The following is a 57,671-nucleotide window of genomic DNA, read 5'->3' as shown; positions in this document are numbered from 1 at the left end:
ATCTTCTTTGAGGAACGGATAGTGGGTACAACCTAAAACAATATGATCCACATTCTCTTTGAGCATCGGGTGAACCAAAGGCATTAATAATTCTTTTGCTTTTGGTGTTCTCATCAAGCCTTCTTCTACCAACTCCACCATTCCATAACCTGGCTGAATAATAACATTTACACCTTTCGTGAATTTTTCTTTAGTTTGTTGGAATAACTCTCCTGAAAAAGTTCCTTCCGTAGCCAATACTCCAATCGTCTTTGTTTTAGAAGACATTGCTGCTGGCTTAATTGCTGGCTCCATTCCCACAAAAGGGATGGCATATTTCTCTCTTAATAGCTTAATCACTGCAGCAGTTGCAGTGTTACAAGCCACAACAATTATGGTTGCCCCTTTTGAAATTAGAAAGTCAGTGATTTTAATTGCACGGTCAAGTAATTCTTCCTTTGTCTTAGAACCATAAGGAATATACTTTTGGTCTGCAAAGTAAAGCATAGACTGTTCTGGGACTTGCTGATAATACGTTTTCCACACAGATAAACCACCCAACCCAGAATCAAAGAAAGCAATCATAATTTATTTTCTTTTTCGAGGATCATTTGCATCAAAAAAGTGCCATGACACCAAGACATCTTGAATCTGTTTTGTGTCAATTTCAGCTACTTCTTTTGTTTTCGGGAAATAAGCAAAAACCTTATTTTGGAATGGATAAATCCCTACTTCTACATTGTAGGCAGGTATTAGGTCTTCCATTTTCACTTTACAGAATGGTTTATATTTTGAAACTGTATCTGCAATGAAAGAATTTCTCACTTCAAAGTTAGATCCTTGTGTTTTAGGCAGGGAACTAACAAATTGATAGACAGCAGCCGAATCTAAAAGATTAACGCCTCTAACATTGTAAAAAGGATCTTCAAATGAAATTAATACATCATTCTCAGGATTTCTATCATACTGCAAATCAAAAGTTTTCAATGTTTTCCATGACGTTCTAAATATTGTTTTATCTCTCCATTCTGCCTTAGTCGGTGAAAATATTTCTTCTAAGTTTACAAACTGTCCCGGTATTTCAATAGCATACGTTTCGCCATTGATTTCTCCGTAAGAAACAATATCACTTTCGGATTGGATTTTGGCAGTGATCACTGGAACATTAGAAATATAGATGACAACATCTTTACCTCCTTCAATGACTCTATCCTTGCTTTCTACAATACGTGTTTGTTGTACAGTTTGAAATAAACGTCCTACTTTTTGAGGAGATAAATCAATATTTTGATCCATCACCCATCGTCCATCTTCTAATTTCTGAATAGAATGACCATCAATATCAAATTGAGTGATATCACCTAAGTGTTCAACCTTAAAAAAAGTAAGATTTTCTGGTTTGCTTGCTGTTGAAAAATCAACAAAAGAGAAACCTATAGCCGCTATCAGCAATAGGTTTACTCCTACTAATACTTTTAATTTATTTGTCATTGTTTAATTTCCTTCTGTAGATTTCACATCTGCTTCTATATACAGTGTACTCTCAGGTTTTTTAGGATCATTCGTAATAATTGTAATTGACTTTTTTACTTGACGGTTGTAATTACCTGCTGTAAATGTAACATCTAATTTGGTGCTTTCACCTGGGGCTAAGGTTGTTTTTTGAGGCTTTGTAGCAGTACAACCACAACTTGCTTTTACTTTTCTAAGGATCAACTCAGATGTTCCTTTATTAGAAATGGTAAATGCAACAGATTTTTTATCCAACGCTTTCATTTCCCCCAATTGCTGTACTTTTTTATCAAATTCAACTGTCGGTGTGCTTCCATCCTCAGCTAAACTTGAAAAATCTTCCTTAATATGTGCACTAATATTGATACGTTTTTTAGGAGATTCTAAATCAGATGTAGGCAATTGGAAATACTCAAATAAGTAGCCATAATCATCTTTCATTGAAGCATCATAACTGATATACACCGTTGCTGTATCGTTAATACTCAATTTATCTTTTGTCCCCCACACTTTGATGTAATCAGGCACTTTTACTTCATCAAACTTCAGTTTAACAGGAGCGATACCTTGATTATAAATAACAGTAGAGACTGTATCTTTCTGTGTATTTAGAATATTCCCGAATAAAATATGAGTAGTTTTAAATCTCAAATTACCAATTTCGTGAGGGTACCAATCTTTAGGGCCTTTCGGTCTTGGGATCACATTTCCTTTAATGGTTAATACCAATACTTGTGGGTTACCATTTGTTCTCACTGATATTGTTTTAGTAAATGGTCCAGGTCTATTTTTAGTGGAATAACTTACCTGTACATACCCTTTGCCATTGACAGCTATGTCTTCAGTAGACCAATTGGGTGTGGTGCACCCACAACTTGCTTTTACGCTTTTCAATTGTAATGGCTTATTTCCTTGGTTTGTGAAATCAAAGATTGCTTCAGCATCTCCATCTTCTTCTTTAATATCTCCGAAGTCATGAACTAATGAATCGAACACAATTTTTGATTGAGCGAATAATGGATTAACTAAGAACGAAAAAATTAAAATTGAAAAACTTATGTATGTCTTTTTCATTATTAATGACTAAAAATTTCATGTTTGGTATTATAAATGCAAAAATAAAGATAAGTTTTATATACTGATAATCTTTTTTTGACGTTATTGTAATAACCTTTTTAAAGAAAATAATAATAATCTTATTGGTTCTTAAATATTTACAAAAAAAATAGTATTATTGAATTTAGATACTATTGATCTACTCGCACTCTCGTGTAATATTTGACGGAAGCTTATTGATTATTAGGAATTTTTTAAACGATTTAACGCATTATACCGAGGATATCTATGGGGTACATGGAACATTTTAGCGTGAAGACTTTCAAGCAGCAACTGGCGATGAAAAAAATATCGCTTGCATTCCAGGGAATTTTTTCTCAGGATGTTCTTGCATTGATAGGTAAAAGTTTACGCAACACTCCCGAAAGTAGAGTAATTGCAAAGCGCCTTTTTGCAATAGTTATTGAAATGGCGCAAAATATTCATCACTATTCTGCAGAAAAACAATACTCCGAGAAGGATGGAAGAGATATTGGCGTGGGAATTGTAGCTATAGCAGAAGATGATCATCATTATATAATTACTTCGGGAAACTGTATAGTCAAAACAGAGGTTCCCCCTTTAATTGAAAGGGCTAATTACATCAATGGACTATCACCTGAAAAACTAAAAGAATTCTATCGTGAGCAACGTAAGGCTCCTCAGCGTGAAGGTAAGCCGGGAGCAAACTTAGGTTTCATCGACATGGTTCGTAAATCAGGAAACCCGATTGAAATTAATATAAAAGAGTACGACGAGACCAGATCATTTTTTATATTATCGGTTAGAGTTAACAAGGAACTACAAAATTAAAATAGCATGGAAAACTTCCATATTGACGGATCAACTTATATTCCGAGAATTGATTTCAATGCTGAAACAGGAGTTTTAGAAATAGAAGGGGAATCGTATCACGAATATACAACAGAATTTTTTGGTCCTATTTTTAGCTGGCTTGAGGACTATTTAGAAGAGTCGGGAAAAGAAATTACAATGAATTTCAAGATGTCTTACTTTAATACATCTTCATCAAGAAGATTTTTAGAGATTTTGACTTTACTTGAAGAATACCAGAATAACAAAGAAGGTAAAGTTGTTGTCAACTGGTATTATGAAGAAAACGATGTTGACATGTTAGAAAGTGGTGAAGAATACGCAGATGACGTAGAGCTTACTTTCAACTTGCTTCCTTATTAATTCACACACATCATTGAAGTGAAGGTGAAAAGATGTAGATCTTTTCACCTTTTTTTTGTGCCCTACTATTTTTCTGAGCTGATATTATAAAGTATTTCCACTCCATTTCTTTGGAATTAAAGTACACTTTTGAAAGGGTAGATTTAGAGTTTTCATCAACAAGAAGTCATTTTATAACAAAGAATATCTCATGTATTAATAATAATTTTATTTTACCTCTTAAATCAAGGACTATTTATTTTGACTTTTCATAACACTAATTTTTTCAATTTAAACTTTGTCCTTCCTATATTTATTAACAATAAATACACTTACTAAAACAACTTTAACATGCCCACTACAAAAAGAATTTTAATCATCCATGGTCGTGCACAAAAGCCCAAAAAAGAAGAAATAAGAGCAATTTGGTATGAAGCTATAAAACACGGCCTAAAAAGAGACTTTAATGCACAACTAGCAGATCAATTTGATAATTTTGAAAAAGAATTCATCTACTACGGTGATATCACAAACAAAAGGTTTTTCAGTAATGAATATGAAGATGATCAGTTAAGAATTAAGACATTAAATAAATTAAAAACCTATTCAGCAGAAGGCTTCAATGAAGACAATTATGATAATCTCCATACTTTTGGATTCTTCAATGAAGGGCTTGCTGACTTTTTTTCATCTCCATTAAACCTTTTCAATATCGGTGAATCGCTAATTAAGATCAAAGCACCCGATGTTATTGAATATTGGAATAAGGACTCTGAATTCAATCATCTTGTTCAGGAAAGATTGATTTCACCTTTAAAAAAGTACCTTGCCAATGGTGATGAAATTATGCTGATTGCTCATAGCTTAGGAACAATTATAAGTTATGATGTGCTATGGCAGTTATCACATCTCAATGAATTTAAAAATGCTATTGGGCCAGATAAAAAGGTCAATCTATTTGTCACTTTAGGTTCTCCACTTGGTGATATTCATGTGAAAGATAACTTGAGAGGTGCAAGTTTAAGTATTTATTCGCCTCCTAGAGGTTGTAAAAATAACAGTCTGAAGGAAGAGTTGATCGCCAAAGATAAAATCAGACAATACCCCACTAATATCCATAAGTGGGTTAATATTTCTGCAGAGGATGATTACATCTGTCATGACAGTCATATACAAGATGATTTCCAAGAGATGATTGATCTAGATCTGATCAAAAAAGAAAACTTTATTGAAGAAGAAGATAAGATTTACAATCTAGCCGTTAAAGGTGAGAAGTCAAACCCTCATGCCTCGGTTGGCTACTTAATTCATCCGAGATTTATTAAAATATTGGCAGAATGGATGACTACATAGTGAATATAAATCTCAGTTGGAATGTGAATTTTCAAACGTCATTAAGTAGTCATTTAAAATCTTTGGTTCTTGATTATGTTTATTTTTTAGGGATTGGTTTACATTTAAGCCTGTCCCTTTGTCCCTATTGTAAGATTTTGAAAGAAAGATGGTTTGATAAGAAGGGGTATTATTATTAGTTTTGCCTCACATAATTAAATTATCTGCTGGGCAAACATGAAAACTAAAGAATCAATCAAGTATATTCCACTTGGAATAGCTACCTTATTAACCATTCCTTATTTTATTGAGAACACTTTTTTCCAAAATTTACTATTAGAAAATGATAGTAATATTCACTTCTCTTATTATGCGAAAAATTTCCTATCGTATGTTGGGTTATTGATTTCAATACTTTTAATACTACTAAAAAGCGAGTATTGGAAACACGCTTTTGCAATCCTTCTGTTAGCAGGAATATTCCATCTGGTTCAGATTTACCATTTGATCTTTTCTATTGAAATTGGTTTTATCAATATTGACATCACATCACTTTTATTACTCATCGGTCATATAAAAGTAAATCCAAGTCTTGCCGAAAAGATAAGGCCAATATTAAAGAAAAATGAAAAACAGCAACTACAAAGTAACGAGTTTAAAATACAGTTTTTTGAAAAGAAATTTGAAAAGAATGACATTTTTGAATTGAGAGTAATTGTTCAAGAAAACACACTAATACCGGAAGCGATTGAAGCTGCCAAAAGGGTGATTAGAAAAAAAGAAGAACGTGACAATCATAGACAAAAAGTAATGGGTTAGTATCTATTACAAAAAATGACTTTTTGTACAAGTCCTGACTTTTTATCAGAAAAAAAAGCTCAACCCTTAAAAATTAAGGGAAGAGCTCAAATCCAATATAACTTCTAATAACTAAACCGTGGTGAGTTAGTCCTTTAGTAATCGAAGAAATTCTTCTCTAAAGGAAACATCATTAAACTTACCTCCATATTCCATGGTCACGGTTGAGCTTGTCTTGTCCTTTACGCCCCTTGAAGAGACACAAAGGTGTTCTGCATCCACTACCACAATGATGCTGTCGGTTTTTAATGCATCTTGCAGTTCGTTGTACACTTGAAGTGTCATACGTTCCTGCACTTGTGGGCGTTTGCCGTAATATTCTACAATTCGATTAATTTTTGAAATACCAATTACTTTACCTGAAGAGATATAACCGATATGGGCCTTTCCTACAATGGGTAAAAAATGATGTTCACATACTGAAGAGAAAGTGATATTTTTCTCAATCAACATTTTATCATATTGGTATTTATTGTCAAAAACTGATAATGAGGGTTTATTTTTAGGATCGAGACCTGAGAAAAGCTCCTTGACATACATTTTAGCATATCGATAAGGTGTACCTTTCAAACTGTCATCTGATAAATCAAGACCCAATGTCTTCATTATACCAGCAAAATGTTCCTGAATAATTTCAATCTTTTCGTCGTCACTTTTTTCAAAAGCATCAGCAAGCATTGGTGTATCAACGCTTGTCATCATATGATTATCACCTTCTACCTCAATTCTTAGTTTTTCTTCCTTTTCCATCTATTCCATTCCGTCTATAAATTGTAACATATTTTCCTCTAAATCATAGCTTCTATAGAAGCATGCTTTTCTGTTTTCTCCCTCCTGATTGAAAGTATGACAAACGCCACCACCCATCAGTCTTACCTGATAAATGATAGCGTCTTGGTCACAGTCCACCATGATTTTTATAATCTTTAAGTAGTTGCCAGAGGTTTCCCCTTTTGTCCACAATTCATTTCGTGAGGTAGACCAAAAAGTGGCTTTCTTTGATTTCAATGTATACTCAAAAGCTTCTTTATTGGCATAACCAAGCATTAGAATTTGCCCCGTATCAAATTCTTGTGCAACGACGGGTAATAACCCACCTCTTTTCTCAAACTGAAGCTGCGGTACAAGCTCCTCTTCCAAAGCTACCTTTGAACTGTTTTCCATATTTTATTATTGAATGTTTAATACAAATTTTAAATCAAAATCAGTATCACCATCATTAAAACCAGAAGTAGCAGTTTTTACATCTGGCTGGTGCTTTAATACCACTCTGAATTCACCATTTGAAACGCTTGTTGATGATGCTGTCCATGTTGTTTCCAAACCTACAGGATTTCCATTATCATCCTCATCTTCATAATTGATAGCATCTGAAGCGTTATCGATGTTACCATTACCAGTTGGGTTTGAGAACGCATCTTCCGTAAATCCGAAAAAGAATTGGTGCTCATGATCTTCATCTAAGATTTCTTCACCAATATCCTCACCTGGCTCCTCCAATTTGTTCATGATCTCGTAAGTAAGGGTATAAGTTTTACCCGCACCTAAGTTGATTGCATCCTTAATTACTAGATCTTCAAGACCTGGTCCGTCAGGATCTTGTGCAGTAGCTGTTACTACATCCGTGTCATCAGCAGTGTTTGTGAAAATTAATTTCACATCAGTAATCACTTCTAATTCGTTTTCGATCTCTGGTACAACGTCATCGCTGTCGCAGCTTGTGAATAAGCATCCAGAAGCTAAAAGACCAACAAGGCTGTACTTTTTGAATAAGTTGATCGTGTTCATTTGTTTACTATTTAGCGTTAAAATTATAATTGAGAGAGAAGAGGAAATTTCTTCCCATGTCGTCAGCGAAATACCTCAGTTGATTAAGGTAGTTTCGATAACTCGTATTCAATACATTGTTTACAGAGAGATTTGCTGAGAATTGTTTCACCTTAAACCCAAATGAAGTATCTAAAAGAAAATAGCCTTCTGGCGCAGGTGTAAAATCAAAAATCTCAGACTCCGGTGTTACTATTTCATCTTCCTCCAAAGTTCTTGGGGCTTGGAACTGTTGGAAAGTATAGCTTGGTTCTACTGATAAATACGCAGACTCGATAATCCAGAAAGGTTGGATAGACCACTTTAGGTTATAACTCGCTCTGATAGGAGATTGGTTGATCAACGGCTCATCCTTTTCAATATTCCACGACCATAGATAACTCAATCCTAAAGAACCGTCTAAAACTTGCGACCATTTTTTCTGCCATGTGAAGTCTCCTCCAATAAATAAAGCATTAGATTGGTCGAAGAAAAATCCAGGCATTGGCCCCCTAACTGTACCTACAGGACCGTAAGGACGCTCATAGACAAAATTTTCAATATAATTTGTATAAGCTGTAATTGTGAAGTCGTTGGTATTCTTATTTATATTCCACTCATTGATCCATTTAAAACCTCTCTCAGGTTTTACATCACTTTCACTTAAAGGAGTTACTTTATCTGATTTATAATCGCCTTCCTCGTTTAGATAATAACGGAGCATTCCGAAAGAATACTTAAATCCGTGCTGGCCAAAAGCAAATAGTTCTTCTACATTTGGTGTTCGCCAAGCTGTCCCAAAGTTTGTTCTGTAAGTAGCATTATCAGAAAGTTGACGTACAAAACCCAAAGAGGTAGTGAGGTTTACAAAAGTATAATCGTCCCTGAAGACATTTTTATAGATATCATACCCTCTTACATTATTGTTTTCATAATCCATTCTAAGGCCCATCTCAAAGGTATTCTTCCCTTTCGTTAAGCTTTCTATAATGAAGCCACTAAAACGGTACGTATTATAATTAGGAATAAAAGGTGTAGTATCTGTTCCTGGAAGGTTATCATTATCTTGAGTAAAAAACTGAAGCCCCATAATACCTTCCAATTGAAACCACTTCTTATGCATCCACTCCAATTGATAATCAGTAGTCGTGAGGTCCAAGTTCATGATGGGCTTATAAGAATTTCTACGAACATCATACTCCTCACGATGATTGAGCTGTCTACCTACTCTAAAGGTTAGCTTTTCCTCCTCTGAATACCACCAATTGACTTCTGCCGTTGTTAAGTGGTGCTGAATCATTTGATTTGGTTCATTGATATCATATGAGAAAGGCTTAATAATCAATGGCCTATCAGCACCAATCGCTCTTTCAAAATCATCAGCATTTCCTGTAATTGAAGCTCTTAAGATTCCTAAATTCTGATCTACAAAACTATAATAGAGCTTGAAGTCAAAATCTTTCAATTTATATTTGACACCAGCATTAAATGCTTTTTCTTCTTTGCCTGTATTGGTGAGGGAATAATCCGGAGCATGTCGATCTCCAATTCGAGTATAACCACCACCAACATGGTAGCTTATGTTTTCAAAGCCTTGACTCACTTCAGTATTTGCAAAGTAGCCTTTTCCATTAGTTTGATACCCCGTTCCTACTTTTGCACTAAGTGATTGATTAAAATTCAAAGGGTTTCCCTCTACTATAATTGCTCCACCTAAAGCTTCAGGTCCGTATCGTACTCCTGAAGCTCCCTTGATTACAGTAACTTTATTGGCTGATGCAATATCAATTTCTGGAGCATGTTCCGATCCCCAATTTTGAAAACCGTGTTTAAATCCATTATTCAATAATAAAACTCGATTGCCATAAAGGCCGTGAATTACGGGAAGCTGTATATTACTTCCTGTTGATGTAAATGTGACGCCTTCTACATTAGATAGTGCATTGGCTAAGGATTGAGTTGGATCAATTTGTAACATTTCTCCATCCACTAAATCTTGAGCAACCGTCAAGGTCCCATGAATATCATTTACCTCTGAAACCGTCACTTCATCCAACGATACCACATCGGGTTTGAGATAAATCACCGATCTCTCTTCTTTCGTTTGATGTACTTTACAAGAAGCATCACATGTCGTTTTGCAATAGCCGTTACAAGAAATGATCAAACAGTTAGTTGCATTACACAAATCTCCCAATTGAAATTCTCCCTCAATATTGGTTAATACCTTTTGTGTTGTTCCTTTTATACTCACTAATGCAAATGGTAATGCCTCTTTTGTTTCTGCATCAAGTACAATGCCTTTCAATTCATAACCACAATTACTTGCCTCTTGAGCATGAAGACTCAGTGATATGATAAATGGTATGAATAGAAAAAGAATTTTGTACATGCGTTATGAAAATTAGTTTGTTATGAAAGGAGCAACATCAAAGGAATAAAAATAGGTTAACTATAAATCTCTAATTTTTAATTAATCCAAATTCACTGTAAATGCGACTATGTTGCAAAAATAGAAAAATCATTCCCATAAACGCAACAATGTTGTGTTTATTTTTTTTAATTTATTTTATCTTTGGTGCATGAAAACCGAACAGAAGATATTAGAACTCCTCTCCAACAATGGTATAAGGAAGACAAATTTCAGAATTGAGTTACTAGAATTATTCTATAAAAATAAACATGGATTATCCCACAGAGATATTAAAGAGGCAATAGAATGTATGCCCGATAAAGTAACAATTTACAGAGCATTAGATACTTTTATGGAAAAAGGAATTATACACAAAGTTCCGGATATCAACAATGTTTCTAGGTATGCCTTAACGAAAAACAAATGTGAGAATACCCATCACAATCATGCACACTTTATCTGCAATACTTGTAAGAAGACATTTTGTATGGACGACATTCAAATTCCAAATGTCCAAAATGCACAAGGCTTTAAAATCAGTAGTGTTAAACTAATATTAGAAGGAGAGTGCTCAGAATGTTCTCGTTATTAAAAAATCAAGACTTATTTACTTCTCTCGATTAAATTATATTTTAAATTCCAATCACACAATTTACACCAAAAATATTGTTACTAAATCGTTATTTAAACTCTTTTAATGCGACATTGTCGCATTAATTATTATATTTGATATAGGTCATAATTTGTATATAATCAATTTATTAACAATATGATAAGTCAAGAACAAGTCGTTAATGCTCAAAAAAAATGGGGTGCTGGAGTCGTAAAAATCGGATCCCTAAAAGAAAACAGACCTGAATGTGAAGCCTTTGCTAATGATTTCTTGGATAGCCTTTACTCATTTCAAACTGGTCCTGTATTATTCAAACCCACAAAATGTGCAAAAGAACAATTCAGACCCACCAAAGTAGAGGCTCTTTCTTATTTTATTGCAGGACAAAATCGTGCTTCACTTGAGGATAAAGGTTTTGCTATTAATCCTTGGACAAATGTACGGTTTGAAAATTCTGATATTATTTTGGAAGAAAATCGTGCTATTGCAATGGGTAACTATTTCTTTACTGATCTTAATGGAAATGAGGCAAAAGTAGAATACACTTTTGGTTATAAGATTGTTGAGGGTGAATTAAAGATTGACTTACACCACTCATCATTTCCTTATGATCCTGCACCAACAGCATAACGTTAAAGCGATCAGTTCCTAAATTTTATTAACGAGGACTAAAACTGTAAATCATGTAAGTAGTAGTTTTAAAACAATGAAACTACTACTTTTTTATTCTCCCCCTTCTCTACTACACATCAAAGCAAGGGCTCCTAACATACTACAGGTAAAACAATCTTCAACTACAAACTTTAACCTCCCTAGATTCCCATATCCAATAAAAAAGGCCTCGTTTGAGATTACGAGACCTTAATTTATAATGTTCTATTTCTTATTCACAATAGTTGCTGATGCTTGTGCTGTTGGGTACACCACTAAATCAGCAATATTGACATGTCTCTTTCTTGAGACCATAAAGTAAATGATATCTGCTATGTCTTCAGCATAAAGTGGATCATAACCTTGGTAAACTCCTTCTGCTTTTTCTTTATCTCCTTTAAATCTCACCTCAGAAAACTCTGTGTGTACTAGACCTGGATGAACAGCTCCAACACGAATCCCAAACTCATTCAGATCATAACGCATTGCTTCATTAAGTGCATTGACGGCAAATTTCGATGCATTATAAACGTTACCATTGGGGTAAACATCTTTTCCGGCAATAGAACCAATATTAATGATATGTCCTTCTTTTCTATCTTTCATCTGCTCAATAATGGCTTTCGAAACATAGAGTAATCCTTTGACATTAATATCAATCATAGCATCCCAATCATCAACATCGCCTTCATGAATGGGAGAAAGACCGTGAGCATTACCTGCATTGTTTATTAGGATATCTACTTTCTGAAAAGGTGTTGGTAATGAGGCAATCTGTGAAAAAACACTTTCTTTATCTCTTACATCAAAAGTAAGTGTATGCACATCTACTTTTTCTTCTAACTGTTTTTTCAGCTCCAACAAACGCTCTTCTCTTCTACCACAAATGATCAAATTGATACCATTTTCAGCAAATAACTCTGCGGTTGCTTTACCTATTCCTGAAGTTGCTCCAGTGACTAATGCTGTCTTTTTCATTAATTTTTATGTTTTTTGAAAGCACATAAACGATAGCTCCATAATGCTTTCTTCCTCCGTTTGAGGAGGTGTGAATATATGTTCGATATAATTGTTGAATTGTAACTGTAATGTGGGATAATGCTTTGCAAAAAGGTCTTTGAGGTACTCTTCTCTCATATCCCATTGATGGGTAAGTAATAGAAGGTAGCCTTCTTGATGCAAATGTTCTTCAATAGCTTTAAATAGCTTTTTTTCCTCTTCCTGATCTTCAGGTTGACAATGAATCACTGCATCAAGTAATATAACTTGATAATTTTGATCTAATGTATAATTAAAAATATCATCAACAATGCCTCTAATTCCATTTGCTTGAATTTGCTGTATGCCTTCTTTAGAGATATCTACTGCAGTTACTTCAAAACCTAACTGTTGAGCTGTAATAGCATCTCTCCCCTGCCCTGCTCCCAAGTCTAACAAACTCTTCTTTGGTTGAATTTGTTTTAAGAAATCGACTAATTCAGGATAGGGTGCTCCAAATGCACCTTGGGACCGGTAAAAAGCATCCCATTCTTCCGCTTTAGACCTTGTTTCCAAAATTGATTTCCGTATGATCTCCTAAATTTAAACTTTGAGCTATACCTTTTAATGTTGAATCATGACCTACAAGAGAGTTTTTCAACAATAAATCTTTTAAATCTGTAAATGCTCCAATAATTGAATTTTCTATGATGCAATTTTCTATAATTGCCTCTTCACCAATCACTACATTCGGTCCGATGATCGCATTTTTGACTACAGTATTTTTCCCAATTTTTACAGGCTTAATAATAATTGAATTCTCACATTTTATATCATCAGTAGTTGTCAATTGAAAACCAGGTCTTCCTAATAGCGTTGCATTGGCTTCTAAAAGTGAGTTTCTAGCTCCGCAATCGTACCAGTTTTCAACTTCTTGCACCTCAAAATTACAGCCTTCTGCGACCATTTTTTGAATAGCACCTGTAATTACGATTTCATTTTGAGATGTAATATTATTATCAATTACATATTCCAAACCTTCAATAAAAGCAGGAATATCCACTATTTTATAAATACCCACTAATCCTAAATTCGACTTAGGAATAACCGGACGCTCTACAAATCGTTTCACCTTTCCATCTGTATCCAATTCTGCAACGCCAACTTGACCAGGATTATCTACCTTTTGGTACCCTACCACAGAATTGGGGTTCTCCAACATTTGTTTGATATCCAAATTCACAATAGAATCACCTAAACACACCATTAGTTCTTTTTCCTCCTCGAAGAAGTTTTTAGCAACATAAACGGCATGTGCTGATCCTTCTCTTGGTATTTGTACTACAAATTCAAAATTGATTTTAGTGTCTTTATAATTTTCTAAAATAAAGGATTCAATACGTGTACCCATATAACCTATGACGATGATGAAATCATCAAAACCTGCATCTATAAATATATCTATAATATGAGCTATAACGGGTTTCCCTGCCACAGGCAATAACGCCTTCGGTTGAGTATTGGTCAAAGGACGTAAGTTAGAACCTCGTCCTGCAACTGGTATTAATACTTTCATTTTGATTATCTTGTTCCTATATATATCAAATATAAGTACTCAAACAAAATTATTATTACTATCTATTATTTTTTGCGATAGCATTCCTCTAAAAAATAGAATTTATACCGATTTTAATGTTGTTCACATAAAAAGTATTTTAGAAAACAGTTATCAACTAACTTTGTGGTAGCTAATACTAAGCGTTGCTAAAATCAGAATAAATATCCAATTCAAAAATAAATAGTATCGATACCTTTTATTCCAAATTTACATTTTAACTAAAACTAAAAATGAGAAAAGTACTTTACTTTCTATCACTAACTGCAGTTTTAACTTCTTGTTCAGAAGGAAATAAAAAAACTGAGCAAAAACTTGAAAAAGCTACTGCAGAAGAATGGAAAATTGCGTCTTCTATGTTTGGTGTTCTACCAACTGAAGCGATCAATGAAGAAAATCCATCCAACGAATCAAAAATCCAGTTAGGTAAGATGTTGTACTTTGATACTCGTTTATCAAAAGACGGTAATATCAGCTGTAATTCTTGCCACGATTTAGCCACTTTCGGGGTGGACAATAAAGCCACTTCACCAGGTGACACAGGTGAATTTGGCGATAGAAACTCCCCTACAGTAATCAACTCAGCTTTGCAATTTGTACAGTTCTGGGATGGTAGAGCGAAAGATGTAGAAGAACAAGCTATCGGGCCAATCTTGAATCCAATTGAGCACGCAATGCCAAATGAGAAAGAAGTGATTAACCGTTTGAGCGAGGTTGCGGAATACGTAAAATTATTCAAAGAGGCATTCCCTAACGAAAAACAACCCCTTACTTATAAAAATGTAGGTAATGCAATTGGTTCTTTTGAAAGAACTTTATTGTTCCCTTCACGATTTGACAGATTCCTTGCTCAAGAAAGTAACTCTTACTTGTTGACTGCAAAAGAGGCACAAGGCTTAAGAGACTTCCAAGAGGCAGGATGTGTTACTTGTCACTCAGGAAATATGCTAGGTGGAAATATGTACCAAAAGTTTGGTGTATATGGCAACTACTGGGAAATGACAGGTTCTAAAAAGCAAGACGAGGGAAGAAAAGAAGTAACAGGTCAGGAAAATGATAAATACCATTTCAAAGTTCCTACGTTGAGAAATATCGCTAAAACTGCTCCTTACTTCCATGATGGTTCTGTAGAAAAACTGGAAGATGCTGTAAAAATTATGGCTAAACTTCAGTCAAATGTTGAGATTACTGATGAGCAAGCTTCTAACATTTCGGCATTCTTAGGAACGTTAACTTCTAAAATTCCAGAGGAAGTTTCACAAGCACCTACATTACCATAACAAAAGCATTGTACTATTTATTTGAAGAGCACTTAATCGGTGCTCTTTTTTTATATAAGGCAATCTAAGCAAAAACTAAATTTTCAGTATTTAGAAATCAAGAAATTTCTGATTACCTGTAAAACACGAACGACTCTAACGCATAACATGCGCTCTAGTAAGCTTTACCCAATTAGTTTAGTAGTAATTCTCCGGCATTGAAGGGAAAAGCGTTAAGAATTTCATGGAATGAGCCGTTAAAAATGATTTTCTTGTTTGAGCAGAGCGAGTTTAAAATCATTTAGGCGAAAGGAATGGAATTTAGCTTTTGACTTCTGAGCCTAGATTTTTTGCTTCGTTTTTCATCAATGGAAAAATGAAGAAGAAAGAAGATTGAAAGTATGATAATGAAAGCTAACAGTAATCCCAATTGATTGTTGACAATAATTCAATTTACAGAGTAATAAAGAAGAAAATTTTCTCAATAAAAAAAGGCGTCATTGCTGACACCTTTCTTTTATTTTCAATATCTAAAGATATATTACTCATCTCTCATTTTTAATGGTTGACCAGTAGTCTCCAATACTGCCCACCATAATGGACCATTTACATCAATTTTCTTTCTTGATGCTGTAGCCGCTGGAATTGGAAGGTAAGTAAATTGGTTATGCCAACGACCTACTACGAAATCTGTTAAACCAGCCATTGCACCGTGAACGGCATTTAAAGCTAAGTCGTTACAGAATACACTATCAGCAGGGATTGCCACCTCAGAACGGATGATATATGAAGGGTCAATGTATTTTACAGTTGCCTCAATATCTTCGCTCTTAAAGAATTTGTTGATTTCGTCTTTCAAATGAACACCAATGTCTTTATGCTTGATGTTTCCTGACTTATCTTTCTTCACATCTTCATGATCAAATAAGTTCTGGCCAGCACCTTCTGCTACCACTACCAATGCATGATGACGGTCTAATACTCTTTCTTTCAACGCTGCTAAGAAACCTTTCTCACCGTGTAAATCGAATTCATTTTCTGGTACTAATACGAAGTTTACATCTGGCATTGCAAGTGCTGCATTCGCTGCAATAAAACCAGAGTCTCTACCCATTAGTTTTACGATTGCTACTCCATTGTATGCACCTGTAGCTTCGTTGTGAGCATCTCTTACTACTGCTGCTGCTGTTGTAAATGCTGTATCGAAACCGAAAGTCTTCGTCATGAAGTTTACATCATTATCAATCGTCTTAGGAATACCTGCAGTAACGATTTTCAAACCTCTTCTTTCAATTTCTTCATTGATTACGTGGTTACCCGAAAGTGTACCATCACCACCAATAGTGAAAAGGATGTTGATGTTTTCTCTTTCAAGAGCATCAACCATAGCAGAAATATCCTGACGTCCTCTTGAAGAACCAAGGATAGTACCACCGAATAAGTGAATATCTTTTACAACATCTGGCGTTAATTTTACCATTTCATGACCATATTCTGGAATCAATCCTTGGTAACCATATTGAATACCCCAAATGTTTCTTACTTTATATCTATAATATAAACCATTTACCAAACCACGGATTACGTTGTTGATACCTGGACATAAACCACCACAAGTAACGATAGCGGCTTTTGTTTTCGAAGGATCGAAATATATATCTTTTCTAGGTCCTGCTTTTAAGAAAGAAATTGGTTCTTCACTAGACTCTAGATTATTTTTATAGCTACTTAAAGAAGCATCATATACGATTCTTCTTGACTCATCGATGAATAATTCGTTACTAATCTCTTCGTCTGCGTAATTTTTATAAATAGGAGATACTAAAGTGGCTTTGCCTAACTTTTTGACCTCAAAGTCTTCTTGTTTCAAGTCGTTCATGAGATAGTATTATTTATTATAATGTATGTATCAATTTTTCAAACACGAATAACAGTATATTTCTATTAAAAAAGGATGACAAAAGTAACCCTCTTACAGTCGTCACAATAAATTCATGCAACCATTAGGAATTTCTTATGTCTTTAAGGCATATACAATTATTTTCACACAATATTCATTTGTTAATTGTTGTTATCCATAACAAACAATGAGTCGCAAAAATACAATAAAAAATGAAAACAAAATTATTTATTCTAAGCATCGCACTTCTTTTTTCATCATTTGTTCATGCTCAAGAAACAGACACTCGCTCATTAGGTTCTTTTGAAGGAATCAAAATCAGTGGTTCAATGGATGTAAAACTTATTTCAGGTAAAAAAAATGAAGCAGTTGTACATTTATATGGGAGTACTAAACCTTCGGATGTGATCACTGAAGTATCTGGTGGTAAACTTTCTATTCGTCCTAAAAAAGGTGTTCGTAATGTAAGAGCAGACATCGAAATTACTTACAACAACAAAATCAATAGTGTAAGTTTTTCTGGTTCTTCAGATATTGTCTGTAAAGGAAAAGTATTAGCAGACAACTTAACTTTAGCAGGTAGCGGATCAGGAAGTTTTGCAGGAGAGGTAAATGTTGATGAATTAAAAGCTAGCCTTAGTGGTTCGGGTGAGTTAGACCTTAAAGGTAAGGCAGACAATTTCAGTATTTCAGTAAGTGGTTCTGCTGATATTGACGCTAAAGACATGGAATCCAAAATTGTTACCATCTCAGTAAGTGGTTCAGGTGATGTGGACTGCTGGGCTACAGAAGAAATTAACGCAAGAGTTTCTGGATCGGGTGACATCAGATATAAAGGTCGTCCAGAAAAAACTAAAATCAAGGTTTCTGGATCGGGTGATATCTCGCAAATTCAATAAAATCACAACAATTAATTCATATTGATACACTCAAATGAAAGTGTATCAAGAATAAACAAAGCAAGGATATCAGTAACAAATGTATCGCTAAGATGATAAACTGAACAGTAGCGGTTTTGGAAAACTATCTTCTCCTCAGTCAATAATTATTAAAATGCGAAAAATAAAAAGCCTTCTAACTGTGTACTACAGATGGAAGGCTTTTTATTTGAATTGGACTATTTCTTAAAAAATAGTATATCCCACTGTAAATGCTATTGAATTATACTCTGCTTTCCAGAATAAATATTCGCCTAATAGGTTTCTATTTGTATAATACTTTAACTCACCGATAAATCTATCTGATACCTTTACTCCTACACTAAAAGCCAAATTTCCTCTTGAATCTATTGTTAAAGGTTCGTACAAATTAGAAGAGTCTTCTCTTTTAAAAGTAATTTCAGAATCAAACGAATAATCTAAAATATATGCTACCCCAAAGTATAGTTTTAGATTTTTATTCAAATAAGAATAATAACGTACACCAAATGGTATTTCTATGGAGTTATATTTTACTGAAGTAGTAGTAGTTCTCCTTACAGCACTTGAGGTTATTTGATAATTTTCCCCTGTATATGTTTGATATGTCGGTGCAATATATAAGCCCCATTTATTTTTGTTATAAGGTAAAATATATTCAAAATCTCCTCCTACTCTAAAATTTGTTTGATTATCAAATTGTATACCCTCACTTTTACTATTACTATTTTTTATAAAAAGACCACTATTACCCAAACCCAATTTAGCTGTAAAATGGAAAGAGTTCTTTTTCTTTTTAGTTGTATAGTCTTTTGTATTCAATGGTGTATCACCATTAAATTTCTGAATTACAGGCTTGATCTTTTTGAGGCTATAATCAATATTCTCAACATCAGCGATGGTGATATTATTGGTTCTTAAATTAAGGTATAGCTGTTGTTTAAAATAAGAATTATATGCTATCTTATTTTTAGATCTATACCTTTTGTAGACTAAAGGCTCTATTTCTTTACCATCTAGATGAAGGAAAAAGCGTAAAAGCTCCATATCCTTATATTGGTATAAAGATGCCTTCCCTTCAAGTATTACTTTTAAGAAAACAGTTTCTTCTTTAAAAAGAGGACCTCTTTCTTCTTTTAGATTCGCAAGGTTATTACTTGAATGATCTATTTGTACTGTTTCTTTGATATATTTAAACTCTCCCTCAATCCCAAAAGCCTTTATATCTTCAAGAGAACCTGATTTTGCCTTTGAATCTTGTGACAACCTGTATTCAATCTTCCTCGGACTTTGTGCCCATTCTAAATTTTTGATGAAACACTCTAACCTTTCATTATCATTGTTAATAATATATCCCTTTTCAAAATTAATTTGAGCAAAGGCTGAAAAAGTAAATAAGATTGAAATCATCGACGAATAAAATAATTTTGCCATTGATGTTTTAGTTAAAAAAATTAATAATTTGCTGCTTAATGATGAAACCATAAGTATTAGGAATAGAAAAATTCCCTACTTATTTCTTTAAATTAAAAAATGGTATGTTCTTTAATATTTTGCTTTCTTTAAAAAGGAGTTTACCAAAGGTTGTAGTACCAATGATAAACTCCAAATATATAAATATAAGTAGCTGTTCAAAATTATCTATAGCATAAATGCATTTGAAGTATGATCAGCTACTTAATTCAAGTTATGTATTACATTCTCTTTGAGAAACCAACTTCAAAATACAAGCGCTATTTCAATTTCCTTTCTTCAAAAAGACCTTTCCAAACCAAGTTGTACCAATTGTCCCTAATAGCACTACTGAAATAGAGCTTAAAGGCATTAAAATAGCAGCGATCAAAGGTGATAGGTTTCCTTGAACTGCATAAGACAATCCTAATACATTATACAGTAAAGAAACTACGAAGCCCAAATAAACCATCGTCATCGCTTTTTTAGAGAAAGATAAATAACGGTTTAGTTGATTTACTTTTTGAGCGGCTAAAATAGCGTCACAAGCTGGAGAGAATTGATGAGCATCTTCAGCGACAGCAATCCCGACATCTGACTGTTTTAAAGCCCCTGCATCATTTAAACCATCACCAATCATCAATACAGTTTCTCCTTTGGTCTGACTTGCCTGAATAAAATCCATCTTATCTTTTGGAGATTGATCAAAATGCATTTCTGTACCTTCAGGAAAAGATTTTGAAAGCTTTTCTCTCTCTGATGAATTATCACCTGATAATAAGGAGATTTTATAACCTCTCTCATGAAGAAACGATAATAGTCCATCAACACCTTCACGAAGAGACTGTGCTAGTAAGAATTTACCAAACACTTTCCCATCAATATTAACATACGAAACGGTTTGGAATGTTTTCTTACCTGATTGATCAGCATTGACAAAAGAAGCTTTTCCTAATTTAATAGTGTGCCCATTTACCTCACCTTGTATACCATTCCCTTGCACTTCTTCAAAATTGTCGACCTTATATTTTTGATCCAACTGCCTTAAATGTTGAGCAATCCGACTACTCACAGGATGTGTCGATTGAGAAGTAACTGCATAGACCAATTGTAATTGTTCTTCTGTCAGATCTTCTCCTTCAAATGAAATGGATTGTTCTTTAGCTGATGTAATCGTACCCGTTTTATCAAAAACAATATGGTTGACAGCTGCCATTTTTTCTACAGCAATAGTATCTTTCGTATACAAACCGAAACGAGCCATAATTCGCATAGCATTGCCTAAAGCAAATGGTGCATTCAACGCCAATGCACACGGACATGCAATAATTAAAACTGCTGTAAAGGTATTCACGGCATGGTTTGCACCGTCCACTGACCACCAATAGGCTCCTGCAATAGAAGCAATAATTAGAATAGCAATCGTAAACCACTTACTTAAAACATTGGTTTTAGACTGCAATAAATCCTTCATAGCTTCTTCTTGGAAAGTCTGTTCATTCCAAAGACGCGTCAAATAACTTTGAGATACTTCTTTTGTTGTCTCTATTTCAATAACACCTCCCGTCTGTTTTCCCCCAGCATATAAAAGGTCTCCAGATACTTTGCGAATAGGCACTGACTCACCTGTAACAAAACTATAATCAATTCTACCTTCTCCTTTTTTCAATATTGAATCCGCAGGAATTAATTCTCCATTTTTAATTTGTAAAGTGTCATTCACTTCCAATTTAGAAAGGGGAATATTCTCTTTGATGCCTTTTACAATCCTTGTGATAGCAATAGGAAAATATGATTTATAATCTCTTTCGAATGAAATATTATCAAAAGTCTTTTGCTGAAACCACTTACCAATCAGTAATAGAAAAATCAAAGCGCCCAAAGAATCAAGGTAACCTGCTCCGGTATCGGATAGAATTTCATAAGCTGATCGTAAAAACAATGCAAAAATTCCCAGTGAAATTGGCACATCAATATTCACTCCTCCGTGTCTTAGTGCATGCCAAGCAGATGTCAGGTAATCCCTAGCTCCATAGAAGAAAACGGGAATACTTAAGACTAAATTCAAGTAACCAAACAGTTCTATAAAGTGCTGATCTTCTACCGTGATTCCCAAATATTCTGGAAAACTCAGCATCATAATATTACCAAAGCAAAAGCCTACAACACCAAGTTTGATATAAAAGGATTTCTCTTGTGCTTTTTTGGCTTTATTTTTTTTGTTCTTTTCTAAATCTTCAAGATTGATCAATGGTTCATATCCAAGATTGATCAACAACTCCACCACATCACGTAAGGATAGTTTCTCTTCTAAAAATGTAACATAGATTTCTCTCTTAAGGAAATTGACTTTAGACTCTGCTATACCTTCACTCAGTTCAGGTAATTTTTCAAGTAGCCAAATACAGGAAGAACAATGAATTTGTGGTAGGTAAAAACTGAGTCGAGCAATTCTACCATCAGAAAAATCAATGAGCTTTTTAATGATCGTTTCATCATCCAAGTAAGCTAATTTTTCACGTTGTGATTTTCCTTTTTGTTTTACACCAGGCTGATTGTTTAGACGGTAGTAATCTGTAAGATTATTTTCCTGTAAAAGATCATAAACCATATGGCATCCATTACAACAAAATGATTTCCCTTCCTCATTTTTTATAATTTCATCTGTACAGTCTTCTCCACAGTGATAACAAGTTTCTTTATTTTCGTTTGAGTGCATGTTCATGTCTAATAATAGATTGGCGTAAATTTCGTTAGCAAAATTGAAATCAGCACTGACAATTATCAATTCATCACTCCTATTGACAAATAAAAACTAAAAATTGGGTATCAAGCCTTTCTAATCCATTATTTTTGGGCTTCAATTCGGACTACCTTTCGAAAAAAGAAAAAAATTATATGAATATAAAAGTTGGAAGTGGGGTTAAACAGATGCTATTAGCATCACTAGTAATGACCACTATGCAATTGATAGTGAAAGCAATTCCACAAATACCTCCTCAAGAAGTTGTTTTCTTCAGGGCATTAACCTCTCTTGTTTTAAGTTATATTACACTCAAAAAAGCGGGAGTTTATCTTTGGGGAAATAATCAGAAAATGCTTTTATTAAGAGGCTTTTTTGGAACCATCTCTCTAGTCTTAGTATTTGCAAGTTTTCAAAACCTTCCTTTAGCTACCGCAGTCGTATTACAAAATTTAGCACCTTTGTTTACTGCACTCTTTGCGATGCTATTTTTAAAACAGCCTTTGAAACCTTTACAATTTTTATTTTTAGGAATCAGTATTGTTGGAGTCGTTTTCATCAAAGGTTTTGACCCAAGAGTAGACCCTGTATTTTTAACGATTGCTTTATTGGGAGCCATTGGATCGGCTGCAGCATATACAGTTATTGGAAAGTTAAAAGGAAAAGAACATCCTGTCGTAGTAGTATTTTACTTTCCATTTGTAGCGGTTCCCATCACGGGTATATGGAGTTATTTTGATTGGGTAATGCCTGAAGGTATCGAAATATGGTGTGCCCTATTGAGCATTGGCGTTTTATCACAAATCGGTCAAATTCTTTTAACAAAGGCTTATCAATCTGATGATGATGCACTGACCGTTTCTAGTATGAATTACACAAGTGTTATTTATGGAGCTCTTTACGGAATGTATTTCTTTGGTGAATTTTTCACAATGGAAGTTATAATAGGTATGTTCCTCGTTATCTCAGGCACATTGCTGAATCTAGTTTATAAACACAGACTCAATAAAAAAGGAGCTGCATAGACTCACAAATCTCTATAAAGAAAAAAGCCATTGAAAGTAAAATTCAATGGCTTTTTTTATTTTCAAAAGGCTATTTATTCAGCATCTTCCTGTTCTGATGATGGAGGATTTAGTTTTACACCTCTTCTCATGTAAGCAGGGACATCACGAAGATCTTTCATATCTTCATTAGAAATATCCTTTACTGATTCAAATTTTTTGTAACTGCTCAAATGTGGAGTTTCAGCTTCTTTAGAAACATCATCTGAAGCTACAGGACTTTCAGGTTTAGGAGTTACTTCATTCCCAACATAATCGTCCTCTAAAGAAAATACTACTTTCTTAGGCTCTTCTTTTGGTTGGGGAGCCGCTGAAGCTTCAACTTCAAGAGGTTTTTCTTCCTCTTCTGTCTTTTCTTCAACAACTGGAGGTTTTTCCTCCTTAACTTCTGAAGTAGGTTTTGCCACTGGAATAGGCGTACTTATTCTAGTGCTCTGTGTACCTGACTCCCCTTTGCTAAAAAAATCGCCGCTTGTTTTGATTTCTTTGTCTTCTTCGAAACCTGTAGCAATTACAGTTACGCTGATTGCATCACCCAATGATTCATCTTTAGCCACACCAAAGATAACCTCGGCCTCGTCTCCAGCTCTTTCTTGGATGTAAGTTGTCACTTGTTCCAACTCACTCATATCCAAGTTATCGTAATCACTAACCACAAGGCTAAGTAAGATATATTTAGCGTTGGTAATGTCAGTGTTGTTCAATAATGGTGAGGCAATTGCAGCCTCAGTCGCACGGATAGCACGGTCCTCACCTGACTCAATTGATGAGCCCATTACGGCAGTACCAGCATCACGCATTACAGTGTTTACATCTTCAAAGTCAACATTGATGTATGCATCTACAGTAATGATTTCGGCAATTGATTTTGCAGCACGAGCCAATACATTATCAGCTTGAGCAAAAGCTTCTCTCATTGAAGAACGTCCGTAAACTTCTTTCAATTTTTCATTTAGAATCACAAGAACAGTGTCACAGTGTTCTTTCAAGTCTTCAATACCTTGAAGTGCTCTTCTTTCTTTTGGTTTACCTTCAAATCTGAAAGGCATCGTTACGATACCTACAGTAAGAATGTTCAAGCTTCTCGCGATTTCAGCAATTACAGGAGCAGCTCCTGTACCTGTACCGCCACCCATACCAGCAGTGATGAAGACCATTTTTGTACCATTGGACAAGAATGATTTAATTTCATCTTTTGTTTCCATTGCAGATTCTCTACCAATTTCTGGTTTTGCACCTGCTCCTAAACCTGCAGTAAGTTCAACGCCTAATTGAATTTTGTTGGGTACTGGACTTGATTCCAATGCTTGTTTATCTGTGTTAGCCACAAAAAAATCTACATCATGGATTCCAAGTTCATACATGTGACGGACAGCATTACCGCCACCACCACCAACACCGACCACCTTAATGATCTTGTTAGCCGTAGGGTTGCTTGTCATATCAAACTCGTAGCTCGTATCAGCCATAGATTCTAAAAAATTTATTTATTCAACCACCTAAAATGGTTGTTTATTTATATCAAAAATTCAAAGTGCTAAAATAATAGCATTATTCGTAAAAAATGACACATTATTCCACTTTTATGGTAGAATATGGTCATTTTATTCAATGAAAATACAGAATTAATAAAAACAATCCAATTAACTTATAGTTTTATTGGTTAATCTTTATAATCTTCCGTATCGTCATAGTCATCAATTAATAAATCCTTCGCCTTTTGAAGGAAATCTGAGAAAATGTTCTTTCCTCTTGGTCCAGAAGTTTCAGGTACCTTTACTTGATCTGAAGTCCCTTCACCTTTCACTTCTTGTTGGTAGATACTTCTTGGTCTTTCCAACTCTCTTTGGTCTAATGCTTTAAATCCTGCTAAAGCTAATCCTAATCCAGTTGAGAATTTTGGATCTTTTACTTTCTCAGAACGGTCGCTCTTACCTAAGAACGCTGTAGGGTAACCAATTCTTGTGTCTAATCCTACTTTATATTCAAACAAATGTTGGATATTTTTAAGTTTAGATCCTCCACCTGTCAGTACTAACCCTCCGGCTAATTTATCCAAATAACCTGATGCTCGTAATTCTGCTTGAATCAAGTCGATGATTTCCTCCATTCTTGCCTCAATGATATAAGCAAGATTTTTAATAGAAATCTCTTTTGGAGTTCTATTATTAATACCAGGAATTTCAACCACCTCAGCGTCATTTGTGTTGACAGCCATTGATTGACCAAACTTTACTTTCAATAATTCAGCTTGATGCTGCATTACGGCACATCCTTGTTTGATATCGGAAGTAATGATATCTCCACCGAAAGGAATTACTGCTGTATGCCTGATTATTCCATCATAGAAAATGGCAATATCAGTAGTACCACCTCCAATATCAATGATAGCTACACCTGCTTCTTTTTCTTCATCAGTCAAAACGGCCATACTTGAAGCTAATGGCTCTAACATCATCTGATCACATTCCAAATTACTTCTTTCAATACATTTTTTGATATTACGTATCGAATTAGAATTGGCTGTAACGATATGAAAATCGGCCTCTAACTTCACTCCTGCCATACCTACAGGATCTTTGATTTTCTCTTCACTATCGACTGTATAATGAAGTGGCAATACGTGTATAATTTCAGTTCCAGGTTCAGTGATTACACGATACATATCGTTTGTCAAACGCTCAACATCTGTTACTGATATTTCGTCTTCTTGATGTGGAAGAGTAATACTTCCATGTTGACGGAAACTTTTGATATGCTTTCCCGCAACACCCACATTCACTACATTGATCTCAATTTGCGAGTCTTGCTCAGCTGCTGTAATTGCTTGGTCAATCGCCTCTGTAGTCTTTGCGATATTACTCACCGTACCATCACGCACACCTTCTGAAGTAGAATGACCTAATCCGAGTATCTCTAACTGATTGTACTCATTCATTCTGCCAACTACAGCACACACCTTTGTAGTTCCAATATCAAGCCCTACGATTATCTTTTCTTCTTCCATACTCTAAACAAATTTATGATGAGTAATTTGTGGGTTTATGTTTTATTAATGAGGATCTTAAATCCGAAAACTATTAAAAAATCAAAATTTCCTAATATGTATCCAAAAAAGCAAATTATTCAAATTGAAATTAGTTAGTACGCTTGAAACGTTTCTTTTATTTGCTCTTTATGGTCTTAGTTACATACAATTTGACCTTTGTACTGCAACTTAATCTTTTTATATACATTCCAGCCTTTAGAACTTAAAATAGTATTATAATATACTTTTAATTTCCCTAGTTTTTGATCAAAATCCAATGGTTTTCCAAATTCGATACGTTCTTTACCTACTTGAGGATAAGCAGTTATGGTCATATCTCGTTTTAAGTCAAGTTGTGTCAACTGTGCATTCCAAAAACGATCATTATTCAGCTTATTGATAAAGTACAATAAATTTTGTCCAAATACTTCCTCACTCCAATATTTGTGCGACATTAATTTTTCAGTACCATCACCAGTAATTAACAACACTCTTGCTGCATATTTCTTGGAAAGCCCTATTAGTTTTCCTTCTTTATTAATATACGTTGATTTACCCGAAGGTGTAATCACTCTAGCAATTGGTCTATCCTGTTCAATATCAATAATTAAATTATTAGAGACATCACGAGACACTTCTGCTTTTCTTACAAATTGAATGGCATTCAAAGAATTCTCAATTTCCTTAATCGAAATTTGATTGAGATCTTTTCTTTCCAAATTCATTTTTGTAATGGCATCTTTCACCTCAGTATCTTCTACAAAACGAGGAGCATTGTAGTTTGTCACATTTATTACCAACTCCCCATCTGTGGTGTAGACATTCCTTCTTGTGACTGTGTAAAGTACAAAAATGACTAACAAGCCTACCAAGACTAAAATACTTCCTATTCCCTTTTGAGAGAAGAGTTGTGATAGTGATTTATTTTCTTTCATAAACTATTACTTATGAATTTGAGCAATATCTTTTATAAAACGGTCGATATTTCCTGCACCAACAGTGGCAATAACTTTACCATCATATTTCTTTACCTCATCTAAAAGGTCTTCATCTTGAACAATACGTTTGTTGTCATGAAGAATTTTACCTAACAACATTTCTGAATTTACACCTTCTACAAACTTTTCTCTCGCTGGATAAAGTGGTAATAACCAAACTTCATCTGCAAGTGATAAACTTTCTCCAAAGTTATCTGCAAAATCAGCTGTTCTAGAATATAAGTGAGGTTGGAAAATTACCGTGGTCTTTTCCCCTGGATATAAGGCTTTGATCGACTTTATAAAAGTAGTGATCTCTGTAGGATGATGTGCATAATCATCAATATATACTTTATCTGCTGTATCAACCCACTTTTCAAATCGTCTTTTCACACCTTTATAGCTCTCTATACCTTCCCTTACTTCTTCAGATGTAATTCCGATTTGTAAAGCAATTGACATGGCTAATAATGCATTCGCCACATTATGAAAACCTGGCATTTGAAGGCTTACATTTTTAAATGTAATAGTATTTATATGAGCATCAAATACAAAAGCTCCATTTTCCACATGTAGATTTTCAGCATAAACCTCACCTCCTTCAATACCATATGTGGTGAGGTCTACTTTGCCTTGAGGTTTTAATTTTTGAATACTTTTCTCCAAAAATAAATGTCCATCATCAGGTAATTTATTAATGAACTCTTGGAATGATACAAAAACTGCATCCTCGTCACCGTAGATATCTAAATGATCTGCTTCACAACTTGTTACTCCGATAATATCAGGTGAAAGTTGTAAAAATGAACGATCAAATTCATCAGCTTCCACTACCACTATATGATCCGATTTACTACTATCACCAAGTAACATATTCGTTCCATAATTTGTGCTGATACCGCCTAAAAACGCTGAGACATTTTTTTGGGCAGACTTCAAAATATGTGAAAGCATTGAAGAGGTTGTCGTTTTACCATGTGTACCTGCTATACCTACAGTAAAACTATCTCTCGTGATCAACCCTAAAACTTCAGCTCTTTTCTTTAACGTATAACCATTTTCTTTCAAGTATTGCATCCCTTGATGTGATGCAGGAATAGCAGGTGTGTATACCACTAAAACATCCTCCTTGGGCAGTGATAATAGTTTTTTCGACAAAGCTTCCTTACTATCATCAAAAACAATATTAATACCTTCTTCTTGAAGTTTTGTTGTTAAATCTGTAGGTGTTTTATCATAACCTTCCACTTCATAGGAATTAGCATTAAACCATCGTGCCAAAGCACTCATTCCTATTCCTCCGACTCCTAAAAAATATATGTATGCAGGTAACATTTTCTATAAATTAATTCATTCTTTTATAATGATGCTCAGCAGACTCTAATACGGCATTTGCTATATCATTGGCTGCATTAGGCTTTCCTAATTGAAGGATTGCTTTACTCAAAGACTGTAACTTCTCTTCGTTTTGCATCAAAGCTAACATCTCGTCTATCAATTGCTCTCTCGCTTCAGTATCCTTGACAAGTATTGCAGCGTCTTCTTTCACTAAAGCAGTTGCATTTTTTGTTTGATGGTCCTCTGCAACGTTAGGCGATGGTACTAAAATAGAAGGTTTACCCGCTAAACAAAGTTCAGAAATGGATAATGCACCAGCTCTTGCTACTACAATATCAGAAATGGCATATACGTTCGCCATATTTTTAATAAATGACACGACATGCAAGCCTTCTTTGTCTCCAAACTCTGCATGGTATTTTTCATAGTAATACTTTCCTGTCTGCCAGATCACTTGAATTCCTTCATCCAATAATCTTTGAACTCCTTTTGCCATGCTTTCATTCAGAGTTAAAGCCCCCAAACTTCCACCAAACACAAAGGCAACCTTTTTAGTTGGATCAAAACCCCACTCTTTATACCCTTCTTCCTTTTTACTCTCTAACTCAATAATATCTTGACGAACGGGATTTCCTGTAAAAGAAATAACCTTTTGCGGAAAGTAATATTCCATACCAGGATAAGCCACACAAATCTTTTCTGCTCTTCCTCCTAATATTTTATTTGTTAAGCCAGCATAACCATTTTGTTCTTGGATTACGGTTGGAATTTTGCTTGACTGTCCTCTCCACATAATAGGGCCACTTGCATAGCCTCCAACTCCTACAATCACATTCGGCTTATAATCGCTGATTATTGAACTGGCTTTCCATAAACTTTTAATCAACTTAAAAGGGAATGATAGGTTTTCAAGTGTCAACCTTCTTTGAATTCCTGCAATTGGTAAACCGACAATTTCATAACCAGATTCAGGTACTTTTTCCATCTCCATTCTCCCCTCTGCTCCTACAAAAAGAATTTCAGTTTCTGGACGTTGTTCTTTGATTGCGTTGGCAATAGCGATAGCAGGGTAAATATGACCGCCAGTACCACCTCCTGATATGATAACTTTTAACTTCATTTGTTTTATTTATGGTTTACCAAGATCATTAGGGAATAACATTAATGCTAATTCTTCTACTCACTTGTTTTGTAACATCGATAGCCCTTTTCTAAAAATAAGTACTTCAAAAAATGTAAAACAGAATAATTTCAGGTTCTTATTTGAATTCTAAGAGCACTTACAACCCTCTAAAAAAGTAAAAGTATCCTATTACTAGAATACTTTCACAAAAATAGAATTATTTTATGATTATGAGTAGGTTTGAAACTGCTCTTTTAATGAAAAACAACACCTGTCCTTTATTTACCGGCTTGATCTTTTCCTCTGAGTATTACAAAAGATCCTTTGATCTTTACTTCTTCATCTCCTGGATTAAGTCTGTAATTCGTTAATTCAGCTTCATAATAATAATTTCCAGGTTCAAAAAGGTTTCCTCCCTCTGTTTTTCCATCCCAATTGATTTCTATATCACCACTATGTTCATCACTGTTGTATTCATAAATCACAGATCCCCATCTATTGATCACGGAGAACTTTACAGTTTTAACGAATCGTGGGCAACGCATTGGGATAAATGTATCATTGATACCATCACCATTCGGGCTAAAAGCATTTGGTAATTCATAATAAGGGCAATTATCCTGAACAATTATATTACTCAAATCACTTTCATTTCCAGAATTATCTAAAGCTGTAACCGCATAAGATCCCGATACAAATTCTCGATTAAGTAAATCATAAAAGAATCCCTCTGAAAGCTCTCTGTCAGCAGGGTGATCAATTGTCATCAATGGTGCTCCAAAATCTAATTTATTGATAGCTTCTCTTGGAGTAAAATAGATATTATACCTCACAATATCTTCATCACACATATCTCCAAGTTGATTATCCCACGTGAGTTCTACAGAAAATCTATCTTTTGCACAAGTTCTTTGTCCATCCCTGAAAGGAGTAACATTACAATCATTAGGGTCATTTAATAACATCCCATCATCATAATTCTCCAATGATAAAATCGGCGGACAAGGCGGAATCGTGTCTAACAATTCAACTGTTAACTCTTGTGTCTTATTAATTAACGGTTCGGCAATGATGGGTTGCTGATAAGATCCTACTGTTGATACATAATAAGAATATAACTTTCGATCATCGAGAGGGTCAAGCTCAGTACCATTATCTGTATATCTTAATCCTTCTGTATTAACATATACACTATCATATAAAGAATAATCTGGCTCATCACCTTCCACCTTTCTATAAATGTAATGATAAACACCCACAGTCAATCCACTCGCTAACACGACAGAATCAGGTGTTAAATTCCATGGAACTGTACCTCCCCATGATAAATCAACAAAATCAATTCCCGAAGATGCACTCAATTTCACAAAATTAGCGATGTAAGTAGTATCTGAAGGTGATCCATTTTCTAAAAGTTCAATTCTATAATGGTAATGGATACTCACATTGTTAAGTAGACGATCCGTAAAAGTAGTATCATTTACTCCTAAAGGACTTCCATTTAATTTTAGGTATTCACTATCTTCAGCTTTTTCTTCACCATCCGCTCTGTAAATATTGTACTGTACACTCGAAAGGTCTGCAACATCCAATGGCTTAGTCCATCTCACTAAAATTTCCCCATCATCTAAACCTGTCTCATTTACATCAGTATTTACAATATATTGTGAATCAGGAATAAAAGCACAAGCTTCTGAAGACGCTACACTTTCCCCACCTTGCGGAGGTTGAAAAACTGCATAAATCCTATAACAGTAAGTGACTCCTTGCTCAACATTTCTATCAATGTAGGTATTTTGACTTGCATCAACCTGCCCTACATATTTGTAACCCGTCCAGTTAGGCAAACCTGTTTCACAAGAAGGTTCATAATCAAACGACCCTACTTTCCTGTAGATATAAATTTCTCTCGCATTAGAGCACTCATAAGGGTCCCAACTTAAGGTAACTTTATTATCATACCTCTGTAATTCATCTGAAGTAGGAGGGTTAGCAGTTAAGCCTAATGGTGGTGGCCCTAAAACATGAACATTCCAATTTTCAAGGGTTCCTAAATCTGTATTTCCAGCTGACGTTTGATCGACGGCTTCGAACGTAATTTGATAAGGTGCAGATCGAATATCATCACATGTTGGTGTCCAGGAGAAAGCTCCATCCGCTTTACTATTATTCAATCCATAATAATTGACATCAAATCCCATATCTACGTAAGGTGAGATATCCACATCTTTTTGAGCTATTTTAAAATCAATAGGATGAGGTCCCCACTCAACGGTTGAATCAGGATTATAACATGGTTCTGTATCTTGATCTTCAGCAAAAATAATCTTAGACAATTCAGTTCCTGCTATCACACAGGTATCAGGAGGTGTCTCGATCACTGGTCTTAAGTTAAGCGGATCGGTAATAATCACTTGCATATCTCGGTTTACAGCGCCAATACGAATACCATCTCTCCACTCTTCTACTAAAAATGCGATATTGTATTCTCCAAAAACAAAAGGAGCATTCCATACCAAGTCTCCTGTAATTTCGTCAATGTAGAAAACGGGTGGTACCTCACAATCCTCAGTCTCTCTTGACCATTCTTCATTTGGATCATCTGGAAAACGGTAATTTTGCACTGGTGTATCTTCACCTTGCAAACAAACCGTTAAGCGATAAGATAAACTATCGCCATCCACATCATAAGCCCCTGCATTGTGTACAAACTTCTGACCTACAGCACCTTTAATAACAGGTGGAATAAGTAAGAAAGGAGAACTATTCAACCCTAGTACTGGATTGATAAAAAACTCAGATTGAATAAAGAAAGGTGTTTCTGATGAAATGTCCATATTTCTCACACCGGGGTTTCGGTTTCTTTCAAAGTAGCTTACTTTATAGCTTCCTGACGACGGAAATGTATGACTTACTCTATATCGAATAATCTGAGTTTCCCCATCCTGTGTAAATCCCAATTCCTCAGGTGACACAATAGCATTATCAGTACCATCTCCAAATGAAATAGTACCTTCACCTGCCTGAACTCCTGTTACATCTCTATAAAGAATTACAGTAACCTCATAAGTCAACGAAACTTCATTGACCCTTCTCATCGTAAGGTCACCTGCTCTAATATGAGTAGCTAGCGCTTGAGTCTGAAATAAGAAACTGATTGACAATAGTATCAGTACAAAACTGACCTGCTTATATGTTTGTAAATTCATATTAAAATGCTATGCGTATCATTTATAGGTTTAGTCTGAATGATTGATTCATTAGTTTAATATACAAATCAATTAGCAGATTTGTCAACGATTACCAGTGAATTGTTTCAGATATTTTTTCAATATCAAACAACCAACTTACTTTTTTGCCATTACACTTTAAGTGCAACATATTTCTTTGGTCTTGATGTACGTCACAAAGTATTGTATTTTTTATTTCTAAATCCTTCACTTTTTTTACATTAGGGACTTCTAAATAGATCCAAAGTGACTGAATATCTCTTTTTTCATCGGTCTCTTTTCCTACCCAATGCAATGTCACATCTTTATCATTAATTTTTAGCTGCAGCTTTTCTTGAAGGTATTTTAAAATCCACTCATCACTTTTAACTTCTTCTTTATCAGTAAATAAATGCAACTGAGGTCCTCCATTGCGTATTACACCTTCTTCCAAGTCATCAAAAAAAACTTTCAAGGCTATTTCTACTCCCTTTGTACTTTTGTTATAATTTACCTCACAAACACTTAAATGTATTGGATGAAAATTAGCTCCCATCGATAGGAGAACACTAAATAGGACAATAAAAGGTTTAATCATTAAAAAATTCATACGAAAAAGAAAATTGATTATGTTTAAAATCAAGGATAAATTATAATTCTACAAATATAATCTCAGAATTTCTCTATTTTATTTAAGACTATTAATGTCAATTGATAATTTCATTAAATATTTTTTTTATTTTTATAAGTAAGTTAGTAATATCAATTAAAGCAGAAATTCTAATTTACTCAACTCATATATGTCTAAATTTCTGTAATCAATCTGAAACTATAATTTACAAATGGGAAAAAAAATACTAGTAGCTGAAGACAGTTCAGTAATACAAAATATCACTAGAAAAGTTTTACAATTTCAAAATTACGAAATCATTTCAGTTAAAAACGGTCAACAAGTATTAGATAAGCTAAATAAAGACCATTACGATGCTATCCTTTTAGATATTAATATGCCTGTGATGGACGGAATGGAATGTGCTCAAAAAATTAGAGCTTTAGATGATGATTCAAAAAATGCCGTTCCAATCGTAGCTATTACTGGAAATGCTAAAAACTATAGCATGGACGATTTCAAAGCAGTAGGTATCAATGAATATTTACCAAAACCATTGAACTTTGACAACCTAGTCAATGTGGTAAACAAAGTCACAAATAATTAAAAATCCTTACTTACCTACGAAGATTTCAACTGAATAAGTTACATTGCAAGGTGTAATTTATTCAGTTTTTTTATGTCCAATACAAAAAAGGTTATTCTAAAACCTACAAAAGGTTTACAAACTAAACTAGAAGATTTATTTGCTGAAACGGAATACAATCTCCGTTATGAAAAAGGAAGTTTTAAATCAGGATACTGCTTGATCAAAAATGCAAAAGTAGCCATTATCAACAAGTATTATAGTCAAGAAGGAAAAATTCAATCCATGATTGATATCCTCAATGAAATTAGTATTGATAGCAGCGTACTCAGCGAAAAAAATCAAGACCTTTATGCCACTGTAACTCAAGAAGGTTTCAGTCTATAATTACAACTCATTTTTTTAGTAATTATGAAAATTACATTTTTAGGTACAGGTACTTCACAAGGTGTACCAATTATTGGATGTCAATGCGAGGTCTGTAGTTCTATAGAATACAAGAACAAGAGATTACGTTCGTCAATACATATTGAAACTAATGATCAAAAAAGCTTGATTATAGATTCAGGACCAGATTTTCGTCAACAAGTACTTCGAGAGAAAATAACAACTTTAGACGGATTGATCTTTACACATCAACATAAAGATCATACGGCAGGAATGGATGATATTCGAGGATTTTACTTCTTGAATGACATGAAGCCTATTAACTTATATGGAACCGAAAGTGTTTTTGATCAATTAAAACAAGAGTTCAGTTATATATTCGTAGAAGACAAATACCCTGGAGTTCCTTCTGTAGAACTCCATGAAGTGAGAAAAAATACAGACTTTACGATTGGAGATACTTCGATTACTCCCATTGAAGTTTGGCACAGAAAACTACCCGTTATGGGATACAGAATTAATAATTTTGCTTATATCACTGATGCTAATAGAATTGATGAAGATCAGATGCAAAAATTAAAACACCTTGATGTTTTAGTTTTAAATGCATTACAACACAAACCTCATCAGTCTCATTTCAACCTCGAAGAGGCTCTAGAAGTTATTGATACCCTAAAGCCCAAGCAGACTTATCTAACTCATATCAGTCATAACCTAGGTTTGCATGCTGAAGTCGAAAAAACACTCCCTGATACTATTTCATTGGCGTATGATGGACTTAGCTTTACGCTTTAAAAGAGGTAGTTTTTCATTCCATGAATAAACAAAAAAGCTCATTAAACAACCTTAAATTGTCTAATGAGCTTTTTTAGAAATATCTTAAAACTAAGCTGAAGGTAACTCTGCAATAATCGTTTCTCCTCCTCTTGTTTTCTGCTCTAAATTGACGTTGATTTTAGCATTCAATGGTAAGAAAACATCTATTCTTGATCCAAATTTTATAAAACCAAACTCCTCTCCCTGTTTTACAGGATCTCCTTCTTTTACATACCATCTAATTCTACGAGCCAAAGCTCCTGCAATCTGACGGTAAAGAACTTGAATACCATTTTCATTTTCAGTAACAAAGGTAGTTCTTTCATTATCAGTACTTGATTTTGGATGCCAAGCTACCAAAAATTTACCAGGATGATATTTAAAGAATTTAACTACTCCAGAGATAGGGTTTTTACTTAAATGAACATTCAATGGAGACATAAATATAGAGATCTGAATTCTCTTTTCATTGAAGTATTCATTCTCTTCTGTTTCCTCTATCACAACCACCTTTCCATCAGCAGGGGCTATTACGAGGTTTTCTCCTTGAGGTATTGTTCTTCTTGGATTTCTAAAGAACTGCAGAATTAGTAAAAAGAATATAATACTAACTGTTAAAACTATTGCATGCACTGTTTTAGCTTCAGGCATGTAATAATAAAGTGGCGCATTTAGGACTGTTAGTAAAATCAATAACGATATAAGTAATGAATGTCCTTCCCTGTGTATTGTCATGAATATGTTTAAAATAAACTATTTATTATCTCCAATAATTTTCATTTCATCTATTCAGAAAATGAAATAAACACTGGCTAATGATAAAACATACAAATGTAGTATTTCTTATTAAATATTTATCTTAATATGAATAAAACTAATGCCCAGCACCAATAATTCTTAGTCTTTTTCTATTACGTTTCTCCTTTCTTTGCAGTTTTTCTTGTTGCCTTTGTGATTTTGCTTTTTTATGTTTTGAATGCTTGTGCTTAGCATCCCCTCTATGTACGTCTCCGTATTTTTGGTTCTGTCTATATTTGTAACTGTTTCCTCTTACTACTGCTCCTCCTAAAACTGCATGAGAATGTTCTTGTTGTATCCCACAAGTTTTAATCGGACAGAGTGGTTTTCTCTGTTTAATTGTATAAGCAACTTTTACCTCAGCAGACATTCTTGTGAGAAAAAAGGAAGAATTTGTACTTCCATCATAATCTAGTAAACCATTATTTGGAAGTTGTGCTGCTGAACTAGCATAATAGAAATTTGTATTCAACATTCCTGTAATACTAATTCTATCTGTTACATACTTCGTGTATCCAACCCCCAATCCTAATCCGATTCCTGCTGTACCATTTGAACCTTCCATACTAATAGTATCCATTTCAGAAATAATCTGACCAGTAGATGTGATTTTACTAGAATGATAAGAAGGTGCAACCCTCACGAAGAAACTTTCATGAATGTAGGGTAAAAAAGAGTTTTGGAAAAACTTTAAAAGGTAAAAATCTCCGTAGACTGTAAAGTCAACAAATTGAGCCTCAGAAGAAGCGGTTTGAAATGCTGAATTAGAAGCGTTTGAGTAATAGGTATTGGCATAGCGAAAACCTACAGCTATTCCATCTTTTACTAAATAATCTGATGATAAATTCCATCCCCAACCCCAACTTAACCCAGGGTAACTAACTCCTGTCATTGAATTAGTAGACGAAATACTTTCTTTCCATTTACTTGAAAAAATATTCTCAGATTGAAATCCTATACCTGCCTTCCATACAGCATATTGTGCTCTTCCTTCTTTTGAAAAGCACAACAAAAAAGCAACTATTATTAGTTTATAAAAAAAATTACGAGGCATTAATTTAGATTTCTATTTTGATAAGATATAAAACTTCTATGCAACTACTATGCAAGTTTAGTTTTATACCTATAAATAAATTCCATTTTAGTGTTTAAAAAGCAAAAAAAAGAGTTCCCGAAACTCGAAAACTCTTTCCTCTTAAACTAAACTAACAAACAAACTTTCAACTAATAAAATCTTATTAGGTTACAAGTAAGTTCCTTACGATGCTTGGCGAACCTCTACATCTGCTATCAATGATGTCATGTTTTCTAAAACACGATCAACCACAAAAGATGGAACTTCTCTTCCTATTATATCTTTGTAATCTTCTTTGGTATAAAAAAGATCTAAATTTCTAGATTGGCTAAACAATTCAAATACTCTTGATTCTACATATTGTTGCAATGCAAAATTAAATACTACAGTAGTATCAACTACTTCGTTTTCACTATTGATAATCACATCATAGATTGGAGTCATAACTCCTTCTAATTGTGTTATTTTAAGTGTTCCATAAATTTTTTCATTTGAAGAATGGTCTGTATAAACGAAGTTAAATTTGATAATCATCTAGGTTACTATTTTAAATTGTCAGCGATATTTGTTTAAGTAGATCTTTGTTAAATCCACGTCTGCAATCAAGCAAATTTCAATTAAGTGCACAAAAAAATAATAGTAAAAAACACACTAATAAAGAAATAATACAATATTTTCTTTCTAAAAACGCATTTAAAAGGCTATTTCAAATGATTTTTAGTAAATGAAATTTAATAAATGAATATTCTCTCATTTAACATTTAAGCAGAATATAATTTTACGCAAAAAAGGTATTCTTCATAAAATGAAAAAAATAAAAATCTAAATAAAAAAAAGAACCTGTAAATTTTACAGGTTCTTTCTCAACTAACAAACAAACTTCCAACTAATTTTTAAAGCAATAAGCTATTTTATGGGTTGTAATATTTTAATATTTTGACTAAGAAGCGTGACGTAACTCCACTTCTGTATTAATGATTTCAAATTCATAGAGCTTGTCTTTAATGATATCATAAGACAATTCTTTAGAAAGTACTGTATAATAATCTTCCAAAGTAGCTTCTATACATTGTTCTCTAAACTCAAGAAATGTTTCATATATTCTTGTTTCAGCAAATTGATTAATTCCTATCTTCAACAACTTTAATCTTTCAATCTCCGTAAGTCGCTCTCCATTTGTTTCTATATCATATCTCAAAAGGTTATGTTTTGATGATACTTGTAAAAAAACTGGAAAATTAATATCAGAATACTTCAATTCTCCTTCTAATGTGATTTTATGATATACGTTCATGGGACAGGCTTTTTGGTAGGAACTAAATTTTTATATTATTCAAGGCCTAGCGACTTTGTTTAATAACTCTAAATAATTGTAAATATTTCAATTGTACAATATAATTAACCGTATGATATACATTTTATTAAAATAGTGATATGAATTACTTTATATTCTTATATTTTAAAATGTTTTTTTTCCAAGTCTGAGGAACTTTTTCAGTAGAATACAATTCGTGAGTGTCACACAAAAAAATGACAGAAAGAAATAGTTTTAATTATAAAACAAAAAAAAGTACCAACCCTTTGATTGGTACTTTGAATTCTTTCTAATTATAGGAGATCAACTTTATCTAGGACCTCTTTAGGGACCTCTTTTGATAATTCATCAATACAATCTTGTAATGACACATTACGCCTTGTCTTTCTTAAAGACAAAAAACGTTCATAAAGCAATGATTTGCATTCGTTTAGTGTTATTATTTCATTTGCAATTTGATGATTAACAGTTGATAGTGAATAATTTAAAGTTATTGTAGACTTAGTTATGAAAGAATTTTGATAATAAGATTTAGTAGAGTGTACGGTCATATAAACAGGTAAATGTTAAAAGAAGTGTGTTAATAAACTTTAATTTCAACATTTTAAATTTACCATCAAAATAAAATTGTAATTTTAACACTTTAATATATAAACAAAAAAAGAATCTATAAATATTATAGATTCTTTTCACTAAAACTAAACTAACAAACAAACTTCCAACTAATCGAATATTTTATAAAAGCTTACGCTTTATTATGTTCTATACTTTGTTCTTTTTGATTACAGTACTAAATAAGTTTATTTTTTACACTTATACAAATATTCATTTAAACTTATTTGCATTTCCATGAAAAATACTATTTCTAACCTCTTCAATACTACTTTTGGAGATAATCTTGAAACACAAACCCTTCTTTCCCTTCCACTCTTACTTTCATCCAATTTTCTAATTTTTCAATAAAGAAAAGTTCTGTCCCATTTTTGACACCATCTGGCAATACTTTATTATTTCCTATTTCAGGCTTTTGCCTAATATTTAAGTTGCTTCCTTTCGTTTTTACAAAAAACTTACCCTCTTGTTCTTGAACAAAATCAGAGGAAACCCACCCTTCAATTCCTTCCACCTTCACTTTCAACCACTCATCATGATCTTCCAAAATTTTTACTTTCTGGTTGTTGGGTAAATGATCAATCACTTCACTCTCTTTTGTGGGTTGATCTCTGAGTCTTAAGGTCGTGTTTACATTCACAGTTGCTATATCTCCAATTTTCAAAGGACTAAGTTCCTCATCAAACTCATCCTCTTCTGTCTCTTCTACATACTTAGGGAGTTGAATTTTATCTTCAGAGATCACCTCTAATGTAAACGAAGAGCCTAATCCCAACAGTTCATCCATCGTTGGTCTAGATGATAATATGTCGAGAATACCATCTTTTTTGATGGTTCTCTTTTTCGTCTTAAAAGCGATGTCAGCATAATTTTTACCTACTAGAATACAACCACGTGTGTCTGTAAAAAAATTACCAGAGTGAATTAATATACTTGTTCGACCTGGTACTTCTTCTCCTTCCTCTGTTTGAATATGAAAAGATCTATTGGCATAATTTCCGATACTTCTAAATACTGCGTTGTACTTCCCTTCAGGAATACATGAAATTCGATTTTTATTTTCTTTCCATGGCAGTTCAAGTGTATTACACTTAAACAGCACTTCATCATCATCATTTACGATAGTCAAATTACCTAGTGTTTGAAATTTTGAATAGGTATTTCTTATAAGTGTTGCTTTCATATTTTATAGGGTTGATGGACATTCATTTCTAATTTCTACAATTATTTATCCTTTTCATAACAGTAGAGCATTGAAAAACAAGCTAAATAGTATGGTATGGGGTATTTTTTTAGCATATTCGCATTATATTTTTTTTCGTCATTGTATACAGACATAATTAGTTTCTGATAATTATATCTGTTTACTGATTATACAGTATACTAAAACTTCAAGAATTCGGGAAATGAAAGTACTCATTCTTGGCTCTGGGGGTAGAGAACACACATTAGCGTGGAAAATCTCCCAAAGCGACAAGCTAACAAAGCTATATGCCGCTCCAGGTAATGCTGGAACTGCAGAAGTTGCACAAAACATCAGTATTTCAGCTACTGATTTTAAGAAACTTGGACAATTCGTTCAAGAAGAAGGAATCGACATGTTAATTGTTGGTCCTGAGGCACCACTTGTAGAAGGTGTAGCTGATTATTTTGCAGAGAATGAAAACCTTTCTCATGTTAAGGTAATTGGTCCAAAAAAAGCGGGAGCACTTTTAGAAGGTAGCAAAGACTACTCTAAAAAGTTCATGATGCGTCATAATATCCCTGCAGGCGCTTCAAAAACATTTACTTTGGAAACACTTGACAGTGGTTATGCATTTTTGGAAATGCAAAAACCTCCTTATGTATTAAAGGCCGATGGTCTTGCTGCTGGTAAAGGTGTATTGATCATCAATTCTTTAGAAGAGGCAAAAGCTTCATTGAAAGAAATGTTGAGTGGTCAATTTGGAGAAGCAAGTAAATCAGTACTTGTAGAACAGTTCCTTGATGGTATTGAACTTTCTGTTTTCGTGATCACTGATGGTAAAAATTATGTGACACTTCCTGAAGCAAAAGATTATAAAAGAATTGGCGAAGGCGATACTGGCTTAAATACAGGTGGTATGGGTGCTGTTTCACCAGTTCCATTCGCAGATCAAGCTTTTATGGAAGAAATCGATAAAACGATCGTTAAACCTACAATTGACGGTTTAACGAAAGATGGTATTGATTACGTTGGATTTATTTTCTTTGGTTTGATCAAAGTAGACGGTAAGCCTTATGTTATTGAATACAACGCAAGAATGGGTGATCCTGAAACGGAAGTTGTTATTCCAAGAGTAAAAAGTGACTTACTTGAGATTCTTGATTTAGCGGCTCAAGGTAAACTTGATGAAGCTTCAATCGAAATTGATGAGGACTTTGCTTCTACAGTTATGCTAGTATCTGGTGGATACCCAGAAGCTTACCAAAAAGGCAAAAAAATCACTGAAATTGATCAAGTACAAGATGTGATTCCTTTCCATGCAGGTACTACTTTCAGCGAATTAGGTGAAGTAATTACTAGCGGTGGTAGAGTGATTGCAATGACTGCTAAAGGAAAAGACATGAACGAAGCACTTCAAAAGTCTTTTGCAGCTGCAGAAACAGTACAGTTCGATCAAAAGTACTTCAGAAAAGATATTGGCTTTGACTTATAATCACTTGAGTCAGATCTAAAATTATAAGAGTATGTTTGGAGCTTATTTCTAAGTTCTAAACATGCTCTACAAAGTAAATTTCTTAATCATAACTGCATACTTTTAAGTAAGTGTGCTCCAATCATTTCAATTATACCATGAAAAAGATAGGTGTTTTAGGAGGTGGGCAATTAGGCCGTATGATGATACAGTCCGCTATGAATTTAAATATTCAAGTGAAAACCTTAGATCCTGATCCCAATGCCCCATGTAAGGCAATGGCACACCAATTTGTTGAAGGCTCAATTAATGAATATTTCACTGTTGTAGAATTCGGCAAAGACGTTGATGTTTTAACCATAGAAATGGAAAACGTAAACGCCCAAGCATTAATTGATATTGAAAGACAAGGAATTGTTGTGTATCCCAAACCAAATCATATTCAAATGATTCAAGACAAAAGGGTACAAAAACAATTTTATCTTGACAATGGTATTCCAACTTCTCCATTTGTTTTGGTTGAATCCAAAGACGAATTAGAAGAGTATGAAGATTTCCTTCCTGCGGTAATGAAAGTAGGAAAAGGTGGCTATGACGGACGTGGTGTTCAGGTGATGAAATCTAAAGATGATTTCGAAAAGGGATTTGATGCTCCTTCAGTATTAGAAAAAATGGTAGATATTGATAAAGAGATCTCTATCATTGCTGCAAGAAACCCTAGTGGTGACATCACTACTTTCCCTGCCGTTGAAATCGTTTACCATGAAAGTAACTTAGTAGACTATTTGCTTTCTCCGGCAAGCATCCATTCAGATGTAGAAGAACGTGCTAAAATCATTGCTTATGATCTTCTTGAAAAATTAGATTATGTAGGATTATTAGCCATTGAATTCTTTGTGGACAAGGAAGGAAATGTGATTGTTAACGAAATTGCACCAAGAACACATAATAGTGGTCATCAAACAATTGAAGGCAATGTAACTTCTCAGTTTGACCAACATATTAGAGCAATCCTTGACCTTCCTTTAGGTGATACAAGTAGAAGATGTGCTTCTGCAATGGTCAACGTTTTAGGGGAAAAAGGTTATACTGGTGAAGCAAAATACGAAGGTGTTGAAGAGATTTTAGCGATTCCTGGTGTTTATATTCACCTTTATGAAAAGAAATTCACTAAACCAGAACGTAAGATGGGACATATTACCATCATTGCTGATGATAAAGATGAATTGCTTGATAAAGTGAATAAAGTGAAGAAATATTTCAAAGTAATTGCTTAAGGGCTACTTTGATTACAATATAAAGGAGGTGTTAGTATAAATAACATCTCCTTTTTTGTTTTTATATAATTTAGAAAGCGCCTTAAAAACCTTATTATTTGGCATGACTTTCGACTTTACCTATCCAAACAATTACTATCAATCCTAGATGAGAACATTAACTTTTATCTTCTTACTGATATCTCCCCTATTCTGCTTGTCACAGACTTTAACACCTGTTTCAAAAAATGGAAAATGGGGGTTTCTACAAAATTCAAATAACACTTACCCCTATCAATTCATCACTTACAATAAAAACGATGAAGTTTTCAAAGTTGGACAATCCAATAAAATTGGAATTTTAGACCTGACAGGAAAAACTTTAATCCCTTGTGAATATGATCGTGTTGAAGTAGTAAGTAATCAACTATATGTAGTTTGGAATGAAAAAGGGGCTACAATTGTAAATAAACAAAACGTTCCTCTCAGTACTACGTATTATGATCACATTTCTCCTTTTGGAATGTATCTTAAAGTTACGGACAAAGGAAAAGAGGGTGTCATCAAAAAAGACGGCACGGTCATTTGCAAACCAATTTATGACACAATTACTTTACTCAAAAACAACCCTGTCTTTGTCGTTCAAAATGGAGATAAAAAGGGTTTTGTTGATTTAAAAGGTGAAGCTCCTTTAACTATTGAGTTCAAAGATATTAAAGTCGTTGCTCATAAACAGCTATTAGCGACTTACCACAATACTCCACTCGTTTCATTTATTTTAATCAATGACGATGGAAGCTTAAAAAGTAAAAAAGATTTCAACAAAAAATCTGACTTTCAATCTTTTCAGAAAAGATTTTATTTAAGTGTCATAAAAAAGGAATTTGCACAGAGTGGAACAACTACACCACAATGGATCGAAATCATGGGAGATCATTATTTAATTGCTCCTAATGGTAAAGAATTACTGGAGGGTAAGTCATTTTTCTACGTTCAACAAGCAAATGATAGTCCTCTTTCAATTGCAAGAAGACAAGAAAGAGATGGCACATTAAAATATTATTTAATTGATCATCAAGATGGAAAAATCCTTTTTAGTGATACTTTTAAAGACATTGTTTTTGCTGATTTTGGAGAAAGTAACTGGGCTAGAATCTCTGTAGATACACTTTGGGATTGTCTGATTAATAAAGACGGTGATGTAAAGAGAACTATACAGGCTGATGGCATGAATTACAGCATGCTTGACATTGGTAACTTTTATGAAGGTTTAGCCTATTATCATGCGAAAAACAATAACAGTTACGGTTTTATCAATACAAATGCTGAGAGCGTTATCCACCCTGCCTATTCACTTGCATCCGATTTTAAAGAAGGATATTCTATTGTGAAGAAAAATGGAAAATTTGGAGCGATTAATCAACAAGGGAAAGTGGTTATCCCTATTTCTTATGACGGCATTTCACTTTGTGAAAAAGGTTGGTTTAGAGTAAAGATGGGCTCTGGAATTTCTGGTAAATGGGGAGTTATCAACACCTCTGGAAAAATAGTATTAGAGTGTAAATACCAAGAAGTACTATTAGATGACAAAGGGGCCAATGTAAAATTAAATGGTGCTTGGGGACGATACTTACGATCATATAAATGGGCTTTTAGCCCCAAAATAAAGGTTTCTAAAATTCATGCTTTCAATAATGGTATTGCAAAAATGGAAAGAAAACCGATTTATGATCCTGTTGACAGAAAGACCATTCGTGGTTATAAATATCAAGGCTTCATTAAAGAAAATGGCAAAGTCATCATTCCTCCTATCTACTCGTCAATTATTGGTTTTCAAAAAGCTTGGGAAAAACAAGAAGGTTTGGCGATTATCAACAAGAAAAACTTACATGGCTTTGTCAATTATTTGGGGGAAGTGGTATTGGAAGCTGAATACCTTTCAACAGGTAATTTCACTGAAGTTTGGACTATACACAAAGGCATTGCTAAAGTCACAAATAAAGATAGATTGACTTCATTTGTAGACTCTAACGGGAAAGCAGTTTTATCTTTTGAATATGATGACATAAGTGACAGTTATGAAAAAATCTGGAACGATAGTACTGGAGTTGCCATTGCCCAATTAAATGGAAAGAAAGGATTGATAGACTTCGAAGGAAATAAAATATCGCCATTTGTGTATCCTAAATTATTTCAAGTCAATTCCAATTTATTTGTGGGGCAAGTACTCAATAAAAAATGGGGGATGATCAATCAAGAAGGTGATACAACAGTTGCTTTTAAACATTCAAAAGCATTACCTCTATCCTCAAAATATTCTCAATTGATACAAGATACTTCCCTTGTTTATTCCTTGTTAGACGATGGGCAATGGACGAATAAAATAATTACAGAAAAAGAGGAAAAGGTTGCTTCTATTCAAAAGAAAGACGAATATACTTACCATCATATTGGAGAGGATTACGCTATTGTTTCCAAGAAAGGGAAATCAAAACAACAAGGCGTGATTAATAAGGAAGGTAAAGTGATCATTAAACTAAGCTTTAAGAAGATTTTGCCATTTAATGAAGGTATGGCCGTTGCACAAAAAGATGGGAAATCAGCAAAAGATAGAAAATACGGCTTTATTGATAAAAAAGGGAAATGGGTGATCTCAGCCACTTATAATAATGCACATTCTTTTACTAATGGTTTAGCTGCAGTCTGTGTGAAAAACAAATGGGGCTATATCGATCAAAACAATAAAATCATACTTCCTATTCAATACAATAAGGCATCTGATTTTTATGGTAGCATTGCTATTGTGAATGAAACTTCAATTATCAACCAAGAAGGGAAAACAATAGGGAGTATTCTCAAATCAGAATCAATCAAATCGGTTCATCAAAACCATATTATTGTAAAAGGTATTGGCTATGAAAAACACCTTTCTATTAATGGAATTGAGCTTTATGATATGGATTTTGACGAAGTGACTCCATTTAATAGTGCGGGAATAGCTTTTGTAAAAACAGGTGAACAATGGGTTCTAAATAGAACGATTAACGACACTAAAGTCACAAAACTGTTCACAAAAACAGAGAAGGAGTTCTATGAAGAAAAATATGGTAAGAATAGAAAGGTAGTTTCACTTACGGGAGATGTAACAAAAGACCATGGTTTCGAAAAAGTTAAAGACGGACAGTGGAGAATGATTGGGCTAGATGGTCAACCACTCAACAATATTATATTTTATAATGTAAAAGACCACAAAGACGGCACATTTACGTTTGAAATTAAAAATATAGGTATGGTAACCAATCAAAGTGGAAATATTGTTACGGAACACTTCATTCAATCCACTCAGCTTTTCGGTGATGGAATTTTAATCTATAACGAAGGGAATTCGGAGTTTATCCATTAATAAAATTTATTCATTATACAAAAATGGGCAGATCAATCTTTCAATTTGATCTGCCCATTTTTATTAAAGTGACACGTACATACCACCTTAATTTAGTGTTGTTTATTAGTGTTTCGAATTTATATACTTGAATTCATTAATGACTTTGCTTGTTCTTCTCCTTTCGATGTTAAATGAGGGAAAGTTCGTTTATTTGAAATTTCAGGATGATGAATAAAACCTTGGTTTTCCATCATATTCAGTAATACTTCCGACTCTGCATTGGTCATTGAAATCCCAAGATTTCTTGCAACTTCACCAAAAGAGTTTCCAGAATTGAGGCAAATACCGACTAACAGTTTCGAGAATTTGATTTCACTTGACATATCAAAAAAGGGTTAAGGTTTAACAGTTATAATAGTTAATATTTAATTACGGGATCGGTTTCGTTAAGATTCATTGTTTAACTCTATTTAATATCAAACAATATTAATTTAAGACGCTTTAAAAAGTGGCCCCTTAAAACACAAAAAAGCTGTGATTTTCGAAAAAACCACAGCTCTATCTTTATAATTTGAATGCTTAATTAAGCATCACCATTGATTAAACTCATTGCTTTATCATTTCCTTTTGGTGATAAATAAGCAAAAGTTTCTTTCGTTGATCTTTCAATTTTAGAAACGAAACCGTCCATCTCTAATTTTGATACAAAATTGTTGATTTCATCTCTATTGGCATGAATCCCAAAGTTTTTGGCTATGGACTGTAGAGAATCACCACTTTTTAGGCATAATCCGATAAGGAACTTAGAATACTTGACTTCTGTTGACATAATTATTATTAGGTTATTACTTAGTTAAGAAATAAAGGGTAATGTTTCGATATAACAATCTCTAATTGTTATTGTTTTCAACTATTAATACAAAGGTCAAATTCTGCAACCGATTTCGCAAACTTTTATTGTTAATTCTCTGTAAACATATAATGGTATGAAATACAATTCATTAGAAATAAATATGAATTGATTCTAAATAGATGAAAAGAAAGTTATAATAGTTTAATAGTTCTATTATCTTTGCACGTTCATAAAAAATTATCATGAGTAGTATCCGTAATATCGCTATCATCGCCCACGTCGATCATGGCAAGACCACATTAGTAGATAAAATGCTACACGCGGCTCAATTGTTCCGCGAAAATCAAGAAACAGGTGAGTTGATCCTTGACAACAACGACTTAGAGCGTGAAAGAGGAATCACCATCCTTTCTAAAAATGTTGCTATCGAATACAAAGGAGTAAAGGTAAACATCATTGACACTCCTGGTCACGCCGACTTTGGTGGTGAGGTAGAACGTGTATTAAAAATGGCTGATAGTGTATTACTATTGGTTGATGCCTTTGAAGGGCCAATGCCTCAAACTCGTTTCGTTTTAGGTAAAGCACTTTCATTAGGTTTAAAACCAATCGTAGTAATCAACAAAGTTGACAAGCCAAACTGTCGTCCTGACGAAGTGCATGACCAAGTATTTGACTTGTTCTTCAACCTTGACGCTACTGAAGAGCAATTAGAATTCCCAACTTTCTACGGTTCTTCTAAAAATGGTTGGATGAGTGATGACTGGAAAAATGAAACAGATTCAATCGTTCCATTATTAGACGGTATCATTGACCTTGTTCCAGAAGCACCATCTCCAGAAGGTGACCCTCAGTTGCAAATCACTTCATTAGACTTCTCTAACTTCGTTGGACGTATCGCTATTGGTCGTTTAACTAGAGGTACTTTAAAAGAGAGATCTTTTGTAGGTTTAGCGAAAGCTGACGGTACAATCAAGAAAGTACATATCAAAGAACTTCAGACTTTCGAAGGTCTTGGACGTAAGAAAGTAGAAGAAGTACACGCTGGTGACCTTTGTGCAATTGTTGGTATCGATGACTTCGAAATCGGTGATACAATCACAACTGTAGAAAATCCTGAGCCACTTCCTCGTATGGCTATCGAAGAGCCTACAATGAGTATGTTGTTCATGATTAACAACTCTCCTTTCTTCGGTAAAGAAGGTAAGTTTGTTACTTCTCGTCACTTACGTGACCGTTTATATAAAGAGACTGAAAAGAACTTAGCTTTAAGAATTGAAGCTACAGATTCTGAAGATAGATTTATTGTTTATGGTCGTGGTATTCTTCACTTAGCCGTATTGATTGAAACAATGCGTCGTGAGGGTTACGAACTTCAAGTTGGTCAGCCTCAAGTGTTATACAAAGAGATTGATGGCGTGAAGCACGAGCCAATTGAAACATTAGTTATTGACGTTCCTGAGGAAGTTTCTGGTAAAGCAATCGAATTAGCGACTCAACGTAAGGGTGAATTGTTGATCATGGAGCCAAAAGGTGACATGCAACACTTAGAATTCCAAATTCCTTCACGTGGTATCATCGGTTTAAGAAACAACATCTTAACAGCAACTGCTGGTGAAGCAATTATGACTCACCGTTTCAAAGAGTATGCTCCTTTCAAAGGAGAAATGACTTCGAAAACAAACGGTGCAATCATCTCTGACCAAACTGGTACTCCTACTGCTTACTCTTTAGATAAGCTTCAGGATAGAGGTGTATTCTTCGTAGATCCTACTGAGGAAATCTATGAGGGTCAAGTAATTGGTGAATTCAACAGACCAATGGATTTAAGAGTAAACATTATCAAGGGTAAGAAATTAACGAACATGCGTGCTGCAGGTTCTGATGACAACTCTAAGATTGCTCCTAAACGTCAATTCTCTCTAGAAGAATGTATGGAATACATCAGAGAAGACGAATTAGTAGAGGTTACTCCTGAGAATATTCGTATGCGTAAAATCAAATTGAAGTAATTACTTCATTGATTTTTGCTTATCAAAAACGGCTTGAAATTTAGTTTTCAAGCCGTTTTTTTGTGGGGAAAATATTTTGACGATGGTTTTTGTTGTGGTTTGGTGGGCGGCATATGGAACGTAATCTTAAATAACGTGTTGTGGTTCGGCGGGCGGTCATATAGGACGTAGACTTAAATAACGTGTTGTGGTTCGGCAGGCAGTCATATAGGACGTAGACTTAAATAACGTGTTGTGGTTCGGCAGGCAGTCATATAGGACGTAGACTTAAATAACGTGTTGTGGTTCGGCAGGCAGTCATATAGGACGTAGACTTAAATAACGTGTTGTGGTTCGGCAGGCAGTCATATAGGACGTAGACTTAAATAACGTGTTGTGGTTCGGCAGGCAGTCATATAGGACGTAGACTTAAATAACGTGTTGTGGTTCGGCAGGCAGTCATATAGGACGTAGACTTAAATAACGTGTTGTGGTTCGGCAGGCAGTCATATAGGACGTAGACTTAAATAACGTGTTGTGGTTCGGCAGGCAGTCATATAGGACGTAGACTTAAATAACGTGTTGTGGTTCGGCAGGCAGTCATATAGGACGTAGACTTAAATAACGTGTTGTGGTTCGGCAGGCAGTCATATAGGACGTAGACTTAAATAACGTGTTGTGGTTCGGCAGGCAGTCATATAGGACGTAGACTTAAATAACGTGTTGTGGTTCGGCAGGCAGTCATATAGGACGTAGACTTAAATAACGTGTTGTGGTTCGGTGGGCGGTCACATAGGACGTAGACTTAAATAACGTGATGTGGTTCGGCGGGCGGTCACATAGGACCGCCCCTACGGGGTGAACGTGGTCAAATCTTTATGGAATGTCTGCATGCCATTTTCACGCATGATGGCTTCATTCTCCTCTCCTATTCCAATAAATTCTAATCCTAGATTTTGGGCAGTTTTCAAATCCCATAACCCATCTCCTATGGAATAGATTTTATCAAACTGCTCTACTTTGTAGAATTCCTTCGCGTTTTCTATCGCTTTTGAAACTATATTTTCTCTTTCGTAAATGTCATTTGAAGGTACTAATTGTAAAGGATCATAAGATGCTCCAATTGCTGCAAGTTTTAATTTTGCAGGCTCAAGCAATGATCCTGTGGCATAACAAATACCATAATTCTTATTCTTTTGGAGGTTTTGTATTAATTGGGAAGCTCCTTTAATTTCTTCGATTTTATGCTGATTGATTTCTGAGAAGAGGATGTTCGCAAACTGTGCTTGTACTTCAGCATCAAAAGGCTTTTGTACGTGCTCTTCATAAATCACTTTTGAAATATAAGAATCCGTGTGATGTTTATAGGTTTTAAAGTTGAATCCTTCTTCTTTTACACCTAGTATTTTTAATGCTTTTCTAAAGGCTCCAATATGTATTTTGACGGAATCAGTCAGTGTGCCATCGATATCAAAAACGATTAAGTTCATTTATTTTTTTGTTTAGATTCATAATTTTTAGCTACTGCACAAAAAAAGAACCAAGAAAATGAATCCTTGGTTCCTCTATTCTTTATCTGTAGTGGCTATTATTTTTTCACTACCTTTTTAATAATCAATTGATCTTCCACTTTCAATTGGATTAGATATAACCCTGATGGGTAAGTACTCATATCCACTTGAGTAGATTTTCTAATAGTCAATGTTTCTAATTGAATACCTGAAACATTTGTAATTAAAACTATTGCTACTTGGATTGTTGGATCGAGATCAATTGTAGTGATTTGATCCACAAAACTTGGATAAACGTTTATCAAACTTATCAAATCATTCTCTAATGCATTTGGTCCTTCAGGGTCCGTGATATCAGCAATGATTTCTTCAGTTGGTAAAGTGACCTCCACGGCTACAGATTGACCAGCTTCATCATTTGCTAAAATGATAATATCCAAGTCTTCAATCACATTTTCTAACCTTGTACCACTAGGTAATTTTGAAGGATCAATAGTGAAGGTTAACGTTTCTGGATCAAAAATTACCCAATCAGGTAAGGCATCTCCATTAGCTAATAATACCTGATAAATAATTTCACCAATTAATTCCTTAAACAGCTCTTCTGCAATCTCTATAACAGCTTTGCCATCTTCAGTTTCTTCGATTTGTAGATCCTCTTCTTCAACTTTTTCTACTTCCTCGAAGTTGTAAACCACACTGATCACAGTATTATTTTCTGATAGATGATGTGAACGGTTGTTACTTTCATCCTGTCCAACAAAAGCTTCCGCTTCTCCATTGACAAACAACTGATAGTAAATTATACTTTCAGGAAGAGAAACAGAAGTTGAATAAACATTTGTTGTATCATTCTTTACCAATTCAATTTCCTCGGACCAATTATCAAAAGAACCTTTTAAAGTAAGTCTATCATTTGCCACATCAAACTCACCTGAATTAATGGCCGGCTGCATATTGATCTGCCATATAGCATCAAAACGTTCTTCTGGAATTTCATCATTAAACCACATCGATATGATTTGCTGACTATTTTCCTTTATGACACTCCTAATACTGTCCTCACGTACTACAACATCATCTTCTCCATCCTTTTGGGTATAATGAAGTACTGTAAATGATATCAATGAATCTACTTCAAACTTTCTTGTATTGTAAGTGTAGAATCCTTCATCATCCACAATCATTGGGTAATTATAACGGTGAATACCATCGTAGATTTCAATTCGTAAACCAGCGCCTTCTGCTTCTGTGTCAAATTTACCTAACGTTTCCTGATGTGACATATTTACCTTAAAAACTACTTCTTTATTGTCAATATTCTCACCATCAAAATGGTATTCTAATGTGGTTATTTGACCTTTTACAGGAGTAACTGTCCTTAAGCGTTCTCCCCCAGGAAATTCACGACTGAGACTAAACCATTCCCCATTGATTCTTGTAATAAAGCTTATTTCGGCTTCTGAATGATTACCAATTCTATATTCACCTTCATAAATATCATCACCATCTTCGTCCGTCAAATTAATCATTCCACCATTCCAATCGGTCATGGTCCCGACAACATCAAGTTCATCTTGCCCCGGATCAAAACGGCCATTTGCTACCATACCCAACATATTCACTACAAAACGAAGACCTGTATAATATTTATCATTATTAAAATACCTTGAAGTGGTCGATGTTCCAGTAACGGGATAGATTGTAAATTCATTTTCTATAGTATCTATCACTGAGTTGTAAGCGACTTTATAAATAATGGAATCATTAAGACCTATCACGTTTGAAAACCCTGTATAAATAAAATCTTCTTTTAGTTCCAATGAATATCCCCTCAGTGGTTGAACTGCTAATTCATTCTCATATAAATACAGTCTTACATTTCCTGTAACCGTATCTTCCACCATCACTTTAGACATATCTATCTCAAAAGTAGTTCTGGGATGATCAATATTTTCTCTGTTATAGAAAATTGACACATCATTTATTCCTCTTTTCAATGTCAGTGTCCTATTGTAAGAAGACCTTAATTCATTTCGATTCCAATTACTGTTCAACCTAATTTTAAATTCCAAATCTGAATCTAATAATGAATCAATCAAAACATTATAAATCAAATCATCATCATCATCAGTAAGCATTATATCTTGTGACCAAGAACTATTACTTCCAATAAAATTCACGGTATCTACACTCGGATCAAAATCTCCATGTTCAGCCTCCCATCGCATATCAACAGTTAATTGTAATGAACCTACAAAATCAATATCGTTGTAATAAAAGGAAACTAAATTGCTATTATCCATTACAGTATAGGTTCTAAAAATATCCTCTTGAACAACTGTTGGAGTAGTATCAGGAATATGTGTGCTAACTTCAACAATAAACTCATACTCTTCTCCAACATTTCTCAACTGTGATGTTGTTTTATAAATACTTTCCTCTTTATGCTGTAATAGGTATTTATGATGTACTCGTCCATCAGGCCTTAATACTTTTAAACTTAGGGTTTGAGTTGAATCTTCAGGTGTAAAAATTCCTGAAAAAATAGCCTGTTCCATATTTATCTCAAAAGTAGTCAATGGGTAATAAACATCTTCATCATTGTACTGAAATGAAATAACGTTATGCTGTTTATCTGCAATAAAAGCATGACGTGTTACGCTTGTTCCAGCATACTCATGACTTAGTGGTTCCCAAGATGCATTTATTCTTGCCTTAAATTGAATAGAATCTCTAAATATAGGTTCGAACTTTATGGTATAAATACTGTCTTGATCATCATCATTGAGAATATATTCATTTCCTCCGCTCCAATTATTGAAACTTCCTGCTATATCAACAAAGTCAGCAATTGGATTAAAGAGATTTTGATTGATAGCAGCTTTCATATCCACCCTAAACTCAATCATGGTTGTATCCACTATAACTGTAGTATCTCCATTGGAAATTTGGCCAACATGCATAAAAGCATTACTATGTGTGTAAGGTCCACCTTGGGAAACAACAATAGGACTACCAACGTTTGAAAAATGCTGATAATTTCCTGTTGAAGAATGTGCCCCTCCAATAGATAATACACTATGTGTTTTCTGTGTTATTTGGGCATTTGTGTTGAATGAAACACAAATAATAAAAGTAACAAACGAAATTACTTTCAATAATGCCCTTGTATAAGAAGGTATCATATTGTTGTTATTTCGATTGTACTTCTGAAAGTAATTGTAACATTTGAGCTTGTAATACTTTGATCTGCTCGGCGTTTTCTTGTGCTGTATTCAAACTCGCTTTCAATGACTTATTTTCTTCGGATAATAATTCAATTTTTTGATTTAACTCCTTAATAGCCTCAATCAATACTGCCACCGTTTGGGCATAGTGTACAGACTTGTAACCTTCTTGGTCTGTTTTTACTAATTCAGGAAATACTTCCTCCACTTCTTGAGCAATCAAACCTACTTGTTGATCTCTATCAAAAGACTTTTTAGGGAATTCATCTGTTTTATAGAAATATGAAACACCCTTTAATTGCATCACTTTTTCTAAACTATTTTGAAGTGGATTAATATTTGATTTGTATCGAAGATCTGATGAAATAGCACTAAAATCTGTAAATCTATTTAATACCAATTCTCCACCTAAAGTATCACGAAGAACGATTTCGCCATATTCACCGAACTGATTATCATGAGCCGTAGATATGCTTACCAAATCACCTAAGTCTGCTCTTGAAATTCTGAAACTATTAGGATCAATTCCTACTTCTTTTGTACTACCTACATTTCTTACAAAAATTGATGCATGTGTACTTTCCGTTTCTTCTATTACTATAGCCTCAAATAAATTCTCATCATCCTTACTCATTTGCATTGTAGGAAGGTAATTATTCCACTCAGGCACATCGAAACTAATTCTTGATGACACATTTCCATATTTATTAATTGAAATATTATCAGAGGTCATGTCAGAAGCGGCTCCTTTAATGTCATCACTAATAGACATCCAACCTGAAGTATAACTAGCATAAATACTATCATTAGCATGTTTCATCCAAATATCTCCATACTCCATACCGTTGTCATGCAACTTTGAAATTTGTACATTTACAAGACTTCCATTTGCATTTGACTCTTTAGTAGGGTTTAAAGCAACCATAGGCAAATGGCCATCCCAATCTTTTTCATAGATTGTAACTCCACTTCCATTGTCTGCTTCATGATTAAAGCTAGACGCATTTATATGCGTATGCTGCTTATCCGAGATACCATTATAAAAAGAAATTGCACCATACTCCGATTCAAGATGATCATCATACTCAACAGAAATATCAAGCATACTTTTAAACCAATCTCCATCATCAGGAGTTTCACCATAAATGTGAATCATGGGACGGTTTGAATTGGTCCATTCTTGTCCTTTCATCGTAATATTTGGAGAGGAATGTCCCCAAATTTCCATCACTGAAGAAGGTCCTCCGTTTGGATCTGTATTGAAATGGAAATCAATAGCAGCTTGAGAGTCCTCAGAGGTTTGTAACCTAAACGAGGCTGCCTCTCCTATCATTTGATCACTTTGATCATGAAGTGAATTTAACTGAAGATTGACCAAAGGTTTATGCTCTACTTTGTAGCCCTCTAAGTGAAAATAGGGTAAATCATCATCATCCCAAGTTTTAAAACCTGTTCCGACCCAAGCTCCTCCATTTCCATACAAAGAAAGTAATCCACCAGTCTTTTGATGTTGAGAATAACTAGTTAACCACGCTTTTGAAGCGCCTGTACTATCATAAAGTGCTATACTTCCATTTTTAAAGCGATCAGATGCTATGGAAACATTACGAATTCCATCCATAGAGTATATTCTAGTACTCGTAGAAGTAATTAAGGTTCCGACACTGTCATTAGGGTGTTGAATAGCCAACTCCTTCATGTTTTTATTGACAACGGGAGCATATAAGCTAATCGGATCTAGCTTAGTCCCATCTACTTCTACAAAAAGGGTTGTTTCACCTTGAAGATTGTAAATATCACCTTCTATTGGGGTAATTGATCCCAATACTACAGCATAAAAACCATCTACAATTTGAACATCTTGATGTGTTTCATTCCAATTACCAATAGAGAAGGAAATTGTTTTGGTACCATTTACAGGGGTACCATTTTCTGAGAGTTTACCTTGAAAAGGTATTTTTTGGGCATGAAGCATAAGGGCTGCAAACATTGCAACCGCAAAGAGAAAAAGTGTTTTCATTATTAAAGTAGGTTATGCATGATAAAATAGTTTCCTTTGTGATTTTCAAAAATCACGAGTCGATTCAAATCTATGTATTATTTACAAATATTACATAATTAAATCTCAATTTTTTATGAATCAACACGTTAGCTACTTTTTAAACACTTTTTACACTCTATTTATTGGAAATTAATAGTGGTGATTTGAGCATAAAAAAAGTGATGAAAAACTCCATCACCTTAAATAGATACTCATAAAATTTAATTGATAAATCGGTGTATTGCTTCATTGGCATTATCCTGATAAACAGGATTACTAAAACCATTATAATAAGGACTCTGATCTACTAAAGGTCCTGTCAATACATTTTTCTTACTTGCGTAAAAAGTGCCACTCTTTAATTTTTCATTACTAATACTTTGCACAAATCGCTTAGCTCCACTTTCTAAACTATGCGACAGACCTAAAAGTGGCATTATAATCGGCATTCCAACATATTTATACATTATTCTTTGTAAGAAAGGCATATCATTGAAACCATCTGTTCCTCTTGTTCCTCCAGGACTGACACTGATAAATTTGATATTTGGATACTTTCTTGCCATTGAAGACATCCATAAAGTACCACTCAGCTTCACTCCAGAATACGCTAGCACTGGATCAAACTTTTTACCGAATGCAGTACCATCAAAAAGAGATGTGAACTCATCTACACTTGCTTGTTTCAGTTGATATTGTTCCATCCCCATTTTTTTCACTCCCCTCGCCACTTCCGAACTCGCATATAATGCTATATTTTTCAACTTATCATTCTTGATTAATTCATCTACAAGAACAACGTGGCCAAGAAGATTGGAAGCGGTAATCGTTGTCACTCCATCTTTTGTCGCTTTTTCAGGAGTTTTTCCTCCTAGACCACCTGCATTCATAATCAATGCATCAACCGGAATCTTAAGGTTAGCAATTGCTTTTTTCACTGAATCAGCTTGAGAAACATCCATAATGATGATTTCAAAAATCTTTCTTCCCGTCAATTGTTCTAATTCTTTTTGAGCCATTTTGGCTTTTTCTAGATTTCTACAAGCCAGATATATTTTTTCAGTTTCTTTGATTTTACCTAATTGACGAGCCGTTTCTTTACCGATACCTGCATTGGCACCAGTAATCATTATTACTTTGTTCATGATTGTAATGTCTATAGGGTTAATTAAATTGATGATGAAAATGAAGGTGAATTTGCTTCTATTTTTTTCTTCTGGAAAAGGAAAAAGCCTACAAAACCTAATATGAATTCTAAGACTGTAGCTTTGATCACTTCCTCTACCGGCATTCCGTCTGATAGTATACTAATCAATCTTCCTATACCTATGGAAAGGAAAACGATAGTGGGAATTAAAGTGGATAAATACGAGAGTTTTGAATTGAATGCTCCTGTTATTGTTGTCAGTCCAAGAGCAAAAAGAAGGGCACTATACGCTCTTGCTTCGTTAAGTGCATTTACATTTCCACCTGAAAGATCAATTCCTCCTGCGGCTTTCATTTCGATAGG

Annotated in this window: 48 protein-coding genes (2 of these 48 cut by a window edge); 16 read left to right on the top strand and 32 right to left on the bottom strand. The window is 34.2% G+C overall.

The features are described 5' to 3' along the window. The 3 genes in view from murI to PL77_RS30495 are tightly spaced (at most 3 nt apart) and all read right to left on the bottom strand, a layout consistent with a single transcriptional unit that may run on beyond the window. Positions 1-564, bottom strand: the 5' portion of a protein-coding gene (gene murI, locus PL77_RS12230; protein WP_044205432.1) for a glutamate racemase. 213 nt of this gene lie to the left of the window's left edge; 564 of the gene's 777 nt are visible here — the first part of the coding sequence; it begins with the start codon at positions 562-564; its stop codon lies beyond the left edge, outside the window. Between the two features lie 3 nt (positions 565-567). After that, on the bottom strand, positions 568-1,470 hold the full coding sequence (locus tag PL77_RS12225) for a hypothetical protein (RefSeq protein ID WP_044205429.1): 903 nt from the start codon (positions 1,468-1,470) through the stop codon (positions 568-570). Positions 1,471-1,473: 3 nt separating this feature from the next. Then, positions 1,474-2,565: a DUF1573 domain-containing protein gene (locus tag PL77_RS30495; RefSeq protein ID WP_052444353.1), complete on the bottom strand. Its 1,092-nt coding sequence runs from the start codon at positions 2,563-2,565 to the stop codon at positions 1,474-1,476. 279 nt (positions 2,566-2,844) lie between these two features. On the opposite strand from PL77_RS30495, the gene PL77_RS12215 reads away from it, so the two are divergent. From PL77_RS12215 to PL77_RS12200, 4 genes are all read left to right on the top strand, one after another. Continuing rightward, positions 2,845-3,399 carry a SiaB family protein kinase gene (locus PL77_RS12215; RefSeq protein WP_156152342.1) on the top strand — a complete coding sequence of 185 codons (555 nt, stop codon included), beginning with the start codon at positions 2,845-2,847 and terminating at the stop codon, positions 3,397-3,399. Positions 3,400-3,405: 6 nt separating this feature from the next. Then, a complete protein-coding gene (locus PL77_RS12210; RefSeq protein WP_044205426.1) occupies positions 3,406-3,783 on the top strand; it encodes a DUF1987 domain-containing protein in 378 nt (125 codons plus the stop codon). Positions 3,784-4,113: 330 nt separating this feature from the next. Beyond that, positions 4,114-5,115: a hypothetical protein gene (locus PL77_RS12205; protein ID WP_044205424.1), complete on the top strand. Its 1,002-nt coding sequence runs from the start codon at positions 4,114-4,116 to the stop codon at positions 5,113-5,115. A gap of 216 nt (positions 5,116-5,331) precedes the next feature. Then, positions 5,332-5,913: a hypothetical protein gene (locus tag PL77_RS12200; protein ID WP_044205421.1), complete on the top strand. Its 582-nt coding sequence runs from the start codon at positions 5,332-5,334 to the stop codon at positions 5,911-5,913. Between the two features lie 126 nt (positions 5,914-6,039). On the opposite strand, the gene folE is transcribed toward PL77_RS12200, so the two are convergent. The 4 genes from folE to PL77_RS12180 are packed head-to-tail and all read right to left on the bottom strand — an operon-like array spanning position 6,040 to position 10,150. Beyond that, complete coding sequence (gene folE / locus PL77_RS12195; protein ID WP_044205418.1) at positions 6,040-6,702, bottom strand: GTP cyclohydrolase I FolE; 663 nt, start codon at positions 6,700-6,702, stop codon at positions 6,040-6,042. Next, the gene (hisI, locus tag PL77_RS12190) at positions 6,703-7,116 is read right to left on the bottom strand and encodes a phosphoribosyl-AMP cyclohydrolase (protein ID WP_044205417.1); all 414 of its coding nucleotides are present in this window, start codon (positions 7,114-7,116) and stop codon (positions 6,703-6,705) included. A gap of 6 nt (positions 7,117-7,122) precedes the next feature. Next, the gene (locus PL77_RS12185) at positions 7,123-7,740 is read right to left on the bottom strand and encodes a hypothetical protein (protein ID WP_044205414.1); all 618 of its coding nucleotides are present in this window, start codon (positions 7,738-7,740) and stop codon (positions 7,123-7,125) included. A gap of 7 nt (positions 7,741-7,747) precedes the next feature. After that, entirely contained in the window at positions 7,748-10,150 is a 2,403-nt protein-coding gene (locus PL77_RS12180; protein WP_044205411.1) for a TonB-dependent receptor, read from the bottom strand. A gap of 190 nt (positions 10,151-10,340) precedes the next feature. Here PL77_RS12180 and PL77_RS12175 point away from each other — a divergent pair, with 190 nt between their 5' ends. Next, positions 10,341-10,763 (top strand): Fur family transcriptional regulator, encoded by a 423-nt coding sequence (locus PL77_RS12175; protein ID WP_044205410.1) that lies wholly within the window; start codon positions 10,341-10,343, stop codon positions 10,761-10,763. 177 nt (positions 10,764-10,940) lie between these two features. Then, positions 10,941-11,414, top strand: a complete 474-nt coding sequence (locus tag PL77_RS12170) for a hypothetical protein (protein ID WP_044205408.1) — start codon at positions 10,941-10,943, stop codon at positions 11,412-11,414. Positions 11,415-11,660: 246 nt separating this feature from the next. On the opposite strand, the gene PL77_RS12165 is transcribed toward PL77_RS12170, so the two are convergent. From PL77_RS12165 to PL77_RS12155, 3 genes are read right to left on the bottom strand one after another with little or no spacing between them, the layout of a single operon-like run. Next, on the bottom strand, positions 11,661-12,413 hold the full coding sequence (locus PL77_RS12165) for an SDR family NAD(P)-dependent oxidoreductase (RefSeq protein ID WP_044205406.1): 753 nt from the start codon (positions 12,411-12,413) through the stop codon (positions 11,661-11,663). A gap of 6 nt (positions 12,414-12,419) precedes the next feature. Further along, entirely contained in the window at positions 12,420-12,989 is a 570-nt protein-coding gene (locus tag PL77_RS30490) for a bifunctional 2-polyprenyl-6-hydroxyphenol methylase/3-demethylubiquinol 3-O-methyltransferase UbiG (protein ID WP_052444352.1), read from the bottom strand. Then, entirely contained in the window at positions 12,973-13,989 is a 1,017-nt protein-coding gene (locus tag PL77_RS12155; protein WP_044205404.1) for a sugar phosphate nucleotidyltransferase, read from the bottom strand. The genes PL77_RS30490 and PL77_RS12155 overlap by 17 nt, the downstream gene beginning before the upstream one ends. Positions 13,990-14,261: 272 nt before the next feature. Between PL77_RS12155 and PL77_RS12150 the strand changes: the two genes are divergently transcribed. Next, entirely contained in the window at positions 14,262-15,308 is a 1,047-nt protein-coding gene (locus PL77_RS12150; RefSeq protein ID WP_044205401.1) for a cytochrome-c peroxidase, read from the top strand. Between the two features lie 520 nt (positions 15,309-15,828). Here PL77_RS12150 and PL77_RS12145 read toward each other — a convergent pair. Next, complete coding sequence (locus PL77_RS12145; protein WP_044205400.1) at positions 15,829-17,166, bottom strand: ATP-dependent 6-phosphofructokinase; 1,338 nt, start codon at positions 17,164-17,166, stop codon at positions 15,829-15,831. Between the two features lie 233 nt (positions 17,167-17,399). On the opposite strand from PL77_RS12145, the gene PL77_RS12140 reads away from it, so the two are divergent. Continuing rightward, entirely contained in the window at positions 17,400-18,086 is a 687-nt protein-coding gene (locus PL77_RS12140; protein ID WP_044205397.1) for a head GIN domain-containing protein, read from the top strand. A gap of 225 nt (positions 18,087-18,311) precedes the next feature. Here the strand turns inward: PL77_RS12140 and PL77_RS12135 are convergent, their stop codons facing one another. Together PL77_RS12135 and PL77_RS12130 are read right to left on the bottom strand one after the other, a co-directional pair. Continuing rightward, positions 18,312-19,538 carry an outer membrane beta-barrel protein gene (locus PL77_RS12135; protein WP_172665841.1) on the bottom strand — a complete coding sequence of 409 codons (1,227 nt, stop codon included), beginning with the start codon at positions 19,536-19,538 and terminating at the stop codon, positions 18,312-18,314. A 304-nt stretch (positions 19,539-19,842) separates the two neighbouring features. Continuing rightward, a complete protein-coding gene (locus tag PL77_RS12130) occupies positions 19,843-22,275 on the bottom strand; it encodes a heavy metal translocating P-type ATPase metal-binding domain-containing protein (protein WP_253273983.1) in 2,433 nt (810 codons plus the stop codon). A gap of 179 nt (positions 22,276-22,454) precedes the next feature. Here PL77_RS12130 and PL77_RS12125 point away from each other — a divergent pair, with 179 nt between their 5' ends. Continuing rightward, on the top strand, positions 22,455-23,324 hold the full coding sequence (locus PL77_RS12125) for a DMT family transporter (protein WP_156152341.1): 870 nt from the start codon (positions 22,455-22,457) through the stop codon (positions 23,322-23,324). A gap of 74 nt (positions 23,325-23,398) precedes the next feature. Here the strand turns inward: PL77_RS12125 and ftsZ are convergent, their stop codons facing one another. The 7 genes from ftsZ to PL77_RS12090 form a co-directional block, all read right to left on the bottom strand. Then, positions 23,399-24,832: a cell division protein FtsZ gene (ftsZ, locus tag PL77_RS12120; protein ID WP_052444350.1), complete on the bottom strand. Its 1,434-nt coding sequence runs from the start codon at positions 24,830-24,832 to the stop codon at positions 23,399-23,401. 194 nt (positions 24,833-25,026) lie between these two features. Next, positions 25,027-26,370: a cell division protein FtsA gene (gene ftsA / locus PL77_RS12115; RefSeq protein ID WP_044205391.1), complete on the bottom strand. Its 1,344-nt coding sequence runs from the start codon at positions 26,368-26,370 to the stop codon at positions 25,027-25,029. Positions 26,371-26,546: 176 nt separating this feature from the next. Next, complete coding sequence (locus tag PL77_RS12110) at positions 26,547-27,326, bottom strand: cell division protein FtsQ/DivIB (protein ID WP_044205390.1); 780 nt, start codon at positions 27,324-27,326, stop codon at positions 26,547-26,549. Between the two features lie 6 nt (positions 27,327-27,332). After that, entirely contained in the window at positions 27,333-28,703 is a 1,371-nt protein-coding gene (gene murC, locus PL77_RS12105; protein WP_044205388.1) for a UDP-N-acetylmuramate--L-alanine ligase, read from the bottom strand. A gap of 10 nt (positions 28,704-28,713) precedes the next feature. After that, positions 28,714-29,826 (bottom strand): undecaprenyldiphospho-muramoylpentapeptide beta-N-acetylglucosaminyltransferase, encoded by a 1,113-nt coding sequence (gene murG, locus PL77_RS12100; protein WP_044205387.1) that lies wholly within the window; start codon positions 29,824-29,826, stop codon positions 28,714-28,716. Between the two features lie 281 nt (positions 29,827-30,107). Further along, the gene (locus PL77_RS12095) at positions 30,108-33,038 is read right to left on the bottom strand and encodes a gliding motility-associated C-terminal domain-containing protein (protein WP_044205385.1); all 2,931 of its coding nucleotides are present in this window, start codon (positions 33,036-33,038) and stop codon (positions 30,108-30,110) included. Between the two features lie 91 nt (positions 33,039-33,129). Then, positions 33,130-33,648, bottom strand: a complete 519-nt coding sequence (locus PL77_RS12090) for a DUF6702 family protein (protein ID WP_156152340.1) — start codon at positions 33,646-33,648, stop codon at positions 33,130-33,132. Between the two features lie 232 nt (positions 33,649-33,880). Between PL77_RS12090 and PL77_RS12085 the strand changes: the two genes are divergently transcribed. From PL77_RS12085 to PL77_RS12075, 3 genes are all read left to right on the top strand, one after another. After that, the gene (locus PL77_RS12085) at positions 33,881-34,255 is read left to right on the top strand and encodes a response regulator (RefSeq protein ID WP_044205382.1); all 375 of its coding nucleotides are present in this window, start codon (positions 33,881-33,883) and stop codon (positions 34,253-34,255) included. A 72-nt stretch (positions 34,256-34,327) separates the two neighbouring features. Continuing rightward, positions 34,328-34,621, top strand: coding sequence for a hypothetical protein (locus tag PL77_RS12080; protein WP_044205381.1), 294 nt, complete (start codon positions 34,328-34,330; stop codon positions 34,619-34,621). A 24-nt stretch (positions 34,622-34,645) separates the two neighbouring features. Then, positions 34,646-35,416 (top strand): MBL fold metallo-hydrolase, encoded by a 771-nt coding sequence (locus PL77_RS12075; protein ID WP_044205380.1) that lies wholly within the window; start codon positions 34,646-34,648, stop codon positions 35,414-35,416. Positions 35,417-35,506: 90 nt separating this feature from the next. Here PL77_RS12075 and PL77_RS12070 read toward each other — a convergent pair whose 3' ends face one another. The 5 genes from PL77_RS12070 to PL77_RS30485 form a co-directional block, all read right to left on the bottom strand. Then, positions 35,507-36,172, bottom strand: a complete 666-nt coding sequence (locus tag PL77_RS12070) for a phosphatidylserine decarboxylase family protein (protein ID WP_044205379.1) — start codon at positions 36,170-36,172, stop codon at positions 35,507-35,509. Between the two features lie 139 nt (positions 36,173-36,311). After that, positions 36,312-37,289: a hypothetical protein gene (locus tag PL77_RS12065; protein WP_044205378.1), complete on the bottom strand. Its 978-nt coding sequence runs from the start codon at positions 37,287-37,289 to the stop codon at positions 36,312-36,314. Positions 37,290-37,493: 204 nt separating this feature from the next. Then, positions 37,494-37,844: a hypothetical protein gene (locus PL77_RS12060; RefSeq protein WP_044205377.1), complete on the bottom strand. Its 351-nt coding sequence runs from the start codon at positions 37,842-37,844 to the stop codon at positions 37,494-37,496. A gap of 406 nt (positions 37,845-38,250) precedes the next feature. Beyond that, a complete protein-coding gene (locus tag PL77_RS12055) occupies positions 38,251-38,604 on the bottom strand; it encodes a hypothetical protein (RefSeq protein ID WP_044205375.1) in 354 nt (117 codons plus the stop codon). A 901-nt stretch (positions 38,605-39,505) separates the two neighbouring features. Then, positions 39,506-40,420 (bottom strand): DUF5675 family protein, encoded by a 915-nt coding sequence (locus tag PL77_RS30485; protein ID WP_052444349.1) that lies wholly within the window; start codon positions 40,418-40,420, stop codon positions 39,506-39,508. A gap of 223 nt (positions 40,421-40,643) precedes the next feature. On the opposite strand from PL77_RS30485, the gene purD reads away from it, so the two are divergent. The 3 genes from purD (at position 40,644) to PL77_RS12030 (ending at position 46,553) form a co-directional block, all read left to right on the top strand. Beyond that, positions 40,644-41,915, top strand: a complete 1,272-nt coding sequence (gene purD, locus PL77_RS12040) for a phosphoribosylamine--glycine ligase (RefSeq protein WP_044205374.1) — start codon at positions 40,644-40,646, stop codon at positions 41,913-41,915. Between the two features lie 137 nt (positions 41,916-42,052). Continuing rightward, the gene (locus tag PL77_RS12035; RefSeq protein WP_044205373.1) at positions 42,053-43,171 is read left to right on the top strand and encodes a 5-(carboxyamino)imidazole ribonucleotide synthase; all 1,119 of its coding nucleotides are present in this window, start codon (positions 42,053-42,055) and stop codon (positions 43,169-43,171) included. 148 nt (positions 43,172-43,319) lie between these two features. Beyond that, positions 43,320-46,553, top strand: coding sequence for a WG repeat-containing protein (locus PL77_RS12030; protein WP_082026508.1), 3,234 nt, complete (start codon positions 43,320-43,322; stop codon positions 46,551-46,553). A gap of 119 nt (positions 46,554-46,672) precedes the next feature. Here PL77_RS12030 and PL77_RS12025 read toward each other — a convergent pair whose 3' ends face one another. Both PL77_RS12025 and PL77_RS12020 read right to left on the bottom strand, forming a co-directional pair. Then, positions 46,673-46,918 carry a hypothetical protein gene (locus tag PL77_RS12025; protein ID WP_044205370.1) on the bottom strand — a complete coding sequence of 82 codons (246 nt, stop codon included), beginning with the start codon at positions 46,916-46,918 and terminating at the stop codon, positions 46,673-46,675. 200 nt (positions 46,919-47,118) lie between these two features. After that, complete coding sequence (locus PL77_RS12020) at positions 47,119-47,364, bottom strand: hypothetical protein (protein WP_044205368.1); 246 nt, start codon at positions 47,362-47,364, stop codon at positions 47,119-47,121. A 266-nt stretch (positions 47,365-47,630) separates the two neighbouring features. Between PL77_RS12020 and typA the strand changes: the two genes are divergently transcribed. After that, entirely contained in the window at positions 47,631-49,400 is a 1,770-nt protein-coding gene (gene typA, locus PL77_RS12015; protein ID WP_044205366.1) for a translational GTPase TypA, read from the top strand. An 830-nt stretch (positions 49,401-50,230) separates the two neighbouring features. On the opposite strand, the gene PL77_RS12010 is transcribed toward typA, so the two are convergent. From PL77_RS12010 to PL77_RS11990, 5 genes are all read right to left on the bottom strand, one after another. Further along, on the bottom strand, positions 50,231-50,869 hold the full coding sequence (locus PL77_RS12010) for an HAD family hydrolase (RefSeq protein ID WP_044205365.1): 639 nt from the start codon (positions 50,867-50,869) through the stop codon (positions 50,231-50,233). 98 nt (positions 50,870-50,967) lie between these two features. After that, complete coding sequence (locus PL77_RS12005; RefSeq protein WP_044205363.1) at positions 50,968-54,078, bottom strand: T9SS type A sorting domain-containing protein; 3,111 nt, start codon at positions 54,076-54,078, stop codon at positions 50,968-50,970. 7 nt (positions 54,079-54,085) lie between these two features. Next, positions 54,086-56,140, bottom strand: coding sequence for a tail fiber domain-containing protein (locus PL77_RS12000; protein ID WP_044205361.1), 2,055 nt, complete (start codon positions 56,138-56,140; stop codon positions 54,086-54,088). 242 nt (positions 56,141-56,382) lie between these two features. Next, on the bottom strand, positions 56,383-57,306 hold the full coding sequence (locus PL77_RS11995) for an SDR family NAD(P)-dependent oxidoreductase (RefSeq protein WP_044205358.1): 924 nt from the start codon (positions 57,304-57,306) through the stop codon (positions 56,383-56,385). A gap of 23 nt (positions 57,307-57,329) precedes the next feature. Beyond that, positions 57,330-57,671, bottom strand: the 3' portion of a protein-coding gene (locus PL77_RS11990; RefSeq protein WP_044205355.1) for a DUF4345 domain-containing protein. It continues 84 nt past the right edge of the window; 342 of the gene's 426 nt are visible here — the last part of the coding sequence; the start codon falls outside the window, past its right edge; its stop codon occupies positions 57,330-57,332.

It is taken from the genome of Flammeovirga sp. OC4 (assembly GCF_000812565.1).
In the GTDB taxonomy this organism is placed as follows: domain Bacteria; phylum Bacteroidota; class Bacteroidia; order Cytophagales; family Flammeovirgaceae; genus Flammeovirga.
This window is presented reverse-complemented; position numbering and strand designations above follow the sequence as displayed.

What these genes read in the sequence shown, in the direction of transcription:
- PL77_RS12225 (WP_044205429.1), bottom strand. Translation starts at nt 1,470, where the DNA reads ATGACAAATAAATTAAAAGTATTAGTAGGAGTAAACCTATTGCTGATA.
- PL77_RS30495 (WP_052444353.1), bottom strand. Translation starts at nt 2,565, where the DNA reads ATGAAAAAGACATACATAAGTTTTTCAATTTTAATTTTTTCGTTCTTA.
- PL77_RS12215 (WP_156152342.1), top strand. Translation starts at nt 2,845, where the DNA reads ATGGAACATTTTAGCGTGAAGACTTTCAAGCAGCAACTGGCGATGAAA.
- PL77_RS12210 (WP_044205426.1), top strand. Translation starts at nt 3,406, where the DNA reads ATGGAAAACTTCCATATTGACGGATCAACTTATATTCCGAGAATTGAT.
- PL77_RS12205 (WP_044205424.1), top strand. Translation starts at nt 4,114, where the DNA reads ATGCCCACTACAAAAAGAATTTTAATCATCCATGGTCGTGCACAAAAG.
- PL77_RS12200 (WP_044205421.1), top strand. Translation starts at nt 5,332, where the DNA reads ATGAAAACTAAAGAATCAATCAAGTATATTCCACTTGGAATAGCTACC.
- folE (WP_044205418.1), bottom strand. Translation starts at nt 6,702, where the DNA reads ATGGAAAAGGAAGAAAAACTAAGAATTGAGGTAGAAGGTGATAATCAT.
- hisI (WP_044205417.1), bottom strand. Translation starts at nt 7,116, where the DNA reads ATGGAAAACAGTTCAAAGGTAGCTTTGGAAGAGGAGCTTGTACCGCAG.
- PL77_RS12185 (WP_044205414.1), bottom strand. Translation starts at nt 7,740, where the DNA reads ATGAACACGATCAACTTATTCAAAAAGTACAGCCTTGTTGGTCTTTTA.
- PL77_RS12180 (WP_044205411.1), bottom strand. Translation starts at nt 10,150, where the DNA reads ATGTACAAAATTCTTTTTCTATTCATACCATTTATCATATCACTGAGT.
- PL77_RS12175 (WP_044205410.1), top strand. Translation starts at nt 10,341, where the DNA reads ATGAAAACCGAACAGAAGATATTAGAACTCCTCTCCAACAATGGTATA.
- PL77_RS12170 (WP_044205408.1), top strand. Translation starts at nt 10,941, where the DNA reads ATGATAAGTCAAGAACAAGTCGTTAATGCTCAAAAAAAATGGGGTGCT.
- PL77_RS12165 (WP_044205406.1), bottom strand. Translation starts at nt 12,413, where the DNA reads ATGAAAAAGACAGCATTAGTCACTGGAGCAACTTCAGGAATAGGTAAA.
- PL77_RS12155 (WP_044205404.1), bottom strand. Translation starts at nt 13,989, where the DNA reads ATGAAAGTATTAATACCAGTTGCAGGACGAGGTTCTAACTTACGTCCT.
- PL77_RS12150 (WP_044205401.1), top strand. Translation starts at nt 14,262, where the DNA reads ATGAGAAAAGTACTTTACTTTCTATCACTAACTGCAGTTTTAACTTCT.
- PL77_RS12145 (WP_044205400.1), bottom strand. Translation starts at nt 17,166, where the DNA reads ATGAACGACTTGAAACAAGAAGACTTTGAGGTCAAAAAGTTAGGCAAA.
- PL77_RS12140 (WP_044205397.1), top strand. Translation starts at nt 17,400, where the DNA reads ATGAAAACAAAATTATTTATTCTAAGCATCGCACTTCTTTTTTCATCA.
- PL77_RS12135 (WP_172665841.1), bottom strand. Translation starts at nt 19,538, where the DNA reads ATGGCAAAATTATTTTATTCGTCGATGATTTCAATCTTATTTACTTTT.
- PL77_RS12130 (WP_253273983.1), bottom strand. Translation starts at nt 22,275, where the DNA reads ATGCACTCAAACGAAAATAAAGAAACTTGTTATCACTGTGGAGAAGAC.
- PL77_RS12125 (WP_156152341.1), top strand. Translation starts at nt 22,455, where the DNA reads ATGAATATAAAAGTTGGAAGTGGGGTTAAACAGATGCTATTAGCATCA.
- ftsZ (WP_052444350.1), bottom strand. Translation starts at nt 24,832, where the DNA reads ATGGCTGATACGAGCTACGAGTTTGATATGACAAGCAACCCTACGGCT.
- ftsA (WP_044205391.1), bottom strand. Translation starts at nt 26,370, where the DNA reads ATGGAAGAAGAAAAGATAATCGTAGGGCTTGATATTGGAACTACAAAG.
- PL77_RS12110 (WP_044205390.1), bottom strand. Translation starts at nt 27,326, where the DNA reads ATGAAAGAAAATAAATCACTATCACAACTCTTCTCTCAAAAGGGAATA.
- murC (WP_044205388.1), bottom strand. Translation starts at nt 28,703, where the DNA reads ATGTTACCTGCATACATATATTTTTTAGGAGTCGGAGGAATAGGAATG.
- murG (WP_044205387.1), bottom strand. Translation starts at nt 29,826, where the DNA reads ATGAAGTTAAAAGTTATCATATCAGGAGGTGGTACTGGCGGTCATATT.
- PL77_RS12095 (WP_044205385.1), bottom strand. Translation starts at nt 33,038, where the DNA reads ATGAATTTACAAACATATAAGCAGGTCAGTTTTGTACTGATACTATTG.
- PL77_RS12090 (WP_156152340.1), bottom strand. Translation starts at nt 33,648, where the DNA reads ATGAATTTTTTAATGATTAAACCTTTTATTGTCCTATTTAGTGTTCTC.
- PL77_RS12085 (WP_044205382.1), top strand. Translation starts at nt 33,881, where the DNA reads ATGGGAAAAAAAATACTAGTAGCTGAAGACAGTTCAGTAATACAAAAT.
- PL77_RS12080 (WP_044205381.1), top strand. Translation starts at nt 34,328, where the DNA reads ATGTCCAATACAAAAAAGGTTATTCTAAAACCTACAAAAGGTTTACAA.
- PL77_RS12075 (WP_044205380.1), top strand. Translation starts at nt 34,646, where the DNA reads ATGAAAATTACATTTTTAGGTACAGGTACTTCACAAGGTGTACCAATT.
- PL77_RS12070 (WP_044205379.1), bottom strand. Translation starts at nt 36,172, where the DNA reads ATGACAATACACAGGGAAGGACATTCATTACTTATATCGTTATTGATT.
- PL77_RS12065 (WP_044205378.1), bottom strand. Translation starts at nt 37,289, where the DNA reads ATGCCTCGTAATTTTTTTTATAAACTAATAATAGTTGCTTTTTTGTTG.
- PL77_RS12060 (WP_044205377.1), bottom strand. Translation starts at nt 37,844, where the DNA reads ATGATTATCAAATTTAACTTCGTTTATACAGACCATTCTTCAAATGAA.
- PL77_RS12055 (WP_044205375.1), bottom strand. Translation starts at nt 38,604, where the DNA reads ATGAACGTATATCATAAAATCACATTAGAAGGAGAATTGAAGTATTCT.
- PL77_RS30485 (WP_052444349.1), bottom strand. Translation starts at nt 40,420, where the DNA reads ATGAAAGCAACACTTATAAGAAATACCTATTCAAAATTTCAAACACTA.
- purD (WP_044205374.1), top strand. Translation starts at nt 40,644, where the DNA reads ATGAAAGTACTCATTCTTGGCTCTGGGGGTAGAGAACACACATTAGCG.
- PL77_RS12035 (WP_044205373.1), top strand. Translation starts at nt 42,053, where the DNA reads ATGAAAAAGATAGGTGTTTTAGGAGGTGGGCAATTAGGCCGTATGATG.
- PL77_RS12030 (WP_082026508.1), top strand. Translation starts at nt 43,320, where the DNA reads ATGAGAACATTAACTTTTATCTTCTTACTGATATCTCCCCTATTCTGC.
- PL77_RS12025 (WP_044205370.1), bottom strand. Translation starts at nt 46,918, where the DNA reads ATGTCAAGTGAAATCAAATTCTCGAAACTGTTAGTCGGTATTTGCCTC.
- PL77_RS12020 (WP_044205368.1), bottom strand. Translation starts at nt 47,364, where the DNA reads ATGTCAACAGAAGTCAAGTATTCTAAGTTCCTTATCGGATTATGCCTA.
- typA (WP_044205366.1), top strand. Translation starts at nt 47,631, where the DNA reads ATGAGTAGTATCCGTAATATCGCTATCATCGCCCACGTCGATCATGGC.
- PL77_RS12010 (WP_044205365.1), bottom strand. Translation starts at nt 50,869, where the DNA reads ATGAACTTAATCGTTTTTGATATCGATGGCACACTGACTGATTCCGTC.
- PL77_RS12005 (WP_044205363.1), bottom strand. Translation starts at nt 54,078, where the DNA reads ATGATACCTTCTTATACAAGGGCATTATTGAAAGTAATTTCGTTTGTT.
- PL77_RS12000 (WP_044205361.1), bottom strand. Translation starts at nt 56,140, where the DNA reads ATGAAAACACTTTTTCTCTTTGCGGTTGCAATGTTTGCAGCCCTTATG.
- PL77_RS11995 (WP_044205358.1), bottom strand. Translation starts at nt 57,306, where the DNA reads ATGAACAAAGTAATAATGATTACTGGTGCCAATGCAGGTATCGGTAAA.